The organism is Micromonospora sp. NPDC049004 (assembly GCF_040649315.1).
Taxonomy (GTDB): domain Bacteria; phylum Actinomycetota; class Actinomycetes; order Mycobacteriales; family Micromonosporaceae; genus Micromonospora.
In genome coordinates this window covers 111038-166897 of sequence record NZ_JBEZFG010000008.1, presented here as the reverse complement: position 1 = coordinate 166897, position 55860 = coordinate 111038, and the positions used below count along the sequence as shown (strand labels likewise).

The window sequence follows — 55860 nt, the reverse complement described above, 5'->3', positions numbered from 1 at the left end:
GTCGCTCGATGCCGTCGCTGGTCTCGATCCGGGCCAGCATGTCGTCGACCACCACCCGGTACAGGGCTGCCTGCTCGGCGGTGAGGTTGCAGAGCACCTCCATCTCCAGCTTCTCCGGCAGGTCCGAGATGATCGACGAGTCGGTCTTGAGCCGGCGCAGCACGAACGGGCCGGTGATCCGGCGCAGCCGCTCGGCGGCCTCGGCGTCGCCGTGCCGCTCGATCGGCTCGGCGAACCGCTTGCGGAACGTCGCGGCCGGGCCGAGCAGCCCCGGATTGGCGAACTGCATGATCGACCAGAGGTCGGCGAGCCGGTTCTCCACAGGCGTACCGGTCACCGCCACCCGCTGCCGGGCCGGCAGCGCGCGGACCGCCTCGGCCTGCCGGGTCGACGCGTTCTTGATCGCCTGCGCCTCGTCCACCACCACCCGGTGCCAGTCGATGCCGGCCAGGTCGACGGCGTCGCGCGCCGCCACCGAGTAGGTGGTGAGGACCAGGTCCGCGCCGTGCGCGGCAGTCGTGAACTCCGCCCCCCGCGCCCGCTCCGCCCCATGGTGTACGTGCACCCGCAGCCCGGGCGTGAACTTCGCGGCCTCCCGCTGCCAGTTGCCGACCAGCGACATCGGACAGACGAGCAGGGTCGGCCCGGCGTCCGGCGGGTCCCCGGCGAGCAGCGCCAGCAACTGCACGGTCTTGCCCAGCCCCATGTCGTCGGCGAGCACGCCGCCCAGGCCCAGCGACCGCAGGAACGCCAGCCAGGCCAGTCCACGCCGCTGGTACGGCCGCAGCGTCCCCGCAAAGCCCGGCGGCGGGTCGAGCGGGGTGAGCCGGCGTTCGACAGCACCGGCGAGCAGGTCGCCCAACGCCCCGTCGGCGGTCACCTCCAGCACCGGCAGCGCCTCGGTGTCGTCGCCGTCGGCGAGTCCGAGGCGCAACAGGTCGGCGACGGTCAGCTCGCCGGCCGAGCGCAGCAGACGCAGACCGGCCGCGAGCCGACCCGGGTCCAGCTCCACCCACCGGCCACGCAGCCGTACCAGCGGGGTCTTCAGCTCCGCCAGCGCGGCCAGCTCGTCGGCGGACAGCGGCTGATCGCCGAGCGCGACCTCCCAGCGGTAGTCGACGAGCGCGTCCAACCCGACTCCGGCCTCGGTGCTGGCCACCGTGCCGGGCGCGGTCCGGCTGCGGGCGCGCAGCCGAGCGCCGAGCCGCGCCGACGGACGCCGCCACCACGACGGCAGCAGCACCCCGAAACCGGCGGCGTGCAGCACCGGGGCGCCCTCGCTGAGGAACCGGTGCGCGCCCTCGACGTCCAACTCCATGGCCTCGGGTGCTGCGGTGCGCAGCGCGGCGTCCAGGTCGGGCCAGAGCCGGCTGGCCCGGCCCAGCTCCGCGAGCAGGGTCTCCTGCGGGCTGGCCGTACGGTCGGCGAGACCGTCGAGCGTGTGCGCCCGCCAGACCTCCCCGGCGTCGATGTGCAGCCCCGGCTCGTCGGCCGCCTGCAACCCGAACTCCAGCCGCCACCGTGCGCCGACGGCCGGCGCGTCCTCGCTGGCCTCCGCCGACCCGGCCGGGCCGCTGCCGACCGGCTCGCCAGGACGACGGCCGCCTTCGGTCGCAGCACCCGCGGCCAGCGCACCGCCGCCTTCCGTCGCGGCACCCTCGGGCAGCGCACCGCCGCCCGGCCGGCCCGGGGCAGGGGCGGACGGCACGGCGTCGGCGGTCCGGCTGGCGGCGAGCGGCGCATCTCCCGGCAGCTGGCGGGTGGCCAGGATCGGCTCGGTGACCTCGTCGGGCGCCGGCTCCACCAGCCGGAAGCTGGCCCGGACGGCACCGCCTGCCGCGTCGCGCTGCCAGTCGTCGAGTTCGGCGCGCAGCATGTCCAGTGCGGCCCGGTCGACGGTGAAGTCGCGGCGGGGACCGGCGAGCGCGGCCAACCAGGCCGGCGCGGGCCCACCGGGACGCACCCCTCGGGCCAGCGTCGTGGCCGCCAGGGCCGCCCGGGCGGCGGCGTCGGTGAGCGCGTCGAGAGCGTCCGCCACCAGCGCCGCACCCGTCACCTCGGTGGCACCGGACGTGGCCGCCGCGCGGGCGGCGGGCGGTAGGGCCAGCGCCAGCGACCGCGCCCAGGCCGCGTCGGTGCCGGTCAACAGCGGACGCCAGACGGCCCGCGCGACCACCTGGCCCGCCCGGTCCGCCGCCGACCCGGCCCCACCGGCAGCGGCCGAGCCGGCAACGGCCGGGACGGCAACGGCCGGGACGGCAACGGCCGGGACGGCAACGGCCGGGACGGCAACGACCACGTCGGCAGCGACCGAGCCGACAGCGGTCGGGCCGGCAGCGGCCACGTCGGCAGCGGTCGCGTCGACCGGCGCGTGGACGCCGGGCAGGACGCGGCCCCGGGCCACCAGGTCGGCGGCGAAGTCGGCCAGCTCGGCGAGGTGGCGCAGGGTCGCCCCGGGCACCACCGGGAGGTCGTCCAGGGCGCGCAGCAGTGCAAGGGCGTCGTCCGGGGCGTACAGCAGGGTGGGCACCTGCCACGCGGCGAGGGTGAGCCGGCCGCGGGCCGGGGGTGCGACGGCGGTCCGGATCAGCTCGGGTGAGTCGGTCGGCACGCCCGCCCGGGTGGGCAGGGTGAGCAGCGCGGTGGCCGGACGGGCCGGTTCGGCCGCGTCGGCGAGGGCCGCGACGAGGTCGGCGTGGCCGGCGGCGAAGGGATGCGGGCGCTCCCGGGGTGGTCGGCCGGGGCGCGGCGGAGCCGGCGGCGCGGCGCTGTCCTCGGCCCAGACGGCGAGGCCGGCGGTCGAGTCGTCGCCGGGCTTCCACAGCCCATGGATGACCAGCACCTACTCCCCCTTTGCCGCCCGCGCCCAGGATAGGCGGCCCGGTGCGACGCGCGTCAGCGCCCACCGCACGACACCCGCGGCCGCTGTGTTGATCAGGTGGGGTGTCCGCGCGTCGGCGACACGGCACCCGTCACCGGGCTGGGCTAGCGTCGGCACCATGGTCGATCTCCTGGTCGTCGGCGGGCTCGGGGTGGATGTGCGGGTTCGGGTGCCCGCGCTGCCGCTGCCGGCCGCCGACTCGCACACCGTCGAACCGATCGAGCTGCGCATCGGCAACACCGGCGCCGGGGTGGCGCTGGCCGGCCGGGCGCTCGGCCTGCGGGTCCGGGTGGTCGACACGCTCGGCGCGGACCCGGCCGGCGATCTGGTCCGGGCGGCGCTGACCCGGGCCGGGGTGCCTGCGGTGCTGGCGCAGGACAGCGGCGGCACCCGGCGGTCGGTGAACCTGGTGGACCCGGGCGGTCGGCGCACCTCGCTGTACGACCCACGCCCGTGGCAGGGCGAACCGCCGTTCTCGCCCGGTCAGATCGCCGAACTGGTCGCGGACGCCCGGCACGTACACCTGTCGATCATGGATTGGGTCGTGCCGTCGCTGGCCGCCGTGCGGGCCGCGCTCCCGGCGGGCGTGTCGCTCTCCACCGACCTGCACGACTGGGACGGCACGAACCCCTACCACCGGCCGTTCGCCGAGGCCGCCGATCTGGTCCTGGTCAGCGGGGTGCGGCTGGGCGAGCGGGCCGCCGCGCTCGCCGGCACGCTGGCGCCCCGGACCGTTGTGGTGACCCGCGGCGCGGACGGCGCCGAGCTGTACCCGGGCGACGGCACGCGGGTGGTGGTGCCGCCCGCCGCCGCGCCGGGACCGGTGGTGGACAGCAACGGGGCCGGCGACGCGTTCGCGGCCGGGCTGATCGCCGGCAGGCTGCGGGGCGAGCCCCTGACGGAGGCGGCCCGGTACGCGGCTCGGGTCGCCGCAGCGGCCTGCGCCCACGACGGCATGGAGTATCCGCCGGGCCTGTTACCCGCCGGATGACGACGGGGCGGCCGGCCTCAGAGCGCGCCGGTCGACCCGTCGGTCAGTTCGCGCAGGATGTCGGCGTGACCGGCGTGCCGGGCGGTCTCCTCGATCAGGTGGACCAGGATCCAGCGCACCGACACCTCACCGAGCTGCGGGTGCGGCACCACGTGGTCGAGGTCGAAACGCGCGGCGACCTCCCGGGACCGGGCGCAGGCCCGCTCGTACGCCTCGACGAGCCCGTCGAGCGTGTCGCGTTCGTCGAGGGTGAAGCTCGCGACCGCGTCCTCTTCCGAGTTCAGGTAGACGTCACCCGGCTCGGGCGCGAGCAGCACCGGAAACCAGTTCCGCTCGACAAGCGTCAGGTGCTTGACCAGCCCGGCGAGCGTGGTCGCGGAGGGCACCAGCCGGCGGGCCGCGTCGGCGTCGGACAGGCCACGCAGCTTGCGCAGCAGCACGCCACGGTGAAAGTCGAGGAACGAGGTCAGCACGGCGCGCTCGTCCCCGACGCGGGCGAGCACCGGGCCGAGCGTCGGATCGATGGTCTGCTCCGTCATTCGCCGACCGTAACCACGTCGGGGCCCCCGCGCTGCCCCGCATCCCGCTGCGAGGTGCCGTCGCGACGGGCAGGATGGGCGCATGGCTTCCTCCGTGCAGATCCTCCTCGTCGGCGGCGCGGCGGACGGGCAGACCGTGACCGTCGAGCTGGACACCAACGGCCGCCCGCCGCTCACCCACCACCACATCGGGTCCGGTGGGCTGGCGGGGGCGCAGATCTACGAGTTGGAGTCCGCCCGCGAGGAGAGCCGCGAGTGGCGCTACCGGTGGACCGGGCCGGCGGTGTGATCCCGGGTCAGACCCGGGTGAGGGACTGAGTGCGCAGCCTGTCCAGCACGCCACGGGTGACCTCCGAGGTGCCCCGCGCCTGCTCGCAGACCTCCGCGACCCGCCGGGCCGTGGCCTCGGCACGTTCCTCGCGTTCGTCCCAGAGCCGGTCGACCTCGGCCAGCAGCGGCCCCTCCACCTCCCGCTCCACGCCCCGCAGCGCCGGCACACCGAGCCGCTGGGCCAGGTCGAAGACCTTGCCGGCGTACGGCAACGGCAGGAACGGCGTGCCCACCATCGCCGCGAAGATCAGAAAGTGCAGGCGCATGCCGACGGCCAGGTCGAAGTGGCGCATCAGCCCGAGCACCTGCTCCGGTGAGTAGGTGCCGTGCAGGATCCGCCCCCGCTCGGCGGCGACCATGTGCGACAACACCCCGTGCGAGTGCCGGATGTCGTCGCGTTCCATGGGCACGAACAGCACGTACGCGTCGATGCGGTGCACCAGGAAGTCACCGATCTGGGCCAGCAGCCGGTGGTAACCGTCGACGTCGAGGCGTTCGGCGGCCCGTCCCGGCTCGCGCACGCTGATCCCGACCAGCCTCTTCCCGGCCGGCACCCCCTCCTCGCTGAGCAGGTGCGCCGGGAAGTCGGCCGGCTGCAGCAGGAACGCCGGGTCGGCGGTGACAGTGATCGGGTTGAGCAGTCCCGCCTCTTCCAGGACCATCCGGGACTCCTGGTCGCGGACCGTCACCTGGGTCGCGCCGGCGAGCGTCTCCCGGACCATCCCGGTGTCGACCGCGTCGCTGAGCGGCCCGACTCCCACCGCGTACGTGATGAGGGGCAGGCCCCGTTCCTGGGCGACCCGGACGACCCGCAGGTAGCGGCGGGCCTCCCGGTCGTAGAGGATCCCGCCGCCACCCAGGATGAGCAGGTCGAGCTGAGCGAGCACCAGCGCCGAGTCGGTACGGCTGACGCCCTCCCAGGGCACCGCCTCCACGTCGGGGTGGGCGGCCCGGGTGTGTTCCGGGTTGCGGGAGAAGACGATGATCCGGGCGTTCGGTTCCTGCGTGCGTAGATCGGTGAGCAGGCCGGTGAGGATCGCCTCGTCGCCGAGGTTCCGGCCGCCGTACGAGCCGAGCACACCGATGGTCAGTCCGGCGCCATGCGTCATCCGTCGCTCCTCCCCGGGTGCGGTCCGCAGCGGTTTCCCGCTGGTCGGGCGAACAGTCCTGCCCGAGGGACCGTCCCGGCTCAGCCCGTCGGGTCGATGCGCTTGGCCATCTGCTGCGCGGTCACCTCGAAGCCCAGACTCCGGTAGAGCCCCATCGCCACGGTGTTCGTACCGAAGACGTTCAACCCCAGCTCGGGCACCCCGAGTTCGGCCAGTTCGGCCTCGATGAGCTGGATCATCCGCCGCGCGTGGCCACGCCCCCGGTGCTCCGGATGCACCTCGATGTTCTGAATCCACGCCCGGGTCGGGCCGCCCGCGTTGCCTTCCCCGGGCAGGCTCACCCAGATCCACCCGACCTCGGTGTCGTCGACCCGCGCAATCCGCAGCAGAACCCCCTCGGTGGCCGCGCCCGCCGGCAGCCCTTCCCGCAGCTGCTGCGCCGACCGCTCCCGGGCCGCCTCCGGTGTCATGCCCCGGTGCGCGGCCAGATCCTCGGCGTAGCCCACCTCCAGCGGTTCCCACAGCCGGGCCAGTTCCTGCTCGGTCATCGGCGTCAATGTCAACTCCACCGGGGCCTCCCCTTCGACGTCTCACTCAGCGCGTAGTGCAGCAGAACCACGCGCGGCGCCGCCACCGTGATACCCGAGATGGGCCTCGACCCGGCCGATCGCCCCGGAGATGCCCGGAAAACGGGTTGTTCGTCGGCCGGGCCGGGCGCACCGTGGCGGGATGCAGGGGACAGTGACGCGGATCGGCTGGGGTGATCTGCCAGCGGCGGTCCGGTCCGCGGTGGAGGGCATCATCGGTGACCGGGTGATCGAGGCGGTGTCCCAGTCGGGAGGCTTCTCGCCGGGCACCGCCGACCGGGTCCGCACCGCGACCGGCCGGCGGGCCTTCGTGAAGGCGGTCAGCTCGGCCCTGAACCCGGACAGCCCGGTCCTGCACCGCGCCGAGGCCCGTACCGCCGGCGCGCTACCCGCGACAGCGCCGACGCCCCGCCTGCTGGGCTGCCACGACGACGGCGAGTGGGTGGCGCTGGTCTTCTCCGACGTGGACGGACGGCAACCGAGCACCCCGTGGCGGGCCGACGAGCTGACCCGCGTGCTGGGCGCCCTGGAGGCGCTGGCCGCCGCGCTCACCCCGAACCCCGTCGCGCACGTCCCGGCGGCCGCCGACCTGCTGGCCGGGGACTTCGCCGGCTGGCACCGGATCGCCGCCGACCCGCCGCCACGACTCGATCCGTGGGTTCGGGCGCACCTCGACGAGCTGCGGACGGCCGCCGACGAGGGCGTCGCCGCGTTGAGCGGGGACACGCTCTGCCATGTGGACGTACGGGCCGACAACCTGCTGATCGACGCGGCCCGCACGGTGACCGTCGTCGACTGGCCGTGGGCCTGCCGGGGGCCGGCCTGGCTGGACACCGCGTTGCTGCTGGTGAACGTGCGACTGCACGGCGGGCACGACACCGAGGCGATGCTGCGCCGGTTGCCGCTCACCGCGGATGTCGACCCGGCGGCGCTGACCGGGGTGTACGCCGGGCTGGCCGGCTTCTTCGCCGACAGCGCCCGCCGTCCGCCGCCGGCCGGCATCCCCACCGTACGGGCGTTCCAGCAGGCGCAGGCCGACGCCCTGCTCCCCTGGCTGGCCCAGCGGCTCGCCTGACGCGGCAGGTCGACGCCGTCGCGCTGCCGGTGCCGGTACCGCGGTGCTGCCGGTCAGCGTGCCGTGGGCGCCGACGCCAACCCGTACGCCAGCTGCGTCAGGTCGACCAGCCGCAGGTCGCCGTCGAGTCCCTTGAGCGCGGCGGTCATCGCGCCGGCCGCGCGCCCGGCCTGCAACCCGACCTCGGCGTCCTCGACGACCAGGCAGCGCGCGGGTGGCACGCCGAGCAGCGCGGCGGCGCGCAGGTAGCCCTCCGGGGCCGGCTTGCCCGCGCGCACGTCCTCGACGGTGACCAGCACGGGGGCGGTGATCCCGGCGGCACCGAGCCGGGCCTCGGCCAGCCGGAGGTCGGCGCTGGTCACCACGGCCCAGGGCATCCCCAACCGGGCCACCGTCGACAGCAGCTCGAGGGCGCCCGGGGTGGCTGTCACGTCGGACAGGTCGTCGTACTGCAACGCCAACTGCCGGGCCGCGGCCACGGCGACCGCCGCGTCGTCGAGCGACGGAAGGAGCCGGCGGATCGTCTGATCGGCGGGTCTGCCGTGCGCGATCGCGAGCGCCGCCGCCGGCTCGACGGCGTACTCGGACGCCCAGCGCTCCCAGGCACGCTCGACGGCGGCGTCGGAGTCGACAAGCGTGCCGTCCATGTCGAACAGCACGGCGTCGATGTCTGCCAGCTCCATGATCACGCTCCCCCGTACGCTCCGTTCCGAGGATAGGGCGTCCCTGACCGGCGGCGGAAAACGGACCCGGCGCTGGGAGCGAGCGGTCCGATGGCCGCCAGACGCGACGCCGAACCATCGACATGATCGTTTGCATGACGACGACACTTGACGGCAAGGCCGCCCTGGTGACCGGCGGCTCCCGTGGCATCGGGGCCGGTATCGCGCTGCGCCTCGCCCAGGACGGGGCCGACGTGGCGCTCACCTACCGGCAGGACGCCGGGCAGGCGGCGACAGTGGTGAAGCAGATCGAGACGCTGGGCCGGCGGGCCCTGATGATCCAGGCCGACTGTGCCGACCCGACGGCCGTCCGGGACGCCGTCGACCGGACGGCCGCCGAGCTGGGCCGGCTGGACATCCTGGTCAACAACGCGGCCGTGTTCCTGGTCGGCGCCATTGACGATCTCGGCACAGCGGAGCTGGAGCAGACGATCGCCGTGAACGTACGGGCGCCGTACCTCGCCGTGCGGGAGGCGCTGCGCCACCTGGGCGACGGTGGACGGATCATCAGCATCGGCAGCAACGTCGGGGAACGGGTGGTCTTCCCCGGGCTGGCCCTGTACTCGATGAGCAAGACCGCCCTCGTCGGGTTGACCCGGGGTCTGGCCCGCGAGCTGGGCCCTCGGGGCATCACCGTCAACCTGGTCAACCCCGGGCCGACGGACACCGACGCCAACCCGGCGGACGGGCCGAACGCGGCGACCATCGCCGGATTCACCGCCGTCGGTCGCTACGCACGCCCGGCCGAGATCGCGGCGACCGTCGCACATTTGGCCAGTCCCGAAGCGGGCTTCGTGACCGGGGCGGTGGTCAACGTCGACGGGGGCTTCACCAGCTGAGGTGGCCCACCCCGCCTGGCGAACGCCGAGGGCTCCCGCCGGCCCGCGTCACCCCTCCCGGCCCAACACCTGACGCACGACGTCGACGAACGCGACGCGGTGATTGGTCCGTGCCTCGACGGCCGCGAGCCAACGCTCCCGGTGCCGGTCGCGCAGCGGCGCCGTCTCGTCGCCCGGCTCGTCGGCGAGTCGGCGCTGCTCGGCGTACTCCGTCGTGAGGCTGGCCAGCACCGACCGGCCCGCCGACGCGACGTCCGCCGGCCCTTCCACCAACACCAGGTTGTACGCCTCGTCGACCGCGCGCATCGCCGCGTACGTCTCGTCGTAGCCGGGCCTGACCGCGTCCGGGCCCGGCTCGACCCACCGCCGGTCCAGCCGGCGGTACGCCGCGTCGCAGGCACCGAGGAACCCGATGTACGCGTCGCGGCGCAACTCGTCACGCCGGGTCGCCCACCGGTCGGCGCTCTCCTGCCGGGCGACGGTGAGCTGGTGGGCGAGTTGCCGGCGGGTGCTGAGCGCGCCGATCAGCCCGGTCAGGGCCGCGGCGCCCAACGTGGACAGTGAGGTGATCAGCGCGATGGCGACAGTGTCCTGCACGCGTCCATTCTGGCGGTGCCCCGGGCCGGGTCGCAGCGGGCCGCGTTCAGCGGGGCGGGTCCTCGCCGGTGAGCCCGTCCACCGACTCCCGGATCAGGTCCGCGTGCCCGACGTGCCGCGCGTACTCCTCGATGAGGTCGACCAGGACCCGGCGCAGGCTGGGTACCCGACCGTCGGGCCACTCGCCCCGGGCGAGCTGCTCCGGGCCGCCGTCGGCGAGCAGCTCGCCGACCGTGGCCCGGGACCGGGCCACGGCCTCCCGCCACAGCGTGTAGAGCTGCTCGGGGGTGTCCTCGGCGGCGGAGCGCCACTCCCAGCCGGGGTTCGCGTCCCAGTCGACGGTGTCCCACGGCGGCCCCGGTGAACGTCCGGCCAGCTTGAGCGAGAAGTAGAGGTCCTCGACCAGCGCCAGATGCTTGAGCAGCCCACCGAGGGTGATCGACGACGGGCCGAGCGTCGCCCGCAGGCCGGCGGCGTCGAGCCCGCCGGTCTTCCAGGCCAGTGTGGCGCGCTGGCGGTCCAGGGAGCCCAGGAGTGTGGCGGTCTCGTCGCCCGCGACGGGCGGCTCGGGATGACCGTGCTCGTCGACGTTCGTCATGGCCGTCGACGCTAACAGGCTGGCCGGGCTGCGCGTCGGGTCAGCGCCGGGTGCGGTTGCGGCGTACGGCCCAGACTCCACCGGCGATCGCCAGCGCCGCCGGCAGCAGACAACAGATGCTGAGGACCGCGAGGTGCCACGGTTTGATCGCGCCCATGACCGCGAAGGCTATCCGGCGCGGTCAAGTGATGATGGCGGCCCACCGACTCCGGCGGGCCGACCGGCTCCGCGGGGCGGTACCGTCGGCACGCAGAGCCGATGCCGGTGACACGGACAGGAGCGCGAGCGATGCCGAGGACGCCAGCCGCGAGCCGTACGGCGGTGCTCGTCTGCCAGGGCCGCGCGGCGGCGGACGGCCTGATCGCTGTCGGCCGGTTCGCGGACCCGACGGCCGCGCGCCTGCTCCGCGCCGACGAGCGCGAGGCCGTCCAGTGGGTACGCGATGCCGCTGTTCCCCAGCCGTGGCGGCAACGGGTCGACTACGAGACGGTCCGGGCCTGCGCCGAGATGATGGTGCCCCGCACTGTGGCGATCGACGACGCCGTACGGGACCACCGCAGCTCCCAGGTGGTGATCCTGGGGGCCGGGCTGGATGGTCGCGCCTGGCGGATGCCGGAACTCGCGGACAAGGCGGTCTTCGAGGTCGACCAGCCGAGCAGCCAACGCGACAAACGTGAACGCGCCGAGGGTCTGCCGGGCACCGCACCGACGTTCGTGGCGGTGGACTTCGGCCGTGACCGGCTCGCCGAGGCGCTGGCAACCGCCGGGCACCGCCCCGACGAGCCGACGACGTGGATCTGGGAAGGCGTCGTGCCGTATCTGACCAGGGCCGAAGTGTCCACGACGGTCGCCGCGATCGCCGCCTGCTCGGCACCGCACAGCCGTCTCGTCGTCAATTTCCAGTTGCCCGGGAAATCCCTGACGCTGGGCCGGCTCGTCGCACGGCTGCTGATGGTGTCCACCGGCCGGCGCAGCTTCTGGGCGACCGAGCCATGGCGCTCGACCTGGACGCCCGCCGCCATGACCGCCCTGCTGGCCCGACACGGCTTCACCGTCACCGGCGACCACGACCTGCTTGACACGGCGCGGGCGCTCGCCCTGCCGATCCGCCGTGCCACGTCACTCGCCCGCAGCCGGGTGATTGTCGCGGATCGCGCCTGACCCCGGTCGGACTCACCGGCTCTCCCAACGGCACCAGCCGGCGGATGAGGTCGTCGACGGCGATGATAGATGTAGATTGATGAATGGATCGACCAATGGTGCCGGAGTCCGCGGGTGCCGCCCCGATGCCGGCGGCGGTCGCCGCCCGCCCACGGAAGGACGAACGTCGTGAGACGCAACAGATGGCTGCCATCCCTGGTGGCAGCGCTCACCCTGGCCGGAACGGCGATCGTGGCGGTCACCACCCTGGCCGCCGCCCCGGCCCAGGCCGAGCCGGTCGCGATCCCCAACGGCACGCAGTTCACCGACACCGCCGGCAACCTGGTGCACGCGCACGGCGGTGGGGTGCTCAAGGTCGGCGACTACTACTACTGGTTCGGTGAGAACCGCAACGCCAACAACACGTTCCGGGCGGTCTCCGTCTACCGCTCCACCAACCTGCGCGACTGGGAGTTCCGCAACAACGTTCTGACCCAGTCGTCGGCGGCGGAACTGCAATCGGCAAACATCGAGCGGCCGAAGGTCATCTACAACGCCAGCACCAACCGGTACGTGATGTGGATGCACAAGGAGAACGGCTCCGACTACGGCGAGGCCAGGGCCGCCGTCGCCTCCTCGGCCACCGTGGACGGCGCCTACACCTACCACGGCAGCTTCCGGCCGCTGGGCAACATGTCGCGGGACATCACGCTCTACAACGACGGCGGTACGGCCTACATGATCTCCGCCGGCGACGAGAACCGCGACCTGCTCATCTACCGCCTCACCGCCGACTACCTCACCGTGGCCACGCTGGTCGGCAACTTCTGGAACGACGGCAACCGTGAGGCACCGGCCCTGTTCAAGCGCGGCAGCACCTACTTCCTGCTCACCTCGGGCCTGACCGGTTGGAGCCCGAACCAGGCCAGGTACGCCACAGCGTCCAGCATCTCCGGTCCGTGGACCGGCATGACCAACGTCGCCGACTCGACCACCTACCGCTCTCAGCCGGCCTTCGTGCTCCCCATCCAGGGCACGTCGACGACGAGCTACCTCTACCTCGGCGACCGCTGGGCCGGCGCCTGGGGCGGGCCGGTCAACGACTCCCAGTACGTGTGGTTGCCGATCGACTTCCCCTCCGCCACGACCATGAGCCTGACCTGGTATCCCACCATCACCATCGACGCCGTCACGGGCACCGTCACCGGGCAGGCGCCGTCCTACTACCGCATCACCAACCGCAACAGCGGCAAGGTGGTCGACGTGCTGGACAGGGCCGTCACCGACAACGCCGAAGTCAAGCAGTGGTCCTGGAACGGCGGCGCGAACCAGAAGTGGGAGTTCCGCGACGCCGGCAGCGGCTACTTCCGGATCGTCAACCAGAACAGCGGCAAATGCCTCGACGTCGCCGACGCGTCCACCGCCAACAACGCCAACGTCATCCAGTACACCTGCGGCGGGGGCACCAACCAGCAGTGGCAGTGGGTCGCCACCGGCACCTACTACCAGCTGCGCGCCCGACACAGCGGCAAGTGCCTGGACGTGGTGAGCAGCGGCACGGCGGACGGCACCGACATCACCCAGTACACCTGCGGAAGCGGCACCAACCAGCAGTGGACCCGCACCCAGTCCTGACATCGCCGCCGTCAGACGAGGCGCTGGATGCGAACCTTCGGGCGCTCGTTCCTGAGGTGGCCCCGCTTGTGTTGGCGGACCTGCTCATCCCAGACTTCCTGGTCGTAGTCCGGGTCCGGTGGGATCCACTTGTGGGAGCCGTCGCTGTAGTGGAACTTCTCGTCGCCAGGCCGCAGGATGCTCATCGGGTCCAGCCGAGGAAGCGGTAGTGCAGGTGGCTGGCGGGAACGTGGGCCAGGTCCTGGGCGGCGTCGACGAGGTGGTCGGCCAGGTAGAGAGCCAGCGACACCCGGGCTCGGTCGTACTCGGCTCGCAGCTCCCGGCACCGGGTCTGACACGGCCACTCCTCCGCACAGCCGCCGCACGTCCAGGCCGGCCTGACCGGGTGGTGAGTGGTCACGACGGGCCGTCCTGGCTGGGCCAGTGGCCGCGGTTGATCGGAATGCGGTGGCGGCTTCGACACGGCAGCTCGCCTCCGCAGCGGCAGATGCGCCGCCAATGCCGCCAGGACCAGACGGGCCGGTGACGGCGAGCCAAAGTCAGCGCCACCACCAAGACGTACTCGTCGTACGAGACTCGCTTCACCAGCTCGCCACTCCCGCTCGCGCCGTGGTCTGCCGTGCTGCCCAAGTCAAAGGACGCACTGCCGCCTCCTCGTGCCGCAGCAATCTGGAGGCGTGGATGCCCGAACGCGGGGACGCGCCGGACATCCACGCCGGCGAGGGCGGCCCACAGCGCCAACCGAGGAATCGACCTCCTCGGCAACCTCCCACAGGTACCGTTGGGTAGCCAAGGGCTGACGTAGGTGGTCTACTCGTGTTGCCAACCGAGGAGAACCAGGTGCCACCGCGTTACCGCTACGAACAGATCGCCGACGACCTCGCCGAACGCATCGCGTCCGGCGAGTTCCAGCCCGGCTCCAAGCTGCCCAGTCGGCGGGAGCTGATCGAGCACTACGAGGTCACCGAGCCGGTGATCGACCGTGCCATGCAGGTATTACGGATCAAGGGTATGACTGAGACCCTGCCCGGCGTGGGAGTCTTCGTCGCGGAATAGCCGGGCCGTGAACTGCCGAGTCCGGACCTACTCGCGCCAAGCTCATGCCATGCGGCAGGCGTTCGTCCGGGAAGCTCGACGGACGGCTGACCACCACTCCTGTCACCGCTCCGGAACTTATCTTCTCGGGGCGGCTTTTGCTGCTGGGGAAGGGGTGGTGGGCGCGGCAGGTTTCGAACCTGCGACCCCCCGCTTGTAAGGCGGGTGCTCTCCCACTGAGCTACGCGCCCGGATCGCCCGTGTGCGGCGGGCCGGTGGCTGGCAAGCCTACCTGCTCGCCGCCGGCCCGGCCGCACGGCGTACCACTATCCGGCGGTCGCGTCGGCGATGGCCTTGCGCCAGCCCTGCTGGTCGCGGGCCTCGCCGGGGCCGTTCATCTCGGCGAAGCGGACCACGCCGGCCTTGTCGATGACGAAGGTGCCCCGGTTGGCGAAGCCGGCCACGTCGTTGAAGACCCCGTACGCCTGGGCGACGGCGCCGTGCGGCCAGAAGTCGGCAAGCATCGGGAACTGGTAGCCCTCCCGGTCGGCCCAGATCTTGTGGCTGTAGGCCGAGTCGACGCTGACGGTCAGCACCTGGACGTCGTCGTTCACGTACTCGTCGAGGTTGTCCCGCACCTCGGCCAGCTCGCCCTGGCAGGTGCCGGTGAAGGCCAGCGGGTAGAAGACCAGCAGCACGGTGCGCCTGCCCCGAAAGTCCGACAGGCGGACCTCCTGGTTGTTCTGGTCCTTCAGCACGAAGTCGGGCGCCTCGGCGCCAACCTCGATCGGCATGCGGACTCCTCGGGGTCGAGTCGGGGGATGACGCCAGCCTGCCACACCCGGCGGTGCGGACCGCCGGGCGCGAGGAAGCGATGGCGGGCTACTTCTTGGCCTTGGCCCCTCGGCGCAGCACCAGGCGGGCGCCGCTCCAGTCCCGGCCGGCGTTGACGGTCGAGGTCTGCTGGAGGCCGGCGGTGGGCGCGGACTCCGCGACCTCACTCGGCTCAACGTGCCCCTCACGCCCCGCCTTCGGGGTGAGCAGCCACACGACCCCGTTGTCGGCCAGCGGGCCGAGGGCGTCGACGAGCAGCTCGAAGAGGTCACCGTCGCCGTCGCGGTACCACACCAGCACCGCGTCGACCACCTCGTCGGTGTCCTCGTCGACCAGATCTCCACAGCGGTCGGTCAGGGCGTCGCGGAGATCCTGGTCGACGTCGTCGTCGTACCCCATCTCCATGACGACCATCCCCGGTTCGATGCCGAACCGGTCCGCCAGGCTGCGTACCCCGTCGGCGGCCTGACCAGCGGTCGCGCTCACTGTCGCGTGCCTCCTCATTTCGTCAGTGCTCGCGGCGTCGGGCCGACGCCGTCAGGCAAAGTCCACACAGTTGCGCCTCTGCGCGCAAGTGGCGCACCGAGTGGAACGGAATTTACCGTGCCAGCAGCGTACGGGCACCGTCGGTAATGGCTTCCGGGGAGACCAGAACCTGACGCGCTGCCGGACCTAATGGTACAAAAGAGTCAACTCCGGCCACCCGCCGCGCGGCGCCCACATATCCGGCGTCGACAAGCGCGGCGATCACACCCTCGCCGACTCCGCCGGAACGGCGGGTCTCGTCCACCACCAGCACCCGGCCGGTCGCCGAGGACTCCCGGATGATGTCGGCCACCGGCAGGGGCGCCAGCCAGCGCAGATCCACCACGCGGGTGCCCACCCCCTCCTCGGCGAGGACGGCCGCGGCCCGCAGCGACATCCGCACCCCGTTACCGAAGGTGATGATGGTCAGGTCGTCGGACGAGCCGACCCGGTAGACCCGGGCCCGGCCGATCGGCACGTGACCGGCCACCCACGAGCCGGGCTCCGGATAGCCGGCCAGCCACTCCCCGTCACCCTCGGCATACAGGTCACGGGTGTGGTACAGCGCGATCGGCTCCAGGAACACGCAGACACTGCCGTCCACCGCCGCGCTCGCCAGGCAGGTCCGCAGCATGGGCGCGGCGTCGTCCGGCCGCGCCGGCACCGCGACCACCAGACCCGGCACATCCCGGAGTACGGCCACCGAGTTGTCGTTGTGGAAGTGCCCGCCGAACCCCTCCTGGTACGCCAGCCCGGCGACCCGCACGACCATCGGGTTGCGAAAGGCGCCCCGCGAGAAGAACTGCATGGTGGCGGCCTCGCCGCGCAGCTGGTCCTCGGCGTTGTGCAGGTACGCCAGGTACTGGATCTCCGGCACCGGCAGCATCCCGGCCAGCCCGGCGCCGAGGCCCAGCCCGAGCACCGACGTCTCGTCGAGCAGGGTGTCGAAGACCCGGGCCGCGCCGAACCGGTCCCGCAGGCCCTTCGTCACGCCGTACACGCCGCCCTTGGCGGCCACGTCCTCGCCGAAGACGGCCATCTGGGGGTGATCGAGCAGCCCGTCGGCGAGCGCCGCGTTGATGCTCTGCGCGAGGGTGAGCGGGCCGGCCAGCTCCGGCGGTTTGCCCCCGAACGCCTCCTCCCGCGCCGCCGAGCCCGGCCCGCTGGCCCGTGCCGCCGCGTCCGCCACCGCCCGCGCCACCCGCACCGGGCGGCGGGGCGCCAGCGTCGACACCACATCGGCGGCGGAGGTCAGCTTCGGCTCGCCCAGCACCTCCTCGGCCAGCCGGCGGACCTGCCAGCCGGTTTCGTCGTACCGGGCCAGCAGCTCCTCGGCCGTCGCCACACCGGCGTCGACGAGCTGCCGGGCGGTGGCGGCCACCGGATCCCGTGCAAGGTCCTCGGCCAGCTCGGCGGGGCTGCGGTACGCCGACTCCGCGTCCGCGCCGGCGTGGCCCATCAGCCGGACCGTGCGCAGGTGCAGCACGGCGGGCCGCCGGTGTCGGCGTACCCACGCCGCGGCCTCGCGCGCCACCTCGTACGCCCGCACCGGGTCGGCCCCGTCGGCGCTGAAGTAGTGGATGCCCGGTTTGGCGCGCAGCGTCGCCTCGACCCAGCCCTCCGGCGAGCGGACGCTGATGCCCAGCCCGTTGTCCTCGCAGACGAAGAGCACGGGGATGCGCAACCCGGCGTGGTCGTACCAGCCGGCGGTGTTGAAGGCGGCGGTGGCGCTGGCGTGGTTGACCGACGCGTCGCCGAACGAGCAGACCACGATGGCGTCCGGCGGCCAGGGAGCGTGCGCCGCCCCCGCTCCGCTGCCGACCCGCACCCCGGCCCCGGCACGCCGCCCGACGGTGTCCAGCCGGCGCAGCCGCTCCACGGCCAGCCCCATCCCGACCGCGCGGGGCAGGTGCGAGGCGATGGTGGAGGTGGTCGGCACGATCGCCAGGTCGGCGCGGCCGAACACCTTGTGCCGGCCACCGGCGATCGGCTCCTCGCTGGAGGCGACCATGCCGCGCAGCACGTCGCGGGCGGCCTCGGCGTACCGCACGAACGCGCCGGTGCTCGGCGCGGACCCGGCCGGCTCCGGCGCGGCGGCCGACTCCGGGTCGTCGGCAGGCTCGCGCACGGTGGCCGACTCCCGGTCGGCGGCCCGCTGCAGGTCGGCAGCGCGCTCCCGGTCGGTGGCCGGTTCGGCGTCGGCGGTGTCGGTCGGCGCCGTGGCGTCGGCGACCTGGGCCGCCCGCACGCAGTAGAACGCCCCGGAGCGGTAGTGCAGCAACGCCGGATCGGTGGGGCGCAGCGCGGCGGCGACCGCGGCGTTGCCCTCGTGCCCGGCCGAGCCGATGGTGTAGAAACCCTCCCCGAAACTGCGCAGCCAACGACCGGCGAGGTCGAGCTGGCGGCTGGTCACCTGCGCGTCGAACAGTTCCAGCAGGCGCGCGCCGGTCAGCGGGGCGTCGTCGGTGACCGGGTCGGCGGGGTCACGCCTCCGCTGCGTGGCAGGCAGCGCCGCCAGCGTCTCCCGGAACCGGTCGTCGAGATCTTGCGGGGTGGTCACGTCCGACAGCATTACCGACGCGGGCCATGCTCGCCCAGTGGGACACGGCCCGCGCGCGTCGACTCACGCCGGATCGCACGGCTCCGGGCAGCCGCCGTCGGACACCTTCCACACCAGGTCACGCAGGGTGGACAGCTCCTGGTCACTCAGCCCGGCCAGAAGTCGGGAGTCGGACATCACCTCGGCCACCCGGCCCCGCACACCCCGACCGTCACCGGTCACCACGAGCGTCTTCTGCCGGCGGTCGGTCGGGTCGGTACGACGCTCGACCAGGCCGGCCTGCTCCAGCCGGTCGACCAGCGCCGTCACGTTGGACCGGTCACAGCCCAGCCGGTCGGCGAGGTCCCGGGCGGGCAGAGGACGGTCCGGGTCCAGCTCGTGCAACGCTCGGGCCGTGGCCGGGGTGAGCCCCAACTCGGCGAACTCGGTGCCCTGCCGGTGCCGCAGCGAGGCGGTCAGGTGTGCCATCCGGCGCACCACGTCGGCCGCGAGGCCGGCCCGGTCCACCGGTCGACCCGCCGCGGAAACCACCTCCGGTGCCACCGCCACATCGTACGCACCACGACGAGGGCCCAGCTCAGCGACCAGATCCGCGCCCACCCGGAAGCGGCACACCATCAGTGAAAGTGCTGCCTCAGCACCCGCCGAGACAGCACTTTCCGGGTAGTTGCGCGGATCTTGAGGAGGCACAGCGGCGCGGCGCCCATGATCGCGCTGCAACAGGGTAGTAGTGGCCTCCCCCGCGGCACGACACCACTACAACAAGGATCGAGCACGATCTTGCCGGGGCGCGGCGGGGCGGGGCGCGAGGCGGGGCGGGGTCAGGCGGGGAGGAAGGAGAAGCGGACCTGGCGGGTGGGATTGTCGCCGTTGGTGTCGACCAGGCAGATGGACTGCCAGGTGCCCAGGGCGAGCCGTCCGGCGAGCACCGGCAGCGTCGCGTACGGCGGGACGAAGGCCGGCAGCACGTGGTCCCGGCCGTGGCCGGGCGAGCCGTGCCGGTGCCGCCAGCGGTTGTCGGTGGGCAGCAGGGCGTCCAGGGCGGTGAGCAGGTCGTCGTCGGAGCCCGATCCGGTCTCGATGATCGCCAGTCCGGCGGTGGCGTGCGGCACGAAGACGTGCAGCAGGCCGTCTCCCTCGCCGGAGACGAAGTTCTGGGCCTCGGCGGTGATGTCCCGGACGGCCGGCCGGGACCCGGTCTGGACGGTGATCACGTCACTGCGCATACGCCGGATTCTGCCGCAGCTCGGGCCGAACGTCGGCGTTGCCGCCAACAGGCGCGCGCCAAGAGGCACGCCAACCGGTACGGCGATCCGCGTCGGCCGTCGCGCTAAGTTACCGACGGGTACCTGTGTCGCTCATCGCGTCGGGGGGACCTAGACGTGACGACGGGTGCCACCAGGGGGCAGGATGGCGCTAGAGACCTATCCCACACACAACCGAGGGAACGCCTGTGGCTACGGAACGCAAGCGCCCGGTGATCAGCGACGGCCTACCGAGCCAGCTTCCGGACATCGACCCTGAAGAGACAAGCGAATGGGTCGAGTCGCTTGACGGTGTCATCGACGAGCGCGGCGCCAAACGCGCCCGCTACGTCATGCTGCGCCTGCTGGAGCGGGCCCGTGAGCGCCAGGTCGGGGTTCCGCCCCTGACCACCACCGACTACATCAACACGATCCCGCCGGAGCAGGAACCCTGGTTCCCGGGTGACGAGCACGTCGAGCGGCGCATCCGGGCGTACGTCCGGTGGAACGCCGCCATGCTGGTGCACCGGGCGCAGCGCCCGGAGATCGGCGTCGGCGGGCACATCTCCACCTTCGCCAGCTCGGCGTCTCTGTACGAGGTGGGCTTCAACCACTTCTTCCGGGGCAAGAACCACCCCGGCGGTGGCGACCAGATCTACTACCAGGGTCACGCCTCCCCCGGCATGTACGCGCGGGCGTTCCTGGAGGGGCGGCTCAGCGAGCACCAGCTCGACGGGTTCCGCCAGGAGCTGTCGCACCCAGGTGGTGGGCTGCCCTCGTACCCGCACCCGCGGCTGATGCCGGACTTCTGGGAGTTCCCCACCGTCTCGATGGGTCTCGGCGGCCTGAACGCGATCTACCAGGCCCGGTTCAACAGGTACCTGCAGCACCGCGGCATCAAGGACACCTCGCAGCAGCACGTGTGGGCGTTCCTCGGCGACGGCGAGATGGACGAGCCCGAGACGCTTGGCGCGATCGGTGTGGCCGCCCGCGAGGAGCTGGACAACCTCACCTTCGTGATCAACTGCAACCTCCAGCGGCTGGACGGCCCGGTCCGGGGCAACGGCAAGGTCATGCAGGAGCTGGAGGCGTTCTTCCGGGGCGCCGGCTGGAACGTCATCAAGGTGGTCTGGGGCCGTGAGTGGGACCCGCTGCTCGCGGCGGACACCGACGGCGCGCTGGTCAACCTCATGAACACCACGACCGACGGCGACTACCAGACCTACAAGGCCGAGTCCGGCGCGTACGTGCGCGAGCACTTCTTCGGCCGCGACGCCCGGACCCGCAAGATGGTCGAGCCGCTGAGCGACGACGAGATCTGGAACCTCAAGCGGGGTGGGCACGACTACCGCAAGCTCTACGCGGCCTACAAGGCGGCCACCGAGCACACCGGTCAGCCGACGGTCATCCTGGCGAAGACGATCAAGGGCTGGACGCTCGGCTCGCACTTCGAGGGCCGCAACGCGACCCACCAGATGAAGAAGCTGACGCTGGAGGACCTGAAGACCTTCCGCGACCGGCTCTACCTGGACATCCCGGACAAGGCGCTGGAGGACAACCCCTACCTGCCGCCGTACTACCAGCCGGGTGAGAAGTCCGAGGAGCTGGCCTACCTCAAGGAGCGCCGCGAGCAGCTCGGCGGCTACCTGCCGTCCCGGCGGACCAGCACCAAGCGGCTGACCATCCCCGGTCCGGAGCGGTTCGCCGACGTCAAGCGCGGCTCGGGCAAGCAGAAGGTGGCCACCACCATGGCCTTCGTCCGCCTGCTCAAGGACATCATGAAGGACAAGGAGTTCGGCAAGCGCTGGGTGCCGATCATCCCGGACGAGGCCCGCACCTTCGGCCTCGACTCGATCTTCCCAACCGCGAAGATCTACTCGCCGCACGGGCAGCGCTACACCTCTGTCGACCGGGAGCTGTTCCTGTCGTACAAGGAGTCGACGACCGGGCAGATCCTGCACGAGGGCATCAACGAGGCCGGTTCGGTCGCCTCGTTCACCGCCGCGGGCTCGGCGTACGCCACCCACGACGAGCCGATGATCCCGATGTACATCTTCTACTCGATGTTCGGGTTCCAGCGGACCGCCGACGGGCTGTGGGCGGCTGCCGACCAGATGGCGCGGGGCTTCCTGCTCGGCGCGACCGCCGGTCGGACGACGCTCAACGGTGAGGGCCTGCAGCACGAGGACGGCCACTCGCTGCTGATCGCCGCCACCAACCCGGCGGTGGTCGCGTACGATCCGGCGTTCTCCTTCGAGATCGCGCACATCATGGAAGCCGGCCTGCACCGGATGTACGGGGACGCGCAGGAGAACGTCTTCTACTACCTGACGGTCTACAACGAGCCGATCCTGCAGCCGGCCGAGCCGGCCGGGGTGGACGTGGAGGGCCTGCTCAAGGGCATCTACCGCTACTCCCCGGCACCGCAGGTCGACGGCCCGAAGGCCAACGTCCTCGCCTCCGGCACGGGCATGCAGTGGGCGCTCAAGGCCCAGCAGCTGCTCGCCCAGGACTGGGGCGTGGCCGCCGACGTCTGGTCGGTGACCTCCTGGACCGAGCTGCGTCGCGACGCGGTGGAGACCGAGGAGTACAACCTGCTCAACCCGGGCGCCGAGGCCAAGGTGCCGTACGTCGCGCAGAAGCTGGCCGACGCGGACGGCCCGAAGGTCGCGGTCAGCGACTGGATGCGTGCCGTACCGGACCTGATCGCCCGCTGGGTACCCGGCGACTACACGTCGCTGGGCACCGACGGCTTCGGGATGTCGGACACCCGGCACGCGCTGCGCCGGCACTTCCACGTCGACGCCGAGTCGATCGTGGTCGCCACGCTGCGGCAGCTCGCCCGCAGCGGCGCGGTGCCGGCCACCGTGCCGGCCGAGGCCGCCAAGAAGTACGCGATCGACGACGTCAACGCCGCTCCCGTCGGGGAGACCGGCGGCGACAGCTGATCCAGCACGACCAGAAGGGCCCGGCGCCAAAGCGCCGGGCCCTTCCGCGTCCCGCTCCCACCGTCCACCGCGTGGATCCCGACCCACCCTCCACCGCGTGGATCATGGAGTTGTGGTGGGGGACGAAGCGGTGAAGTCACCCCGTTCCGGGCACCACAACTCCATGATCGACGCGGTTCAGGGGCGGGGCAGGGGCGGGGCAGGGGTGGGTATGGGTTGGCGGTGGCCGACGTTCCTGGTGGGGACGCCGGGCCACCGCCGGGGCGGGTGACGCCAGGAGGATGGGCGCTCGTCAGCCGACGGCGGCCAGGTCGGTGAGCCGGGCCAGCGAGTCCTCCAGGTCGGCGCCGACCCGACGCAGTCCGAGACGCAACAGGGCCGCCTTGACGGGACCGGCCGGCCAGCGGACGACGATGAGTCGGACGATCGTCCCGCCCTCCTCCTCGTCCTCGGTCAGCTGGACGTAGATCTCGGTGCGCGCCTCCGCACGAGCACCGGCACCCTTGGCCCGTTCCCGCCAGCCGATCAGCGTCGGCTCCTGATAGGCGATCACCTCGGCCTCATGCGCCGAACCGCGCCCCGCCTGGACCAGTTGCCGCCGCCCGAAGCCCTCTCCGGAGAGCACTTCGGCCGCGCGGACCCCCGCCAGCCAGGCCGGTAACTGCTCAGCCCGCTGTACGACGTCCCAGACCACTTCCACCGGCGCCGCCACGTGCGCACTGCGTTCCACGAGGATCATTTCCGTCTTTCCTCCAGTGAGGACATCCCACGATATCGGCACTCTATGCGCTAAATCGGACTTACACGGACGGGTTAGGAAAAAGACACGCCGATCAACCATTGCGGATTGCGCCAACCCGGCCTATGGCGCATTCATCGACAGCGCCCTAGAGTCCCGAACACGTTTCACGTTGACCGGGAGGGCGCATGCCTACCGCACCGATTCCCGAGTTCCCCGCCGGCTTCCGCTGGGGCGTCTCCACGTCCGCCCACCAGATCGAGGGCGCCACCACGGCCGGCGGACGCGGACCGTCCATCTGGGACACCTTCGCGCGCTCCCCCGGCCGGATCAGCGACGGCAGCAGCGGAGAGATCGCCTGCGACCACTACCACCGGTACGCCGAGGACGTGGCGCTGCTGGCCGGTCTGGGCGTCTCCGCCTACCGGTTCTCGATCGCCTGGCCCCGGGTGCAGCCCAGCGGCAGCGGCCCGACCAACGCCGCCGGCCTGGACTTCTACGACCGCCTGGTCGACGAGCTGCTGGCCGTCGGCGTCGACCCGGTGGCCACCCTCTACCACTGGGACCTGCCCCAACCCCTGCAGGACGCCGGCGGCTGGCTCAACCGCGACACCGCCGCCCGCTTCGCCGACTACGCCGAGCGGACCGCCGCCCGCCTCGGCGACCGCGTCCGGCTCTGGATCACCCTGAACGAGCCGTTCATCCACATGAGCCTCGGCTACGGCATGGGCGTGCACGCCCCCGGCGAGATGCTGCTCTTCGACGCCTTCGCAGCCGCCCACCACCAACTGCTCGGGCACGGGCTCGCGGTCGCCGCGCTGCGCGCCAACACCACCAGCCCGGTGGCGATCGCCAACAACTACTCCCCCGTGCGGGTGCTCGGCGACAGCGACGCCGACCGGGCCGCCGGGGCCGCGTACGAGGCCCTGCACAACCGGCTTTTCACCGACCCGCTGCTCGGACGCGGCTACCCGGATCTGCCCGGGCTCGACCCGAGCGTCATTCACCCCGGCGACCTGGACACCATCGCGGCGCCCATCGACGCGCTGGGGGTCAACTACTACAACCCCACCGGCGTACGGGCCGCCGAGGAGGGCTCGCCGCTGCCGTTCGACCTGGTGCCGCTGGAGGGCTACCCGCGTACCGCCTTCGACTGGCCGGTCGCCCCCGACGGGCTGCGCGAACTGCTCGGCTGGCTGCGGGACACGTACGGCGACGCGCTGCCGCCCATCGAGATCACCGAGAGCGGCTGCGCGTACGACGACGTACCCGACGCCGACGGACAGGTCGCGGATCCGGAGCGCATCGCGTACCTCGACGGGCACCTGCGGGCGGTCCGGGCCGCCATCGACGACGGGGTGGACGTCCGCGGGTACTTCGTCTGGTCGCTGCTGGACAACTGGGAGTGGGCCGAGGGGTTCACCAAGCGCTTCGGGCTGGTGCACGTCGACTACGCCGACCAGAGGCGTACCCCGAAGTCGTCGTACACCTGGCTGCGGGACGTGATCGCGGCCGCGCGGGAGGGTTCGGCGCGGTGACCACCCTCGACCCCACACCGGCGTCGCTGCCGGCGGCGCTCGCCGAGCCGATCGTGCCGGTGCGACGCGGCTGGATCGGTCTGGTCTTCGCGGCCAACCTCGGCGTGTGGATGGCGTTCTTCACCCCGATCCAGGTGCTGCTGCCGCAGCAGATCGAGCGGATCGCGCCCGGCGACAAGGAGACCATGCTGGCGGTGGTCACCGGCCTGGGCGCGCTGGCGGCGGTGCTGGCCAACCCCCTGGCGGGCGCGCTGTCCGACCGGACCTGCCTGCGGATCTTCGGCCGGGAGTTCGGTCGTCGGCACGTCTGGACCGCCGGCGGCGCGGTGCTCGGGGCGGCGGCGCTGGTGCTGCTGGCCCAGCAGCGGACCATCCTCGGGGTCGCCGTCGGTTGGGTCGCCGCCCAGGTCTGCTTCAACGCGATGCTGGCCAGCCTCACGGCCGCCATCCCGGACCGGGTTCCGGTGGCGCAGCGCGGCGCGGTCTCCGGCTGGGTGGGCATGCCGCAGGCGCTCGGGCTGGTGCTCGGCGCGGTGCTGGTCACCGCAGTCGTCACCGGCAACGCCGCCGGCTACGTGGCCATCGCGGTGGCCATTCTGGTGCTGTCGCTGCCGTTCGCGCTGCTCACCCCCGACGACCGACTGCCCCGCGCGCACCGCCCGGCACTGCGGGCGCGGGCGCTGTTCGCCTCGATGTGGATCAGCCCGCGTCAACACCCGGACTTCGCCTGGGCGTGGATCACCCGGTTCCTGGTCCAGTTGGGCAACGCGCTGGGCACCCTCTACCTGCTGTACTTCCTCACCGACGGGGTGCACCACCCCGACCCCGAGGGCGGCCTGCTGGTGCTGATCCTGCTCTACACGCTCGGCATGATGCTGACCGCGGTGGTGGCCGGCCGGCTGTCGGACCGCTCCGGGCGGCGCAAGGTCTACGTGATCGTCTCCGGCCTGATCATGGCGGTCGCGGCGCTGCTGCTCGCCGTCGCGCCGGTCTGGCCGATGGCCATCGTCGCCGCCCTGCTGCTCGGCGCCGGCTACGGCGTCTACCTCTCGGTGGACGCCGCCCTGATCACCCAGGTGCTGCCCCGGGCCACCGACCGCGCCAAGGACCTCGGCGTGATCAACATTGCCAACTCCGCGCCGCAGGTGCTCGGCCCGGCTCTCTCCGCCCCGCTCGTCGTCCACCTGGGCGGCTATCCGACCCTCTACGCGGTCACGGCCGCGGTCACCCTGGTCGGCAGCGCCCTGGTCGTCAAGATCCGCTCGGTGCCCTGAGTCGGGGGGCCGTGGCCAAAAGCGGTCGCCGGCCGCCGTAGGCTGGGGGACGTGACGGTACGTGTGCGCTTCGCCCCCTCCCCGACCGGTATGTTCCACGTCGGCGGTGCCCGCTCGGCGCTGCAGAACTGGATCTACGCCAAGCAGCAGGGCGGGGTGTTCGTGCTGCGCATCGAGGACACCGACGCGGCCCGCAACAAGCCCGAGTGGACCGAGGGCATCCTCTCCGCGCTGGACTGGATCGGCATCTCCCGGGGCAGCTACGAGGGGCCCTACTTCCAGTCGGCGAACGCCGGCGAGCACCGGGCCGCCGCCACCCGGCTGTACGAGTCGGGCCGGGCCTACTACTGCGACTGCACCCGCGAGGACGTGCAGGCCCGTACCGGCTCGCAGTACCAGGGCTACGACGGCTACCACCGCGACCTCGGTCTCGGCCCGGGGCCGGGTCACGCGCTGCGCTTCCGTACGCCCGACGAGGGCACCACAGTGGTCGTCGACCTGATCCGTGGTGAGCCCACCTTCGAGAACAAGCTCATCGAGGACTTCGTCATCGCCCGCGGCGACGGCTCGCCGGTCTTCCTGCTCGCCAACGTCGTCGACGACATGACCATGGGGATCACCCACGTCATCCGGGCCGAGGAGCACCTGCCCAACACCCCCAAGCAGCAGCTGCTCTGGGACGCCCTCGGGGTCAAGCCGCCGGTCTGGGCGCACGTGCCAGTGGTGGTCAACGAGAAGCGGCAGAAGCTCTCCAAGCGCCGCGACAAGGTCGCCCTGGAGGCGTACCGCGACGAGGGCTACCTCGCCGGCGCGATGCGCAACTACCTGATGCTGCTCGGTTGGGCGCCCTCGGGCGACCGGGAGATCGTGCCCTGGTCGGTCATCGAGGACGAGTTCCGGCTGGAGGAGGTCAACCCCTCCCCCGCGTTCTTCGACGAGAAGAAGCTGCGCGCCTTCAACGGGGAGTACATTCGGGCGCTGCCGGTGCCCGAGTTCATCGACGCCTGCCAGCCGTGGCTGACCGGCACCGGGACCCTCGCGCCGCCGCCGTGGCAGCCGGAGGAGTTCGACGCCGACGCCTTCGCCGCCGTCGCGCCACTGGCACAGACCCGGATCGCCGTGCTCAGCGAGATCGTGCCGAACGTCGACTTCCTCTTCCTGGCGTCGCCGCTGATCGACGAGGCGGCCTGGACCAAGACCATGAAGGACGGCTCGGCCGACCTGCTGGACTCCGCCGTCGCGGCCTTCGAGGCGCTGGAGTCCTGGGACGCCGAGTCGCTGAAGTCGACGCTGGAGGCGGTCGGCGCCGAGCGCGGCCTCAAGCTCGGCAAGACGCAGGCACCCGTCCGGGTCGCGGTCACCGGCCGCACCGTCGGCCTGCCGCTGTTCGAGTCGCTGGAGGTGCTCGGCCGCGAGCGCACCCTGACCCGGATGCGCGCCGCCCGGCTCCGCCTGGTCTGACCGGTCGGGCGGCAGCGGGCCGGCGTCGTACCTGTGCGTCGCCGCCTTTGCTCTGCTTCAACCCACGCAACACCCGGTGTCCGAATATCGGACGCGACGTGTTGCCTCCGTTGAAGCAGAGCAAAGGGCACGCCGACACCCCGCCCACCCGGCCCGCGGCGTTCGAATGATCAGCGCGCCCGGTTCCTGCGGCGCAACACCAGGCCGGCGGCGAGGGCAGCGAGCAGCACCAGGCCGCCGAGCGCCCACAGCCACCAGCGGCCGCCGGAGTCGGACCGCTCCGAGGCCGCCGGCACAGCGGACGCGGTCGAGCTGCCCGTCGGGGCCGATGACGGCCCGGCTGAGGACGGGTCGACGGCCGAAGGCCCGGCCGAGGGCGAGCCGGACGCAGCGCCGCCGGCCGACGGCGAGGCGGACGGGTCGGCGGCGGTGCCGGTGGTGAGGGTGAACTGGACCTCGCCCTTGATCGGATGGCCGTCGCTGGACGCGAGCTGGTAACCGACGATGTAGAGCCCGGCCGCGCCCGGCTTGAACGGCACGCGTACGCGGCTGCCGTCGAAGGTCGGCTGCCCGCCGGCGACCACATTGTCCGGTCCGGTTATTGTGATCTTCGTCGTAGCGGGGGCCGGCTTGGCCAGAAACCGAAGCTCGACCCGGGCGGGCGCGGTGGCCACCCGGGCGCCGTCGCGCGGATCGCTGCCGGTCAGCGAGTTGTGCGCGGCGGCCGGTGTCACCGGGGCCAGCAACGACACACCGAACGCCACGCCGAGCACCACTGGCACGACCCGTGCCATTCGTGTAACCCTGCCCCCCATGAACCCCTCCGTAAGGGTACGATCCGCCCGCTGATCAAACAGCTCCTCATTAGTCGAGCAGAGATCGCAGATAGTTCCAAATACTGTTCCACACGCTGCATTTCATCGACGTTCTGCGGAGTCTGTAAGAGTGGGGCCGACCGCCCGGTCGGTGTCGTCACCGGCCGACCGACCCGGACGTCACAACGAAGCCATCCATCGAACGGGGCGAGGAGGCGGGATGGTCCGACAGATGAGGCGCTGGGTCGCCGTGCTGGCGGGCACGCTGGCGGCGGCACTGCTGGCGCTCGGCACCGCCGGCCCGGCCAGCGCGGCGCCCAAGCCGGCGCCCGCCGGTGTGGACATCACCGGTGAAGGGCTCACCGAGCCGCTGCGGCTGCGGCCGGACACCCAGCCCACGCACGTGGTGGCGGTCATCGACCAGGTCAACTTCTTCGCCCGTAACGGCATGCCGACCGGGCCGAAGGCAGCCGACCTCGGTCCGAAGTACACGGTAGTGGTGCTCGCTGGTGAGACGCCGAAGCAGACGTACGACCTGTACCCCAAGGCGGCCGGCGGCCCGCGCGTCTACCGTCCGGCGAAGCAGCCGGACGGTCGCAAGACCAGCGCCGGCTGGTTCCTCGGGCGGCTCAGCATGTCCGAGACGTTGCGCACCGCCGGGGTGCCGCTGGAGCGGCAGTTCGACACGGTCAGTGGCGGCGTGGGTGGCGGCGAGCGGGTGCTCCCGGAGGACACGATGGACCCGGCGCGGGACATCGACGAGGCGCTCGGCGAGTTGCAGCGACTGCTGCTGCTCAACGTCGCGGTGATGCTGACCATCACGGTCGGTCTCGCCGGGATCGCCCTGCTGATCCGCCGCCGGACCCGCTGACCCACCGGCGGCGGGTCAGACCCGCCGTCGCGCGGTCAGCACCAGCGGCGCGGCGGGCGCTCCCGTCGGGTGGCCCGCTGACGCGGCCGGACCGGGCCGTGTCGGTGCGCCCCCGCCCACCCGGGCAGTTCGCTGCGGCAGCCGGTGACGTCGTCCGGCTCGGGCGGCGCCGGCTCGGTGGCCCGTTGGCGTGGCACGGCCACGTCGTCGTCGGCCCGCTCGGCCGGGCGGCCGCCGGTCGACTCCGCCGGGTGCGCCGACGCCCCGCCGACCGGCCGGCGCGGCTTGCCCGCCGCCTGCGGGTCGTGGTGCCCCAGCCGGCAGGGCTCGCCCTGGGCGCAGCCGTGCTCGGCCTCCCCGTGCGCCATCCCCGGTCTCCTCACGCTCGCACTCACGCGCGGAGGCGCTCCCCCCGACGTGCCCTGCCACCGTACTGGCCGGGACCGACGGCCTGTGCACGGCGTACCCCGGGGTCAGCGCTTCGGGCGGCGAGGGAACAGCGTCTCCCAGACCGGGAAGGCGACCAGCCAGATGAGGATCACGACGGTGAGGCTGCGGATCCAGTTGCCCAGTTCACGGGTTCGTTCCGCGTCGTTCACCCAGATGATCGCCGCGCCGAGCAGGCCGCACGCGACAGCCCAGCCGAGGAGCGCCTTGGCCCACTCCCGCCACTCGTGGCGGGCGCGGGCCCAGCCGTACCGGGGAGGCCGCATCGGTGGCGGGCCACCGGCGAACCGGTGGGCGAAGCGCTGGTCCGCCCAGCGCACCATCGAGTGCCCGAAGGCCACCGAGAAGCCGAGATAGGCGGCGGCGAGACCGTGACTGACCCCTGCGGTAGCGCCGCGGCGCAGGTCGATCACCGACGCGGCGAGCAGGGCCAGGTCCACCAGCGGTACGCAGACCAGCAGCGCCGCGCCGAGGCGGGGCCGGCGCAGCGGATAGCGGGCCACCAGCCCGGCGCCCAGCAGCACCCAGAACGCGATCTCACAACCGATGATCACCGCGACCACCATGGCGACCTCCCCCCGTCGTCGCCACCCAGCGTCGCCGATCGACGGGGCTCGGGCCTCGACGCCGGAGACGAGATCGGGGTCCTCCCTTCGACGGACCAACCCCGCGGGCGCGCTCGACGTACCCCTTTCGGCGCATGTCGGAGCCGGCGGGCTCCTTCCCCGGTCGGAGTCGGAGGGTCGACGGCTGTGGTGGGATCGGGGCATGCGACCGCCACCCTGGCTCGGCTCCGGCACGGCCGGCCGGGACCTCACGCTGGCCGGCGCGTCGCTGGTCGGCGGCCTGGTGCTGTACGGCCTGGGCATGCAGCCGCAGATCGTTCCGCATCCGGACGTGCCACCCGCGCTGTTCCTGGCGCCGCTGCTGGCGGTGTGCGTGGCCGTCGGTCTGCGTCGGGTCGCGCCCCGCTCCAGCCTGGCGGTGGGGACCGGGGCGCTCGTGGTGGACACGGCGCTGGGCAACTCGCTGGGCACCGTCGTGATCTACACGCAGGTGCTCTACGACGCCTGCGTGTACGGCCCGCCCCGGCTGTGGCGGTGGCTGCTGGGGATCACCGCGACGCTGAGCGCGATCGGGACGGTGGCCGGCGTGCTCGGCTTCGGGCAGTGGCGCGGGGCGGCCGTCGGGGTGCCGGTGGTGCTCGCCGGGCTGCTGCCGGTGCTGACCGGGATCAGCGTGCGGCAGTACCGCGACCAGGCCGCCGCCGAGCGGGCACGGGCCGAGCAGACCGCCCGGCTGGTCGAGTTGGACCGCCGCCAGGCGGTCGGCGCCGAACGGGCGCGGATGGCCCGGGAACTGCACGACGTGGTCGCCAACCACCTGAGCGCCGTGGCCATCCACGCCACCGCCGTGCTGTCCGTACCAGGGCTGGAGCGTGGCCAGGTGGAGTCGGCGTTGCGGGTGATCCGGGAGAGCAGCGTGCAGGGCCTGGCCGAGATGCGGCAGATGATCGAGCTGTTGCGCGAGCCGGAGGCGGGTGAGCGGAGCACGGCGGGCGTGGTCGGCGCGGTGCCGGAGGCGGTCACGGCGCGGCTCGCCGAGGCGGACGGGTTGATCGAGCGGATCCGTGCGGCGGGCCTCGCGGTACGGGTGCACACCGACGGCACGCCGGGTCCGCTGCCGGTGGGGGTCGACCTCGCCGCGTACCGGATCGTGCAGGAGTCGCTGACCAATGCCCTCAAGCACGGCACGGGCGAGGCGGAGCTGACCATCGCGTACCGGCCGGCGGAGGTGGTGCTGACTGTGGAGAACCCGGTGCGCCCGGACGGGTCACCGCTGCCGGGCGCCGGGGCCGGGCTGATCGGGATGCGGGAGCGCGCCGCGCTGCTGGCCGGCCGGTTCACCGCCGGGCCGCACGACGGCCGCTGGCAGGTCCGGGCCGCGCTGCCCACCGGGGAGGGCGGGTGACCGCGCCGGCGCCGGGCTCGGGCGACGCCGCCCCGGTACGGGTGGTGCTCGCGGACGATCAGCCGGCGGTACGGGCGGGGCTGGCCCTGATCCTGGGCGGCTCGCCGGGCATCGAGGTGGTCGGCGAGGCGGCCGACGGCGACGAGGCGGTCCGGCTGTGCCGGGAGGTACGCCCCGACGTGGCGGTGCTGGACGTGCGGATGCCACGCCTCGACGGGATAGCCGCGACCAGGGCGATCGTCACCGACCAGCTCGCCGACGTGCTGGTGCTGACGACGTTCGACCTGGACGAGTACGTCTTCGGCGCGCTGCGCGCCGGGGCGTCCGGGTTCCTGCTCAAGGACACCGACGCGGCGGGGCTGGTGGCGGCGGTGCACACCGTGGCGCGCGGTGAGGGGTTCATCGCCCCCTCGGTGACCCGTCGTCTGATCGCCGCCTTCGCGGCCACCGCGCCCGGTGCCTCGGCGGCCACCCGGTCCGCGCTGGACACGCTGACCCCGCGCGAACGCGATGTGCTGGCCTGCCTCGGCCTGGGCCTGTCCAACCAGCAGATCGCCGACCGGCTGGCGCTGGCGGAGAGCACCACCAAGACCCACGTGAGCCGGATCCTGGCGAAGCTGGACCTGCGCAGCCGGGTGCAGGCGGCGATCCTGGCCCAGGAGCTGGGCCTGCCCGCGCCACCGTGACCCCTGCGCCGGGACCGGCCGTCCCGGGAGCACCGACCGATGCCGGCGTGGATGGCCTGCTCACGACGTGTCAGGCTAGGGCGGTGAGTACGCCCGAGGGTGGGGAGCTGGCGGCCACGCTGCGCCGGATCGAGCGTTCGGCGGGAGCGCTGGCCACCGCCAGCGTGGCCCGGATGGACGAGACGCTGCCGTGGTTCCGCGCCCTGCCCGCCGACCAGCGCTCCTGGGTGATGCTGGTGGCCCAGGCGGGCGCCCGGTCGCTGGTGCAGTGGCTGCGCGACGGCGGCGGCACGGCGGACAGCACCCAGGAGGTCTCCGACGAGGTGTTCGCCGCGGCGCCGCAGGCGCTGGCCCGGTCGATCACGCTCCAGCAGACCGTGGCACTGATCAAGGTGACCATCGACGTCGTCGAGGAGCAGGTGTCGCAGCTGGCCGCCGAGGGCGAGGAGCAGTTGCTGCGCGAGGCGGTGCTGCGCTTCTCCCGGGAGATCGCGTTCGCCGCCGCCCGGGTGTACGCGCGGGCCGCCGAGTCGCGCGGCGCGTGGGACGCCCGGTTGCAGGCGTTGCTGGTCGACGCGCTGCTGCGCGGTGACTCGCCGGACGTCCTGGCGAGCCGGGCCGCCGCGCTGGGCTGGGCGGACGCGCCGCCGGTCGCGGTGGCGGTCGGCCGGTCCCCCGGCGGTGAGGTCTCCGCCGTGCTGCACGTGGTGTACCGGCAGGCACGGCGGATCGGCGTCGAGGTGATCGGCGGGGTGCACGGCGACCGGTTGGTGATCGTGCTGGGCGGCGCGGCGGATCCGCTGAGCGCCACCGGCAAGCTGCTGGACGCGTTCGGTGACGGCCCGGTGGTGGTCGGCCCGGCCGTACCCAGTCTGGATGAGGCGACGGAGTCGGCGCGGGCCGCGCTGTCCGGTTTCCGGGCGGCGCCGGCGTGGCCGACCGCCCCCCGGCCGGTGCCGGCCGCGGACCTGTTGCCGGAGCGGGCCCTCGCCGGCGACGCGGAGGCGCGTCGCCGGTTGCGCCACGACGTGTACGCGACGCTGGTGCGTGCCGGTGGCGAGTTGCTGGAGACGCTGGACGCCTTCCTGGCCGCCGGTGGCACACTGGAGAGCGCGGCGCGGGCGTTGTTCGTGCACCCGAACACGGTGCGGTACCGGTTGCGTCGCATCGCCGAGGTGACCGGCTTCTCGCCGCTGTCGCCGCGGGACGCGTTCGCCCTCCAGGTGGCGTTGACTGTCGGTCGGCTGGATCCGGTGGTCCCGGTGGTCACGGCGGTCCCGACCCAGACATTGACCCCGGCCGCCCGGAAATCCACCCAAAGCAGTGATGATCCCCGCCGATCTTTGTGAGAAACCTCCAAAGGTTCTAGTGCGGTTTGGTGGGCCTCGGCACAGCGCTACCCACGCGTATCCGGGAGAGTCATAGGCGTGCTCGCCGTACTTAGTCCCGGCCAGGGTTCCCAGAAACCCGGCTTCCTGACCCCCTGGCTCGACCTGACCGGCACCGAGGCGCGACTGCGCTGGTTCTCGGCGCTGGCCGGGGTGGACCTGGTGCATCTCGGCACCGCCGCCGACGCCGAGGAAATCAAGGACACCGCCCGCACCCAGCCGCTGCTCGTCGCGGCGGCGCTGCTCGCCGCCGAGCACCTGCCGCTGGACGCCGTGACGCTCACCGCCGGCCACAGCGTCGGTGAGCTGGGCGCCGCGGCGGTGGCCGGGGTGCTCTCGGCCGAAGCCGCGGTCACCCTCGCCGGCATCCGGGGCCGGGAGATGGCCGCCGCGTGCGCGCTGGAGCCGACCGGGATGGCGGCCGTGCTCGGCGGCGACCCGGACGAGGTGCTCGCCGCGATCGACGCGCACGGGCTACACCCGGCCAACCGCAACGGCGCCGGCCAGATCGTCGCCGCCGGCGCGCTGGACGGGCTGGACAAGTTCGCCGCCGACCCGCCGGCGAAGACCCGCGTCATCCGACTCCAGGTCGCCGGCGCGTTTCACACGCCGTACATGGCCCCGGCCGAGACCGCGCTGGCCACGGTCGCCGCCGGGATCGCCCCCGCCGATCCGGCCCGTCTCCTGTTGTCGAACCTCGACGGCACCGCCGTCACCGACGGGCAGGAGCTGGTGCGCCGGCTGGTCCGCCAGGTCACCGCCCCGGTGCGCTGGGACCTGTGCATGCGCACGCTGGCCGAGCGCGGCGTGACCGGCGTGATCGAGCTGCCCCCGGCCGGCACCCTCGCCGGTCTGGTCAAGCGGGAGCTCAAGGGCGAGGGCGCCCCGGAGATCGTCACCCTGAACACCCCGGACGACCTGCCGGCCGCCCGGGACCTGATCGCCCGCCACGGCACGCCGGGCCAACCGCTCGCCCCCATCGGAGGACACTCATGACCGGCAGTCGCATCGTCTCGATGGGGCACTACCAGCCATCCCGGGTGGTGACCAACGACGACATCGCCCAGCTCGTGGACACCAACGACGAGTGGATCCGCGACCGGGTCGGCATCGTCACCCGGCGGATCGCCGACAGCGAGACGGTGGCCGACATGGCCGCCGCGGCCGCCGGCAAGGCGCTGGCCAACTCGGGGCTCACCGCCGCCGACATCGACCTGGTCGTGGTCGCCACCTGCTCCTCGATCGACCGCAGCCCCAACGTGGCCTGCCGGGTCGCCGCGAAGCTGGGCATCGCCGCGCCGGGCGCGTTCGACGTCAACACCGCCTGCTCGGGCTTCGCGTACGCCCTCGGCACCGTGGACCACGCCATCCGGGCCGGGGCGTCGCGCAACGCGCTCGTGATCGGCGCCGAGAAGCTGTCCGACTTCACCGACTGGACCGACCGCTCCACCTGCATCATCTTCGGTGACGGCGCGGGCGCCGCGGTGGTCACCGCCACGGCCGACGACGAGCCGGCCGGCATCGGCCCGGTCGTCTGGGGCTCCGCGCCGGAGAAGAGCGAGGCGGTACGCATCGAGGGCTGGCGCCCGTACATCCAGCAGGAGGGCCAGTCGGTGTTCCGCTGGGCCACCACGGCGATCGCGCCGCTGGCTCTGCAGGCGTGCGAACGGGCCGGGGTCGACCCGTCGGAGCTGGCCGCCTTCGTGCCGCACCAGGCCAACGCGCGGATCATCGACGGCATCGCCAAGCGGCTCAACATCCCCGACGCGATCATCGCGAAGGACATCGTCGAGTCCGGCAACACCTCGGCGGCGAGCGTGCCGCTGGCCCTGTCGAAGCTGGTCGAGCGTCGGGAGGTGCCTTCGGGCGCCCCGGTGCTGCTGTTCGGCTTCGGCGGTGGCCTGACCTACGCCGGTCAGGTCGTCCGCTGCCCCTGAAACCCCCTCGGACGCGTACGCGTCGAGGAGCGGCGGTCGGCGACGCCGGCCGCCGGAGAACCCCCTATGAGAGGAACCAACCGCAATGACCCGTGACGAGATCACCACCGGCCTCGCCGAGATCCTCGAAGAGGTTGCCGGGGTGAACCCGGACGACGTGGCCGAGGGGAAGTCCTTCACCGACGACCTCGATGTCGACTCGCTCTCCATGGTGGAGGTCGTCGTGGCCGCCGAGGAGAAGTTCGGCGTCAAGATCCCGGACAACGAGGTGCAGAACCTCAAGACCGTCGGGGACGCCGTCAGCTTCATCGAGGCGCAGTCCTGATCATGAGTCGTCCTGACGTCGTCGTCACCGGGCTCGGCGCGACGACCCCGCTTGGCGGGGACGTCGCGTCGACCTGGGACGCCATGCTCGCCGGCCGCTCCGGGGTGAGTGCCCTCACCCAGGAGTGGGCCGCGCAACTGCCGGTCCGGATCGCCGCCCAGCTGGCCGTGGAGCCGTCCGAGGTGCTGGACCGGGTCCGACTGCGCCGGCTCGACCGCTCCGAGGCGATCGCGATCATCGCGGCGCAGCAGGCCTGGGCGGACGCCGGCCTCGCCGACTCCGGCCTGGACGGGGAGCGGCTGGCCGTCAGCGTCGGCTCCGGCATCGGCGGTGCCACCACCCTGCTCGCCCAGGACGACATCCTGGAGGCGTCCGGGCCGCGGCGGGTCTCCCCGCACACGATCCCGATGCTGATGCCGAACGGTCCGGCCGCCTGGGTCGGGTTGGAGCTGGGCGCCAAGGCCGGCGTGCACACGGTGGCCAGCGCCTGCGCCACCGGCGCCGAGGCGATCGCGCTCGGTCTGGACATCATTCGCGCCGGCCGGGCCGACGTGGTGGTGGCCGGCGGCACCGAGGCGGTCATCCACCCGCTGCCGATCGCCGGTTTCAGCTCGATGCGGGCCATGTCGACCCGCAACGACGACCCGGAGCGCGCCTCCCGCCCGTGGGACCGGGGCCGCGACGGCTTCGTCCTCGGTGAGGGCGCGGGCATCGTGGTGCTGGAGCGTGCCGACCACGCCGCAGCCCGCGGCGCCCGGGTGTACGCGCGCCTCGCCGGCGCCGGCATCACCTCCGACGCGTACGACATCGTGCAGCCGCACGCCGAGGGTGAGGGCGCCATCCGGGCCATCGCCCGGGCGATCGCGGACGCGGACATCGCCAAGCAGGACATCGTGCACGTCAACGCGCACGCCACGTCGACCCCGGTCGGCGACATGCTGGAGATCGGCGCGCTGCACAAGGCGCTCGGCGACCACCCGGTGCTCGCCGCGACGAAGTCGATGACCGGTCACCTGCTCGGTGCGGCCGGCGCGCTGGAGTCGATCGCCACGATCCTGGCCATCCGCGACGGCGTCGTCCCTCCGACGATCAACCTCGACGACCCGGAGCCGGGCCTCAGCCTGGAGGTCGCCGCGCACAAGGCACGCCACATGGAGATCCCCGCCGCGCTGAACAACGCGTTCGGCTTCGGCGGCCACAACGTGGCGCTCGTCTTCGCACGGCCGTAAGACAGCGGCCGTGACACAGCGGCCGAGCTGCGGTTTCACCGAAGGGCCCCCTCGCGAGGGGGCCCTTCGGCACGTTCAGCTCCGGTTGCGGGGATGCTGCCTGGCGGTGCGTTCGTTGCCGTGGCGGTAGTTGCCGGTCCAGCGGGCCATCACCAGCTGCGGGTCGTCGTCGACCTCGGCGAGGAACTCCGCCGCCCGGGTGCCGCGCAGTTTGCCCGCCACCCGGCCGTGATGCGTGATCACCACCGTGCCGTCAGCACGCCTGTCGTACCGGAAGCCCTGTGGAGTTGCCATGCGACGAGGCTGCCAGGTCGACGCCCTCTCCGGCGACGCGATTTCCGGCCCGCGGGCCCGGGGGAATCACGCGCCGCAGGTGGTGGCAGGCAGGCCGGGCACCGCCACCGGGGACCGACCACCCGGGCGGGCCTTACCGGCCAGCACGGCGGCCAGGGCGGTCATCGACGCCCGGCTGGAGGAGTACGTCGCCAGCAGCGTCGGCGAGGTGGCCTTGGCCAGCACGTACGGGGTGTCCATGGCGACGGTGACCGCCGCGTCGGCGCGCAGGTCACTGTCGCCGTCGCCGTAGCCGACGAGATGCACCACGGTCCCGCCGCTCGGCTTCACGGTCACACCGACCTTGGTCAACGCGGTGGTGAGCGCCGCCCGGGTGCCGTCGCGGCCATTGGAGGAGGTGACGGTCACGGGCCCGTGCACCGCTTTGCCGCAGGCGCCCCGCAGCACGGTGACCGCACCGGCGGCCAGCGCGTCCGCAGCCGCCCGGTGCGCCGGGGTGTTCAGCGTGGACATCGGCTCGGTGGGGGCCGTCGCCAGCCGGAACTTCATGGTCAGCACCCGGGTGACCGCGTCGACCAGCCGGGCGCGGGGCAGCGAGCCTCCGCGCAGGGCGGCGAGCAGCCCGTCGTACGCCTGACCGACGTTCGGGGTCATGAGGATCAGGTCGTTGCCGGCGTTCAGCGCCCGGACGGCGGCCTCGCCGGGCGCCCAACGCTTCGCCGGCGGCATGTTCATCCCGTCGGTGATCACCACGCCCTGGAAGCCGAGCTGGCCTCGCAGCACATCGGTGAGCAGCTTGTGGGAGAAGGTCGCCGGGGTGCCCGGGTCGATGGCCTGCGCGTCCAGGTGGCCGGACATCACGGCCATCGCGCCGGCCTCGAACCCGGCGGTGAACGGTGGCCACGCGCCGCTCTGCAACGCCGCCGCGGACTGGGTGAGCACCGGCAGGTCCTTGTGCGAGTCGTCAGCGCTGTGGCCGTGCCCCGGGAAGTGCTTCAGGGTGGCCGCGACGCCGCTGGCCTGCAGGCCCCGGACCGCGCCGCCGACCTGGGCGGCGGCCTGCTTGGGGTCGGCCCCGTACGACCGCGAGCCGATCACCGTGCTGCGGGTGGCCAGCACGTCGGCCACCGGGGCGAAGTCGATGTTGATGCCCAGCGCGGCGAGTTCGGCGCCGGCGGCCCGCCAGGCGGCCTCGGTCAGCTTCGGGTCGCCGGCCGCACCGGCGGCGAGCGCGCTGGGCAGGATGGTGACCCCGTCGGTGACCCGGGTGACGACGCCGTACTCCTGGTCGGTGCCGATCAGGAAGGGCGCCGGGCCGGCGGCCAGCCGTCCGGCGGCGCCCCGCAGCCCGGTGGTCAGCTCGTGGACCTGCTTGGGGTTGTCGACGTTGGTGGTCTCCTGGTTGCCCTTGGTCGGGTCGTCGGCGCTGAAGCCGACCAGGATCAGCCCACCGAGCCGGTACTTGGCGATCATGTCGGCGGGGGTGTCGACACCGGCGAGGGCCTGGTTACCGGCGGCGGAGCCGGTCGAGACCTTCGTGGCCGAGTCGCCGTACGCGTACGGCATCAGCACCTGCCCGACCAGGTCCTCGTCGGAGAGCGTCGCGACGAGGGCGGCGGCCCGCGCGGCCGGGTCGTCGGACGGGGTCGCGGCGGGAGCGCTCGGGGCCGCCGAGGCGCCGGTCGGACCGGGCGTCGGATCGGGCCGGTCCGGGGCGCCGGAGCAGCCGGAGACGAGCAGGGCGGTCAGGGCGGCGACGGCGACACCGGCGTGTCGCGGGCGAATCGGCACCCGCCCATCCCACCAGCTTCCCCCTTATCGGGGCAACTTGACCTTACCGGTCGCAGCGCCAGGGAGCGGCTGGCCAGCGGACGGTGCCGGCGGTCAGCCCACCCGGGTGAGCAACGTCACCGGCGCCCCGTCCCCGGCGTACCGGTAGGGCTCCAGGTCAGCGTCCCAGGCGGTGCCGAGCGCCTTGTCGAGGGCGTGCGACAGCGCCTCCGGGGCCCGCGCGGAGGCCATCAGCGCCCGCAGCCGGTCCTCGCCGAGTTGGATGTCGCCGGCCGCCCCGACAGTGGCCCGGAAGAGGCCACGGGCGGGCACGTACATGAAGCGCTCACCGTCGGCGCCGGGACTCGGCTCCTCGGTGACCTCGAAACGGATCATGGGCCACTGCCGGAGGGCAGCAGCCAGCTCGGCGCCCGTCCCCGGACGGCCGGTCCACCCGCACTCGGCCCGGCGTGCGCCGGGGTCGACGGGCTGAGCCGTCCACTGCAGGTTGACCGGCGCGGCTAGGACGCGCGCGATCGCCCACTCGACGTGCGAGCACACGGCGAGCGGGGTCGAGTGGACGTATACGACGCCACGCGTTGGCACGGTGACCTCCCGGAGAGCGAGGTGCGTCTTCCCCTACGACCTCGTCCACCAGAGTGGCTCGTGCAACACATGATTACCCGTGTGACGGATGGTGCGCCAGAGAATCGGAAAATTCGCCGGCCGGAATAGCCGGACGGGTGGTCTCCGTTGCCTCTCAGGACACCGCGACGACCAGCCTGATGTCGTGGTCCTGTACAGTTCCATCGGCGGCTTGTGCCGCGCACAACTTCGTGGGTCGACCCCGGTGGTGGCCCGCACACAGCCCCCGGACGTTCCAGTCCTCCCGTACGTCTTGCAAGGAGTACCTCCGTGGCGAGCAACACCTCTAAGACCGCGCGCGCGTCCGTCCGGGCCGGCCAGGCTGGCCAGGGTGGCGCCCTCAGCGTGCTGGGCGAGTTCAAGTACCTCATCCCGCTCAACGGCGGCAAGCACGCCTACGTGCGCAACCTGACCAACGGCAAGACCGCGCACCTGCGCACCGACTCCGACGCCTTCGTCGAGGAGATCCGGGTGCTGGCCGCCGCCGGCCACGCCGCCAAGATCCGGGCGGAGATCAACAACCTGGCTGCCGTTCACCCGAACGACGGCTGGGAGGCCACCGAGAAGCGCCTGGTCGCGGCCGGCGTCTTCGAGGGCTGAGCCCTCCCCCACCACAGCACCAGCAAACCGCCCGCCGGGAGTTCCCGGCGGGCGGTTTCGCGTTCGGCACTCAGGTGGGGTCGAGCAGGGCGACCTCGCCGGTGCGCAGGTCGTAGAGGCCACCCACCACCGCCACGCGACCGGCCGCGACCGGGCCGACCAGCAGGTCGTCCGCGCGCAACGCGTGGACCGTACGCCGCACGTGCCGGCGGATCGCCAGGGGATGCACCGCCGGATCATCGAGCCCGACCTCGGTGACCGCCGGAGCGATCTCGTCGACCAGGTGGGCGAGCGAACCGCCGGGCCGCTCCCCCGAGCGCAGCGCGTCCACCGTCGCTCCCACCGCCCCGCACCGCTCGTGCCCGAGCACCAGCACCAACGGCACGCCGAGCTGACCCACCACGTACTCGATGGAGCCGCGCACCGCACGGTCGAGCACGTGCCCACCGGTACGGATCACGCAGATCGCGCCGAAGGTCTGGTCGAAGATCGCCTCCAGCGGCACCCGCGAGTCGATGCAGCCGAGCACCACCGCGTACGGCTGCTGGTCCCCGGAGGCGGCCGCCGCGGCGGTGACGTCGTGGCCGTGCACGGGTTGGCCGCTGATGAACCGCCGGTTGCCGGCGAGCAGCTCGGCCAGCGCGGCGCGGGGCGTACCGCCGGCCTGCCGCCCCTGTCCCGCCACCTCCATGCCGTTCAGCTTGGCCCGCGGGCCGCGGCCACGGGCGGGGTCGGGAATGTTCGCCGGGCGCGATTGGCGGGGTGTTCCGGCGGGTAGCCGGTGTTACCGCCGGGTAATCCGGTGCTGGTGATGCCGGGGCGGCCCGGGGAGGTGGCGATGCCGGAGCGGTTCGAGGTCGGTATGCCCGACGGCGTACGGCTGCACGTGGAGGTCACGGGGCCCGCGGACGCCCCGGTCACTGCCGTCCTGCTGCACGGCTGGACGCTGGACGGGCGCAGCTGGCACCGGCAGGTGGACGCGCTCACCACCTCGTCCGGCGACGCGGTGCGGGTGGTCGCCTACGACGCGCGCGGCCACGGCCGGTCCAGCTGCATGGCGCTGCCCACCGCCACCCTGGCCCAGCTCGGCGACGATCTGGCGGCCGTTCTCGACGCGGTCGCGCCCAGCGGTCAGGTGATCCTGGTCGGGCACTCGATGGGCGGAATGACGATCATGGAGTACGCGCACCGCCACCCCGACCATTTCGCCGCCCGTACGGCCGGCCTGGTCTTCGTCTCCACCACCGCCGAGGGGCACACGCACACCGTCTACGGGCTCTCGCCGCGCATCGCCCGGCTGATCCGGCTCGCCGAGACGACGGGCGCCGGTGTCCTGGCCCGGTGCGGCTCGTGGCGCGCGCCCCGGGCGCTGCTGAACGCGCTGCAACCGAGCATCCGGTGGATGCTCTTCGGCGACCGCTGCGATCCCTCCGACATCCGGCTGGTGACCTCAGCGGTGGCCCGCGCCTCGCTGCGCTCGATCGGCGGCTTCCGCGCCTCGATCGGCGCCCAGCACCGGCTGGACACCCTCACCGCGCTGGCCCACCTGCCGGCCGCCGCCCTGGTCGGCGACCGGGACCGGCTGACCCCACCGCCGTGCGCCGAGTCGATCGCCGCCGCACTGCCGGCCACCGAGCTGACCGTCTGTCCGGGCGCCGGACACATGCTGATGATGGAACGCCCGGACGAGGTGAACGCCGCGCTGACCGGCGTACTGCATCGGGTGCTCGCCGCACCGGCGCGCGACGGGCTCGACGCGAGCGCGACCGGGACGCGTCGCTGAGCACGTTCGCGCACCTCGGGCGCGAAGCGCCGGGCCCGGGGCCGTACCCTTCTGCGGTTGGCCCGCGCGGTTCGCGCCGCTTGCCGGCGACATCGAAGGAGCGTGCGTTGACCGACCAGACCGCCCTGGAGCAGGAGATCGCCGTCGAGCAACGGCATCTCGACCGGGTGTACGCCCGACTGGCCGAGCTGCGCCAGTCCGCGGTTCGGGCCGAACGCGACGGCTACCGGATGGCGCGGGTCGGCACGTTCGGCGCGCTCGTCGAGCGCGACGCGATGGTCTTTCACGCCGCGCAGCGGCGGCACACTCTCGACGCCGAGCACGAGGGGCTGGTCTTCGGCCGCCTGGACCTGCGCGAGGGGCAGGTGCTGCACGTCGGGCGGCTCGGCATCCGCGACGAGGACGCCACGACGCTTGTCGTCGACTGGCGCGCGCCGGCCGCCTCCGCGTTCTACCAGGCCACCCCCGCGCAGCCGCTGGGCGTGGTGCGTCGCCGCACGATCGGGTCCCGCGCCGAGCGGGTGACCCGGATCGAGGACGACCTGCTGGACCCCACCGCCGCGCCGGAGGGGATGACAGTGGTCGGCGACGGCGCGTTGCTGGCCACCCTGTCCCGGGCCACCGGTCGGGGCATGCGCGACATCGTGGCGACTATCCAGCGGGAGCAGGACGAGGCGATCCGGTCGCCCGGCTCCGGGGTGACGATCGTCGCGGGCGGCCCGGGCACCGGCAAGACGGCTGTCGCCCTGCACCGGGCGGCCTTCCTGCTCTACTCCGACCGCAGCCGGTACGCCGGCGGGGGAATCCTGGTGGTCGGGCCGTCCACAGTCTTCGTCGAGTACATCGCCTCGGTGCTGCCCTCGCTCGGCGAGGACACGGCCACCCTGCACTCGCTGGGCACCCTCTTTCCCGGGATGACCGCCACCCGCACCGACCCGCCCGAGGTGGCGGCGGTGAAGGGCTCACTGCGGATGCGCCGGGTGCTGGAGCGCGCCGCCCGCGACGCGGTGCCGGGCGGCCCGGGTGAGCTGCGGCTGCTCTACCGGGGCACGCTGCTGCGGCTGGACCGGGCCGAGCTGGACCGGATCCGGGACCGCGCGCTGCACCGTGGCGCCCGGCGCAACGAGGCACGCCGGGCCGGCTTCGACGGTGTGTTCGCCGCGCTCTGGGCGCAGGCCCGCGCGGTGGGCATCACCCGGCTGCCGGAGCAGCGGGCCTTCGAGGGCGAGATCGCCGAGCGGCCGGAGTTCCGGGAGTTCCTCAAGGCGTGGTGGCCGCGCCTGCACCCCCGGCACGTGCTCGGCTGGCTGGCTCGCCCGGACCGGCTGCGTCGGTACGCCGGCGGGATCCTCTCCGGCGCGGAGATCAGGCTGCTCACCACCGCGTACCAGAGCCTGGAGACCGCGGGTCTGACCATCGCGGACGTGGCGCTGCTGGACGAGTTGGACGCGCTGCTCGGCAAGCCCATGCAGCCGGCGCGAGCCCGGCGCGATCCGTTCCAGCTCGCTGGGGGCGTACGCGAGCTGAGCACCGCCAGCGACCGGCAGCGGGCCGCCCGCGCGGCGGCCCGGGAGCGTCCCGAGGACTACCGGGAGTACGCGCACGTGGTGGTGGACGAGGCGCAGGACGTCTCGCCGATGCAGTGGCGGATGGTCGGGCGGCGGGGCCGTCTGGCCTCCTGGACCGTCGTGGGCGACCCGGCGCAGACCGCGTGGACGGGTGATCCCGAGGAGCTGACCCGCGCCCGGGACCAGGCGCTGGGCCGGCGCAAGCGGCACGATTTCACGCTCACCACCAACTACCGCAACTCGGCGGAGATCTTCGCGGTGGCGGCGGCGGAGATCCGCCGGCTCTACCCGGACCTGTCGCTGCCGACCGCCGTCCGCTCCACCGGGGTCGACCCGGTCGAGCTGGTGGTGCCGCCGGCCGGCTTGGAGACCGCGGTCGTGGAGGCGGCCTCCGGCCTGCTGGCCGAGGTGGACGGCACGGTCGGGGTGATCACGCCGGTCACCCGTCGCGACGAGGTCGCCGGTTGGCTCGGCTCACTCGGCGCGGCGCGGCTGCAGGTGGTGACCAGCCTGGAGGCGAAGGGCATGGAGTACGACGCTGTGGTGCTGGTCGCCCCGAGCGAGATCCGGGCCGATCCGGGCTCCGGCGTACGCACGCTCTACGTGGCGCTCTCGCGGGCCACTCAGCGGCTCACCACCATCGACCCGACCGGCTGACCTGCGGGTTGCGGGGTCGGCGGGTGGACCCTCCCCGTACAGTTGCATACATAGCGATGTGAGCATACATTTGACCGGGTCCCGGGTGGCGAAGGAGGGTGGATCTCGTGGGAGCAGGTCATGACCACCACCACGGGTCGGTCGCCAACGCCGCCCACCAGCACCGGGGCCGACTCTGGGCCGCGTTCGGGCTGCTCGCCACCCTGATGGTGGTCGAGGGCGTGACCGCCTTCCACACCGGCTCGCTCGCCCTGCTCTCCGACGCCGGGCACATGTTCACCGACGTGCTGGGCATCGGGATGGCGCTCGCCGCGATCACCGCCACCCGGCGGGCCACCGGCGACCCGCAGCGCACCTTCGGGCTCTACCGCCTCGAGGTGCTCGCCGCCCTGGCCAACGCCGTCCTGCTCTCCGGCGTGGCGGTCTACGTGCTGATCGAGGCGATCGGGCGGTTCGGCGACCCCCACGAGGTGCTGACCGGCCCGATGCTCGCGGTGGCCGTCCTCGGCCTGCTCGCCAACGTGGTCGCGTTCGCGCTGCTGCGCGCCGGCGCCCGGGAGAGCATCAACCTCCAGGGCGCCTACCTGGAGGTGCTCGGCGATCTGCTCGGCTCGCTCGGCGTGATCGGCGCGGCGCTGCTCATCGCGGTCACCGAGTGGTGGTGGGCCGACCCGTTGGTAGCGGTCGCCATCGGCGTGTTCATCCTGCCGCGCACCTGGCGGCTGGGCCGCGCCGCCGTCCGCATCCTGGTGCAGGCCGCCCCGGAACACCTCCAGGTCACCGCAGTGCACGACCGACTGGCCGCGGTGCCCGGCGTCGTCGAGGTGCACGACCTGCACGTCTGGACGCTCACCTCGGGCATGGAGGTGGCCTCCGCACACCTGATCATGGCGCCCGGCGGGGAGGTCGGCGCGGTGCTCACCGCGGCGCGCAGCGCCCTGCGGGAGGACTTCCGCATCGAGCACGCCACGCTCCAGATCGAGCCCGGCGCCGCCCCGGACGCCTGCGGTTCGATCGAGTGGTGATCCCTTACCTGACGAAATGACCGTTCAGCAGTCATTTTGGGTGGTGGCGCGGACACCTTCCGTCACATCGACTGCACACGCCCCACCTGCACCGGTAGGCTCGTCCCCGGCCACCACCCGGCGGCGCCCTCCCGGCGCCGGTGGCGGCCGCCGCCTAATCACCCGAGAGGGTGAACCGGGGAACCATGTTCCTGGGGTGCATCCGCGTCAGCGGTAGGGATCTTCCGTCCCGAACCCGTCAGCTAACCCGGTCGGCGGCTGACGGAAGGACATGCGTAGTGGCACCAGCACGACCACCCGCCGCCCGACTCGCGGCACTGATCGTCATGATGGTCACCCTCGGCGTCGCCCTCCCGGTGGGCGCCGCCACCGCCGCTCCCCCCGGCGGCCTGCGGGCCGCCGCGGCACCCGACGGCGACGAGGAGGGCGGCACCCCCGCGCTGCGGGCCCAACTGGAGGCCGCCAGCAAGGGCTACCTGGACGCGAAGCGCGCCCTGGACACCTCCGTCCAGCGACAGCAGCAACTCGCGGCAAAGCTGAAGACCACCGAGGCCGAGATGACCGTGCGCAACGGCAAGGTCGGCGAGATCGCCGGCGTGGCCTACCGCACCGGCCGGCTCAGCACCGTCTCGGCGCTGCTCAACACCAACACCCCCGAGGGCTTCATGGACCGGGCGGCCGCGCTGGACGTGGTGGCCGCCAACGAGGACCGGGTGCTGCGCGACCTGCACGCCACCCGGGACGAGGCCAACCGCACCCGCACCGCCCTGGACGGCGAGATCCGCGAGCAGCGCAAGCAGGTCGAGGTGATGGCCAAGCGCAAGGAGCAGGCCGAACGGGCCCTGACGGTGGCCACCAGCAAGCCGCGCACCACCGCCGCCGACACCAGCTCCAACCGGGGCACCTCCACCGCCAACGCCCAGCCCGCGCCGCGCAACTCCGACGGCTCCTGGCCGTCCGAGTCGTGCAGCATCAACGACCCCACCCCGGCCAGCGGCTGCATCACCCCCCGCACCCTGCACGCCCTCAACCAGGCGAAGGCCGCCGGCTTCACCCGGTACGTCTCCTGTCACCGCTCGGGCGGCTCGGGCGAACACCCGAAGGGTCGGGCCTGTGACTTCGCCGCGCAGAAGGGCGGCTTCGGCGGGGACGCCACCGGCGGCGACAAGACGTACGGCAGCAACCTGGCCGCCTACTTCATCCGCAACTCCGACCGGCTCGCCGTGCTCTACGTGATCTGGTACAGGCAGATCTGGCTGCCCAGCAGCGGGTGGAAGTCGTACAGCGGGGGGAACGGCGACCCCTCCAGCGACCACACCAACCACGTACACCTGTCGGTGTACTGACCCTGTCGGTGGCCGGCGCACCGTCGAGCGGGTGCGCCGGCCCCGGGTACGTCAGCGGACGTACCCCGGACGTCGCCGGCGGTCGGACGACCCGGCCGGGCCGGGCCGGCAGCATTCGGGTATGCCGCGAATACCGCCCGCCACCCGCAAGGCGCTGCTCACCCTGCACCTCATCACCTCGCTCGGTTGGCTCGGAGCCGACCTGGTGCTGCTCACCCTCGGCATCGCGGCACAGCGCGGCGCCGACCCGGCAGTGGTCTACCCGGTCGCCGGGCTCGTCGGCACGGTGCTGTTCGCGCCGCTGAGCGTGCTCGTCTGGCTCGTCGGCGTCGCCAGCGCGCTGCTCACCCCGTGGGGCCTGGTGCGCTACCGGTGGGTGCTGGTCAAGCTGGTGATCACCACGGTGATGGTCGGGCTGGTGCTGTTCCTGCTCACCCCGAACCTGCGGCACGCGAGCGCGCTGGGCGCCGCCCTGCCCGCCCGGGACCGCGCCGACCTGGTGATCGCGCCCGCGGTGTCGACCAGCCTCATGATCATCGCGACAGTGCTCTCCACGTACAAGCCCTGGGGACGCCGACCCGCGCGACCTCGCCGCCCCGGGACCGCACGAGCCGCGACGCAGGCTCCTCGCGCCGCCAGCACCGGGCATGATCGCGCGATGACGGGGTGACCAACGCCGTCACCATCGCGATGACGCCGGGGACGGGCGAGGTACGAGCCTGATCACGACGGCCGCGCGCCGGGTGCCAAGGGGGTGCGCACGTCCTTTGCTCTGCTTCAGCGGAGGCAACACGGATGGCCCTCGCCTGTCGACTCCGCTGAAGCAGAGCAAAGGACCACGCTCACGCATCCGGTCGCCGGGTCGGGCCAGGCCGGGTCGAGCCGGGTTGCGCCAGGCCAGGCCGCGTTGCGCCAGTCCGGGCCGCGTCATGCCAGGCCAGGCCGGGCCACGTCACGCCAGGCCACGTCACGCCAGGCCGGGCCACGTCACGCCAGGCCGGGCCACATCACGCCAGGCCGGGCCGGGCCGCGCCAGGCCGGGCCGGGCCGCGCCAGGCCGGGCCGCCTTGCGTTGCGCCGAACCGGACGGTCCCGGCTGCGCTGGCGTCGCGGCTATCAGGCGGCCTCGACGGGTCGCGGGCTCAGGGCGCGGGGCGGTCGAGGGCCGCGCCGAGGCGGGTGGCCAGGGCGAGGTGGGCGGCGCGGGCCTGGCCGAAGGCGTACCGGAACAGGGGTGTCGGCGCGCGCAGGGTGATGTCGACGTCGATCCGGACCAGCCCGTCCGGCTCGGCGCGCAGCCGCGTGTGGTTGCGGACGGTGGTGGCCGGCCACTGGCGGGCCACCGTGACGATCTCGTCCGGCTCGCAGATCAGCACATCCGCCTGGTAGGTGGTGCGAAAGCGCAACGGCCCCACCGCCAGCCTGTCGTTGATCGTGTAGCTGGCCTGCGCGCCCGGACGGGGCCGCACCCGGCGGACCCGGACGATCAGGGGGTGCAGGTCGCCCTGGCGGGTCAGGTCGCTCAACAACGCCGCAGCCTCGGCGAGTGAGCAGCGGGCCTGGACGGTGTAGCTGAAGCTGTCGCTGCTGAGCACACCGTCTCCCGACGTCGCTGGTCGCACGATCGTCCCGTACCCGGCGCACGCTGGCAACGCCCGGACGGACACCGTGCGTTGTCCCGGTATTCGCGCAGCGTTCCGATTACGGTCGGCTGATAGGAAATCACCGGTTGCGACGAAGGGTGGACGCATGTTCGGTGACGACCGGTGAGCGGGCACGTGATGGTCTTCGCGCCCACCCCACAGCTGACGGTGACCGTGGACCAGCCGAACGACCAGCCCGAACTGCACCTGCACCCCGGCGGCCAGGGCGTCTGGCAGGCCCGCATGGTGCTGTCGCTCGGGGTCCACGTGGTGCTCTGCGCCGCGCTCGGTGGCGAGATCGGTCAGGTGCTGGAGCCGCTGCTGGTCAGCGAGGGGGTGGACCTGAAGGTGGTGGTGCGCGACTCCGGCAGCGGCGGGTACGTGCACGACCGGCGGGGCGGATCCCGACAGGAGGTCGTGGACGTCCCCGGGGACCGACTGAGCCGCCACGAGCTGGACGAGTTGTACAACCTGGCACTCGGCGAGGGACTGCGCGCCGACGTGAGCGTCCTCAGTGGTCCGAACGCGCCGTGGCTCGTCCCGGCCGACCTGTACCGCCGCTTCGCCGCCGACCTCGGCGCCAACGGCAGCCGCGTGGTGGTCGACCTGTCGGGCGATCACCTGGGCGCCGTACTGGACAGCGGCGTGTTCTTTCTCAAGGTGAGTCACGAGGAGCTGATCCGGGACGGTCGCGCCCGCAGTGCAGATGGCCCCGAGCTGACCCGAGCGATGTACGACCTGCACGCCGCCGGCGCCGAGACGGTGGTGGTGAGCCGAGCCGACCAGCCGGCGCTGGCGCTCATCGACGGGGAACTCTTCGAGGTGCGGATGCCCCGGCTGGAGGCCGCCGATCCGCGTGGTGCGGGCGACTCGATGACCGCCGGGGTGGCGGCCGTGATCGCCAGTGGTGGCGACATCCGGACCGCCATCCGCACCGGCGCCGCGGCCGGAGCGCTGAACGTGACCCGGCACGGGCTGGGCACCGGACGGCTGGACTCGATCACCGGACTGGTGGAGCGGGTCCAACTGGTCCCGGCGGACAGCCGACAGCAGGAGCGGACCACCCCCGACGAACTGGCCGACCGGGTGGTCGAGCGATGACGCTGCGGGTGCTCGTCACCAACGACGACGGGATCGCCGCGCCGGGCATCCGGGCGTTGGCGCTGGCCGCCGCCCAGCGGGGCCTGGACGTGGTGGTCGCGGCGCCGCGGGAGGAAGCCAGTGGCGCCAGCGCCGCGATGAGCGCTGTGGAACGGGACGGACGCGTGGTGGTGCACGACCATCCGCTGCCCGACCTGGCGGGTGTGCCGGCGTACGGGGTCGCCGGCTCGCCCGGCTTCATCACGCTGATCGCGCTGCACGGCGCGTTCGGCCCGCCGCCGACGGTCGTGCTGTCGGGCATCAACCGGGGCGCCAACGCCGGCCGCGCCGTGCTGCACTCCGGCACGGTGGGCGCCGCCTTCACCGCCGCCTCGAACGGGTGCCGGGCGATGGCCGTCTCACTGGACGTGCTCTCCGCGGGCGAGGCGACGGCCGGCAGCGGCGGGGCCGCGGTGGACGCCGCAGCCCGGGTACGCGACGCCGAACGGCACTGGGACACCGCCGCGCGGGTCGCCCTGGACCTGCTCCCCCGGTTGACCGCCGCGCCGCCGGAGAGCGTGCTCAACGTCAACGCACCCGACCTGCCGCACGGACAGTTGCGCGGGGTACGTCGCGGCTCCCTGGCCAGCTTCGGTCAGGTGCAGATGACGGTGGCCGAGTCGGGGCACGGCTTCGTGCGTACCGCGCTGGAGGAGCCCGGCCAGGCCGCGCAGCCCGGGACGGACCTGGCGTTGCTGGCCGCCGGGTACGCGTCGGTGACGGCCATCCGGGCGGTCACCGAGGTGACCGACGTGGACCTGACCGGTCTGGACGAGCAACCCTGACGGCGGGACGGCCGGCGCTCAGGCGCCCGGAAGCACCTCGGGGGTGGCGGCCCCGGCGAAGTAGGGCTCCGGTGCGCCGAAGAGACCGAGCAGACCGGTCACCCAGAGTTGACGGTGCACGAACCGGCTGGGCTCGGTGACCACCAGCTTGACGCCGCTGACCTCGGCGGTCTGGAAGCCGGCGACCATGGCGCTGATGCCGACCGAGTCGATGAAGGTGACCAGCCTCATGTTCAGCTCGATGCGGAGCGGGCGGCTCTTGGCCAGCACCTCCGCAATCGCTTCACGCACCTCGTACGCTGTGTCGACGTCGATCTCGCCCCGGGGGGCGATCTCCACGACACCACCGGACAGGACCGACTTCACGATCGACAGGCTCACGCGAGCACCTCCACCCGCCCGTCCCCCGGGCGTCTCATCAGTACGCGGGCCGCGACCGAGAGTATTCCTCCGACGGCCTCGGTCGCCACCCCTCGGGATGAGCAATTCACGGATCCGGGCGCACAAAGTCGCCCATATCCCCACTTTTCGGTATCTGATCAACCAATACTTTTCGTTATCTGACCACTCCACGATCGGTCGGAACCGACGCGTCGCCGGACCAGGGTAGCGGGCGCGACCCGACACGCCCGACAACCGACCCACCCCGTACGCCGGCACCGACTGGGACCGGCGTGTCGGGTCCGGGTCCCGCGAACGCGTCAGGTCCGATCCCGTCGGGCGGTTGCCGACGCCACCTAGCATCAGCCCCGGGACACCCACCGTGACGGAGAGGACCTTCGATGATCAAGCGACTGGCCGGGCTGGCCGGAGTCGGCGTGCTGCTCGCCCTCGTGCTGGCCTGCGGTTTCGGCGGCGGGGACGACGATGACGACGACGATGACGACTTCGCCCGCGGCGCGGCCGTGGTGGCGGTGCGCTGACGATCCGGTGAGCCGCGGCCGACCGGGTTTGCGCCCGACCGGCCCGGGGCACTGCGACATCAGCGAAACCTGCCGCGCTGGACAGACGCCGAGGTCCGAAGTGGCCGGCGGCTTCGGCACCCGAGGAGGTAACCACGATGTTCGGAACCAACCTGCTGGACCGGCGCAGCAAGCCGGAGCGGATCGCGGACCAGGCGTGGGAGCACCTGCTCTCCGCCGTCAGCTCCGCAGGCGACAGTGTCCGGGACACCGCCCGTTCGGCCCGTCGCAGCAGCGGCGATCTCGCCGACGGGGCGGGTGACCTGGTCGGCTCCGCGGCCGAGGAGGCCCGGCGTCGGGCCTCGCGTGCCTTTGACGCGCTCGCCGGGCGTCAGCCGGCGCTGCCGTGGACGCTCCTGATCGGTGCGGCGCTTGTCGGCGCGGCGGTCGGCTGGGCCGTCGGCTCCGCTGCCCGTGCCGCCGGCAGCCGGGACGACCGCGCGGTGGACGACGTCGAGTTCGTCGACGTCGACCGCCCCAACTCCCCCGTCGGCCTGGACGACTAGCTCCCGACAACCCGAACGGGCCCCGCCGACCTTCTGGTCGACGGGGCCCGTTCGCATTGCCCGCTCGGTGGCTCGACGATCGGGATCGGGCCGGTCCGCCGGGGTGCCGGACCCCTCAGGCAGCCCCGGCGGACCGGTGTTCTCGGGTGGCCCGGACGACGCCGGGCCACCGGGTCAGCGACTCGTGCAGCTCACGGTGGCCGGTGGCGCGTTGCTGCCGGTCCAGGAAGCGAGGAAGCCGATCGTGGTGCTGGCGCCGGCGCCGAGCGCGCCGTTCCAGCCGCTGTCCACGACCGAGACGACCGCCCCGGTCTGGGTGTGGGTGCCGCCCCAGAGCTGACTGATCTGCTGGCCGTTGGGGAAGGTCCAGCCCAGCGTCCAGCCGGCGATGGGCCGGGTGCCCGGGTTGCTGACCACCACTTCCGCCTGGAATCCACCCGACCAGGAGCCGGTCACCCGGTAGGCCGCCGCACATCCCCCAGCCGGGGGCGGCGTGGTGGGAGGCGGCGTGGTCGGAGGCGGCGTCGTCGGGGGCGGCGTCGTCGGAGGCGGCGTGGTCGGAGGCGGCGTGGTCGGAGGCGGCGTGGTCGGAGGCGGCGTCGTCGGAGGCGGCGTGGTCGGGGGCGGGGTCGTCGGGGGCGGCGTCGTCGGGGGCGGGGTCGTCGGCGTGCCGCCGGTGCGGTCGGCGACCAGGATGCCGCGACCGTTGGTGCCGAGGTAGACGCGGCCGTAGACGCGGGGGTCGCCGGTCAGCGCCTCGGTCGGGTTGCCGTACTGGTGGCGGTCGTCGTTGATGCGGACCCAGGTCGTTCCGCCGTCGTCGGAGCGGTGCACGCCGGCCTGACCGTCCACGGTGCCGTAGAGGAAGACGGCGGGGTTGGTCCGGCCGGGGGCCGCCTTGCCGAAGCCGACGTTGCCGGAGGCGCTGACACCGCCCAGCTTGGTGAAGCTGGCACCGGAGTCGGTGGAGCGCCACAGCCCACCCGGCCCGGCCAGCCACAGCTCACCCGTCCGACCGGGCAGCGCCTTGAACCGTACGTCGGTGGTGGGCAACCCGGTCGCCGCCGTGGCGGTGAAGGTCGCGCCGCCGTTGGTGCTCAGGTAGACCCGCCCGCCGCTGAAGCCGTAGAACCGGTTGCTGTCGACCCGGTCGGACTCAATGATCGCGTTGGCGGGGATGCCGGTGGACGGCGACCACGAGTTGCCGAAGCCGACGGAGTAGACGACGCGCTGGCCGGCGTCGCCGGGCGACCAGACGAACCGGCTGCCGTCGGCCGCCGCCGCGACCGTGCCGCCGGTGTTGACGCCGGACGGCTCGGTGCCCTGGAACCAGGTCGCGCCGCCGTCGGTGGAGAAGGCGACGTGGCTGTCGTTGGGACGGTCCGCGTCGGTGAAGTTGCCGGCACGGACCAGCACGGCCGGCTTGCTCTCGGCGTAGTCCAGGCTGGTGGTGCTCGTGAAGACCGGCTGGGTGAAGAGCATTGACGGGATGGTGTCGAGGTCGGTGTGTCGGAACCCGCCGACGTCGCCGAGCGCGCTGATCAGTGGCGCCCCGCTGGGCGGGCTGATCAGGTCGAGGACTGCGGTCTCCTCCAGGCCCCGGACCATCGGCCGGAGGGTGAGCTGACCGCCGGTGTCCCACTTGGTGAGGTCCGTGGTGCCGTAGATGGTGGCGCCGGTGCCGTACATCATCCGGTTGGAGTCGTGCGGGTCGATCTCGACCGACTCGTTCATCCAGCCGAGCTTGGGCGTCTCCTCCGGAGGCGCCGGGTTGGTGCCGAAGGTCAGCCAGGGCACCGAGCTGATGTCCATGGTGTAGCGCTTGGACCGCTGCGGGTAGCTGGTGAAGTCCCAGATCCGGGTCCAGCTCGCCCCGCCGTCGGTGCTGCGGAAGAAGATCGCGTCCGGCCACCAGGAGACCTGGGTGGCCACCATCAGCGTGTTCGGGTGCTGCCGGTCGATGGTCAGACCGCTGTAGCCGAAGTAGTCGTCGCCGCTGGTGGAGGGAATCGGGCTGATCCGCGTCCAGACACCGGTCGAGCGGGTGAACTTCCAGACGTCGCCCTTGCCGCCGTCGTACGGGCCGCCGGTGTCGCTGGTGGCGATGTAGAGGTGACCGCCGACCGGGTCGACGACACCCTTGTGCGCCAGGTAGCCGGTGGGTTGCCCGGGGATACGCGTCCAGGTCACACCGCCGTCGGTGCTGCGGTAGACGGGATTCTCCTTGTCCGCCACGCCCACGTAGATCGTCTGGGTGGTGGACCCGGCGGTGCCTGTGCTCTTGTCGAAGCTGACCCAGGTGAGGCCCTGGTTCTGCCCGTTGTAGCCGTTCGGGTCACTGGGGTCGGCCCGGTAGTTGCCGGCGTTCGGGAAGGCGGTGACCCGGGCCCACGTGGCCCCGTAGTCGGTGCTGCGCCACAGCCCGTTGCCGCCCTCGGCGCCGTAGTAGACGATGTTGTTCCGGTTGGGGTCGACGGCCAGCCGCTCCCCCATGCCCCGGCCCGGCATGTTGCCACCGTTCTTGAACGGCAACTCGGTGATCTGCCAGGTGGCGCCCTTGTCGGACGAGCGCAGGATCGCGCCGTTGTTCGGGTCCCAGCCGTTGGTGTACATGCCGACGGCCGCGTACACCCGGTTGGTCTGCACCGGGTCGGTGGCGATGCTGACGACGCCGTTGTAGCCCCAGCGGTCCGCGCCGACCCAGTCGAGCAGCGGCGTCCACGACTGGCTGGACTGCTCCCAGCGGTAGGCCCCGCCGATGTCCGTCCGCGCGTAGATCAGGTTCTTCTCGGTGGGGTTGAAGACGATGCCGGGCACGAAGCCGCCGCCGCCGACCGGGACGTTGCGCCAGGTGTACGCCTCGGCGGCGGCCGGGGCCGCGGCAGAGCCCGCGGCGGTGATGGGGACCGCCACGACGGCCGTGGCGACCGCCAACGCCGACACGAGAGCGCCGGCCAGTGATCTGGGCATCTGTGGTTCCTCTCCGGGGGTGGAGACCCGGGAGACGGGATCGACCAGTGTGACGTCGCGGCTCGGGGGACGGGCGACGACGCGGGGAAGGATCGACCGGAGGTGGTGCGCCGTGGCCCGGGGGACGGACGACGACGCGGGGGGACGGATCGGAGCTTGCCCTGGCTCCAACCACCCGACGCGAGGCTCCCGCGATCGAGGAACGCACTCACCCTAACCGATTCGACGCCGCTATGGAAGCGCTCCCATCATCGACGGCGGTGCCCGGTCGACGCGCGGCACGGGCAGGTCCGGCCGGTCCGTCGTCCGGATCGGGTGAGGTCCGCTCACCCCGGTGGCCGGCACGATCGGACCCCGGCGGGCCTGCCGGCCACGGCCGTCACCCGGTCCGCCAGCCAGCGCACGCAGCGGAGGGAGGGCCCGATGGCCGTCGCGACGATCACGCGGACCGACCAGGACATCCAGTCCGCCGTACTCGACGAGTTGACCTGGGAACCCCGGGTGCAGCCGCACGAGATCGGCGTCACCGTCGCCGAGGGCGTCGTCACGTTGACCGGGCGGGTGGACAGCTACGCGAAGAAGTGGGCCGGGGAACGGGCCGCGCACCGGGTCGTCGGAGTACGGGCGGTCGCGAACGATCTGACCGTGCAGCTGCCCGGCGGCGACGAGCGTGCCGACCCGGACCTGGCCGCCGCGGCGGGCCACGCCTTGGAGTGGGACGCGTTCGTGCCCATCGAGAAGCTCCAGGTCACCGTCTCGGCCGGCTGGGTGACGCTGCACGGCGAGGTCGAGTGGGAGTACCAGCGCCGGGCCGCCGAACGGGCGGTCTGCCGGCTCACCGGCGTACGGGGGGTCAGCAACGGCGTCACCGTCCGGCCGAACGCGCCGCCGGACGGCGTGAACGTTGCCGATCAGATCGTGGACGCGCTGGCCCGGGCCGGCGCCACCGAGGCCGAGCGGATCACCGTCCGGGTGCACGGCGACACGGCGGTGCTCGCCGGACTGGTGCATTCCATGCCCGAACGCGCCGAGGTGGAGCAGGTGGCCTGGTCCGCACCGGGCATCCGGGAGGTTCAGAACCACATCGCTGTCGCACCGGTCCTGCGCTGAGCGCGCAACCACCCGGGGCGGGTGAGCCGGCCTCACCCGCCCCGCCGGCAGGCTGGGTGCATGAGTGATCCGAACGGGCTGATCCAACCCGGGCGCCCCGCGCCCGGCTTCACCCTGGCGAGCACTCCGGACGGGCGCCAGACCGGCCCCGAGCAGTTCCGGGGTCGCCCGGTCGTGCTCGTCTTC

55 protein-coding genes, 1 tRNA gene and 1 riboswitch (2 of these 57 only partly in view) are annotated in these 55860 nt (G+C 72.9%); of the genes, 31 read left to right on the top strand and 25 right to left on the bottom strand.

Annotated elements, in window-relative coordinates:
* Positions 1 to 2842, bottom strand: partial view of a DEAD/DEAH box helicase gene (locus tag AB0B97_RS23885; RefSeq protein ID WP_357496538.1) — the 5' portion only. Its footprint begins 632 nt before the window's first position; 2842 of the gene's 3474 nt are visible here — the first part of the coding sequence; its start codon is at positions 2840 to 2842; its stop codon lies off the left edge, out of view.
* 157 nt (positions 2843 to 2999) lie between these two features.
* Here AB0B97_RS23885 and AB0B97_RS23880 point away from each other — a divergent pair, with 157 nt between their 5' ends.
* A complete protein-coding gene (locus AB0B97_RS23880; RefSeq protein ID WP_357496536.1) occupies positions 3000 to 3872 on the top strand; it encodes a PfkB family carbohydrate kinase in 873 nt (290 codons plus the stop codon).
* Positions 3873 to 3889: 17 nt separating this feature from the next.
* Here AB0B97_RS23880 and AB0B97_RS23875 read toward each other — a convergent pair whose 3' ends face one another.
* Positions 3890 to 4411, bottom strand: coding sequence for a DinB family protein (locus AB0B97_RS23875; RefSeq protein WP_234589233.1), 522 nt, complete (start codon positions 4409 to 4411; stop codon positions 3890 to 3892).
* Positions 4412 to 4493: 82 nt separating this feature from the next.
* Here AB0B97_RS23875 and AB0B97_RS23870 point away from each other — a divergent pair, with 82 nt between their 5' ends.
* Complete coding sequence (locus AB0B97_RS23870) at positions 4494 to 4700, top strand: hypothetical protein (RefSeq protein ID WP_357496534.1); 207 nt, start codon at positions 4494 to 4496, stop codon at positions 4698 to 4700.
* A gap of 7 nt (positions 4701 to 4707) precedes the next feature.
* Here the strand turns inward: AB0B97_RS23870 and AB0B97_RS23865 are convergent, their stop codons facing one another.
* A complete protein-coding gene (locus AB0B97_RS23865) occupies positions 4708 to 5850 on the bottom strand; it encodes a polysaccharide pyruvyl transferase family protein (protein ID WP_357496532.1) in 1143 nt (380 codons plus the stop codon).
* Between the two features lie 80 nt (positions 5851 to 5930).
* The gene (locus AB0B97_RS23860) at positions 5931 to 6419 is read right to left on the bottom strand and encodes an N-acetyltransferase (RefSeq protein WP_357496530.1); all 489 of its coding nucleotides are present in this window, start codon (positions 6417 to 6419) and stop codon (positions 5931 to 5933) included.
* A 160-nt stretch (positions 6420 to 6579) separates the two neighbouring features.
* Here AB0B97_RS23860 and AB0B97_RS23855 point away from each other — a divergent pair, with 160 nt between their 5' ends.
* The gene (locus AB0B97_RS23855; protein ID WP_357496528.1) at positions 6580 to 7512 is read left to right on the top strand and encodes a phosphotransferase; all 933 of its coding nucleotides are present in this window, start codon (positions 6580 to 6582) and stop codon (positions 7510 to 7512) included.
* Positions 7513 to 7565: 53 nt separating this feature from the next.
* Here the strand turns inward: AB0B97_RS23855 and AB0B97_RS23850 are convergent, their stop codons facing one another.
* Positions 7566 to 8195, bottom strand: a complete 630-nt coding sequence (locus tag AB0B97_RS23850; RefSeq protein WP_357496526.1) for an HAD-IA family hydrolase — start codon at positions 8193 to 8195, stop codon at positions 7566 to 7568.
* A gap of 134 nt (positions 8196 to 8329) precedes the next feature.
* Between AB0B97_RS23850 and AB0B97_RS23845 the strand changes: the two genes are divergently transcribed.
* Positions 8330 to 9073, top strand: a complete 744-nt coding sequence (locus tag AB0B97_RS23845) for an SDR family oxidoreductase (protein ID WP_357496524.1) — start codon at positions 8330 to 8332, stop codon at positions 9071 to 9073.
* Between the two features lie 48 nt (positions 9074 to 9121).
* Here the strand turns inward: AB0B97_RS23845 and AB0B97_RS23840 are convergent, their stop codons facing one another.
* Together AB0B97_RS23840 and AB0B97_RS23835 are read right to left on the bottom strand one after the other, a co-directional pair.
* Positions 9122 to 9670 carry a hypothetical protein gene (locus AB0B97_RS23840; protein ID WP_357496522.1) on the bottom strand — a complete coding sequence of 183 codons (549 nt, stop codon included), beginning with the start codon at positions 9668 to 9670 and terminating at the stop codon, positions 9122 to 9124.
* A gap of 46 nt (positions 9671 to 9716) precedes the next feature.
* Positions 9717 to 10268, bottom strand: coding sequence for a DinB family protein (locus AB0B97_RS23835; protein WP_357496520.1), 552 nt, complete (start codon positions 10266 to 10268; stop codon positions 9717 to 9719).
* A 288-nt stretch (positions 10269 to 10556) separates the two neighbouring features.
* Here AB0B97_RS23835 and AB0B97_RS23830 point away from each other — a divergent pair, with 288 nt between their 5' ends.
* Positions 10557 to 11429, top strand: coding sequence for a class I SAM-dependent methyltransferase (locus AB0B97_RS23830; protein ID WP_357496518.1), 873 nt, complete (start codon positions 10557 to 10559; stop codon positions 11427 to 11429).
* A 168-nt stretch (positions 11430 to 11597) separates the two neighbouring features.
* Positions 11598 to 13043 carry an RICIN domain-containing protein gene (locus AB0B97_RS23825; RefSeq protein ID WP_357496516.1) on the top strand — a complete coding sequence of 482 codons (1446 nt, stop codon included), beginning with the start codon at positions 11598 to 11600 and terminating at the stop codon, positions 13041 to 13043.
* An 11-nt stretch (positions 13044 to 13054) separates the two neighbouring features.
* Here AB0B97_RS23825 and AB0B97_RS23820 read toward each other — a convergent pair whose 3' ends face one another.
* Positions 13055 to 13228 (bottom strand): hypothetical protein, encoded by a 174-nt coding sequence (locus AB0B97_RS23820; RefSeq protein WP_357496514.1) that lies wholly within the window; start codon positions 13226 to 13228, stop codon positions 13055 to 13057.
* Positions 13229 to 13859: 631 nt separating this feature from the next.
* Between AB0B97_RS23820 and AB0B97_RS23815 the strand changes: the two genes are divergently transcribed.
* Positions 13860 to 14099 carry a winged helix-turn-helix domain-containing protein gene (locus tag AB0B97_RS23815; RefSeq protein ID WP_357496512.1) on the top strand — a complete coding sequence of 80 codons (240 nt, stop codon included), beginning with the start codon at positions 13860 to 13862 and terminating at the stop codon, positions 14097 to 14099.
* A gap of 155 nt (positions 14100 to 14254) precedes the next feature.
* Here AB0B97_RS23815 and AB0B97_RS23810 read toward each other — a convergent pair.
* From AB0B97_RS23810 to AB0B97_RS23785, 6 genes are all read right to left on the bottom strand, one after another.
* Positions 14255 to 14329 (bottom strand) — tRNA-Val (locus tag AB0B97_RS23810).
* Between the two features lie 75 nt (positions 14330 to 14404).
* Complete coding sequence (locus AB0B97_RS23805; RefSeq protein WP_357496510.1) at positions 14405 to 14872, bottom strand: peroxiredoxin; 468 nt, start codon at positions 14870 to 14872, stop codon at positions 14405 to 14407.
* A gap of 88 nt (positions 14873 to 14960) precedes the next feature.
* Positions 14961 to 15398 carry a DUF3052 domain-containing protein gene (locus AB0B97_RS23800; protein ID WP_030330240.1) on the bottom strand — a complete coding sequence of 146 codons (438 nt, stop codon included), beginning with the start codon at positions 15396 to 15398 and terminating at the stop codon, positions 14961 to 14963.
* A 112-nt stretch (positions 15399 to 15510) separates the two neighbouring features.
* A complete protein-coding gene (locus tag AB0B97_RS23795; RefSeq protein WP_357496508.1) occupies positions 15511 to 18009 on the bottom strand; it encodes a thiamine pyrophosphate-dependent enzyme in 2499 nt (832 codons plus the stop codon).
* Positions 18010 to 18060: 51 nt separating this feature from the next.
* The gene (locus tag AB0B97_RS23790; RefSeq protein ID WP_357496801.1) at positions 18061 to 18465 is read right to left on the bottom strand and encodes a MarR family transcriptional regulator; all 405 of its coding nucleotides are present in this window, start codon (positions 18463 to 18465) and stop codon (positions 18061 to 18063) included.
* Positions 18466 to 18818: 353 nt separating this feature from the next.
* Positions 18819 to 19223, bottom strand: a complete 405-nt coding sequence (locus AB0B97_RS23785) for a YjbQ family protein (protein ID WP_357496506.1) — start codon at positions 19221 to 19223, stop codon at positions 18819 to 18821.
* Between the two features lie 227 nt (positions 19224 to 19450).
* Between AB0B97_RS23785 and aceE the strand changes: the two genes are divergently transcribed.
* On the top strand, positions 19451 to 22189 hold the full coding sequence (aceE, locus tag AB0B97_RS23780; protein ID WP_357496504.1) for a pyruvate dehydrogenase (acetyl-transferring), homodimeric type: 2739 nt from the start codon (positions 19451 to 19453) through the stop codon (positions 22187 to 22189).
* A gap of 292 nt (positions 22190 to 22481) precedes the next feature.
* Here the strand turns inward: aceE and AB0B97_RS23775 are convergent, their stop codons facing one another.
* Positions 22482 to 22928 (bottom strand): SRPBCC domain-containing protein, encoded by a 447-nt coding sequence (locus tag AB0B97_RS23775; protein WP_234589259.1) that lies wholly within the window; start codon positions 22926 to 22928, stop codon positions 22482 to 22484.
* 188 nt (positions 22929 to 23116) lie between these two features.
* Here AB0B97_RS23775 and AB0B97_RS23770 point away from each other — a divergent pair, with 188 nt between their 5' ends.
* Genes AB0B97_RS23770 through gltX form a run of 3 tightly spaced genes read left to right on the top strand, consistent with a single transcriptional unit; the run spans position 23117 to position 27201 of the window.
* Positions 23117 to 24466, top strand: a complete 1350-nt coding sequence (locus AB0B97_RS23770) for a GH1 family beta-glucosidase (RefSeq protein ID WP_357496502.1) — start codon at positions 23117 to 23119, stop codon at positions 24464 to 24466.
* Positions 24463 to 25740: an MFS transporter gene (locus tag AB0B97_RS23765; protein ID WP_234589266.1), complete on the top strand. Its 1278-nt coding sequence runs from the start codon at positions 24463 to 24465 to the stop codon at positions 25738 to 25740. Before AB0B97_RS23770 ends, AB0B97_RS23765 begins: the two co-directional genes overlap by 4 nt.
* 51 nt (positions 25741 to 25791) lie before the next feature.
* On the top strand, positions 25792 to 27201 hold the full coding sequence (gene gltX, locus AB0B97_RS23760) for a glutamate--tRNA ligase (RefSeq protein WP_357496500.1): 1410 nt from the start codon (positions 25792 to 25794) through the stop codon (positions 27199 to 27201).
* 170 nt (positions 27202 to 27371) lie between these two features.
* On the opposite strand, the gene AB0B97_RS23755 is transcribed toward gltX, so the two are convergent.
* Entirely contained in the window at positions 27372 to 27995 is a 624-nt protein-coding gene (locus AB0B97_RS23755) for a copper resistance protein CopC (protein ID WP_357496498.1), read from the bottom strand.
* 241 nt (positions 27996 to 28236) lie between these two features.
* On the opposite strand from AB0B97_RS23755, the gene AB0B97_RS23750 reads away from it, so the two are divergent.
* Positions 28237 to 28887 carry a hypothetical protein gene (locus AB0B97_RS23750; protein ID WP_357496496.1) on the top strand — a complete coding sequence of 217 codons (651 nt, stop codon included), beginning with the start codon at positions 28237 to 28239 and terminating at the stop codon, positions 28885 to 28887.
* A gap of 35 nt (positions 28888 to 28922) precedes the next feature.
* On the opposite strand, the gene AB0B97_RS23745 is transcribed toward AB0B97_RS23750, so the two are convergent.
* Positions 28923 to 29255, bottom strand: a complete 333-nt coding sequence (locus AB0B97_RS23745; protein WP_357496494.1) for a hypothetical protein — start codon at positions 29253 to 29255, stop codon at positions 28923 to 28925.
* Positions 29256 to 29360: 105 nt separating this feature from the next.
* Positions 29361 to 29900: a hypothetical protein gene (locus AB0B97_RS23740; RefSeq protein WP_357496492.1), complete on the bottom strand. Its 540-nt coding sequence runs from the start codon at positions 29898 to 29900 to the stop codon at positions 29361 to 29363.
* A 202-nt stretch (positions 29901 to 30102) separates the two neighbouring features.
* Between AB0B97_RS23740 and AB0B97_RS23735 the strand changes: the two genes are divergently transcribed.
* The 7 genes from AB0B97_RS23735 (at position 30103) to fabF (ending at position 36870) form a co-directional block, all read left to right on the top strand.
* Entirely contained in the window at positions 30103 to 31305 is a 1203-nt protein-coding gene (locus AB0B97_RS23735) for a histidine kinase (RefSeq protein ID WP_357496490.1), read from the top strand.
* On the top strand, positions 31302 to 31991 hold the full coding sequence (locus AB0B97_RS23730) for a response regulator transcription factor (RefSeq protein WP_357496488.1): 690 nt from the start codon (positions 31302 to 31304) through the stop codon (positions 31989 to 31991). The genes AB0B97_RS23735 and AB0B97_RS23730 overlap by 4 nt, the downstream gene beginning before the upstream one ends.
* A 47-nt stretch (positions 31992 to 32038) precedes the next feature.
* On the top strand, positions 32039 to 33340 hold the full coding sequence (locus tag AB0B97_RS23725; protein WP_357496486.1) for a helix-turn-helix domain-containing protein: 1302 nt from the start codon (positions 32039 to 32041) through the stop codon (positions 33338 to 33340).
* 78 nt (positions 33341 to 33418) lie between these two features.
* Positions 33419 to 34375, top strand: coding sequence for an ACP S-malonyltransferase (locus AB0B97_RS23720; RefSeq protein WP_357496484.1), 957 nt, complete (start codon positions 33419 to 33421; stop codon positions 34373 to 34375).
* Positions 34372 to 35316, top strand: coding sequence for a beta-ketoacyl-ACP synthase III (locus AB0B97_RS23715; RefSeq protein WP_234589205.1), 945 nt, complete (start codon positions 34372 to 34374; stop codon positions 35314 to 35316). Before AB0B97_RS23720 ends, AB0B97_RS23715 begins: the two co-directional genes overlap by 4 nt.
* An 85-nt stretch (positions 35317 to 35401) precedes the next feature.
* Positions 35402 to 35641: an acyl carrier protein gene (locus AB0B97_RS23710; RefSeq protein WP_007463517.1), complete on the top strand. Its 240-nt coding sequence runs from the start codon at positions 35402 to 35404 to the stop codon at positions 35639 to 35641.
* Between the two features lie 2 nt (positions 35642 to 35643).
* Complete coding sequence (gene fabF, locus AB0B97_RS23705; RefSeq protein WP_234589208.1) at positions 35644 to 36870, top strand: beta-ketoacyl-ACP synthase II; 1227 nt, start codon at positions 35644 to 35646, stop codon at positions 36868 to 36870.
* A 75-nt stretch (positions 36871 to 36945) separates the two neighbouring features.
* Here fabF and AB0B97_RS23700 read toward each other — a convergent pair whose 3' ends face one another.
* The 3 genes from AB0B97_RS23700 to AB0B97_RS23690 form a co-directional block, all read right to left on the bottom strand.
* Positions 36946 to 37164 (bottom strand): hypothetical protein, encoded by a 219-nt coding sequence (locus tag AB0B97_RS23700; protein WP_357496481.1) that lies wholly within the window; start codon positions 37162 to 37164, stop codon positions 36946 to 36948.
* A 66-nt stretch (positions 37165 to 37230) separates the two neighbouring features.
* Positions 37231 to 38955, bottom strand: a complete 1725-nt coding sequence (locus tag AB0B97_RS23695; RefSeq protein ID WP_357496479.1) for a glycoside hydrolase family 3 N-terminal domain-containing protein — start codon at positions 38953 to 38955, stop codon at positions 37231 to 37233.
* A 93-nt stretch (positions 38956 to 39048) separates the two neighbouring features.
* Entirely contained in the window at positions 39049 to 39540 is a 492-nt protein-coding gene (locus tag AB0B97_RS23690; protein ID WP_007463525.1) for a DUF3145 domain-containing protein, read from the bottom strand.
* Positions 39541 to 39849: 309 nt separating this feature from the next.
* Here AB0B97_RS23690 and AB0B97_RS23685 point away from each other — a divergent pair, with 309 nt between their 5' ends.
* Positions 39850 to 40179: a hypothetical protein gene (locus AB0B97_RS23685; protein ID WP_007463527.1), complete on the top strand. Its 330-nt coding sequence runs from the start codon at positions 39850 to 39852 to the stop codon at positions 40177 to 40179.
* A gap of 70 nt (positions 40180 to 40249) precedes the next feature.
* Here AB0B97_RS23685 and AB0B97_RS23680 read toward each other — a convergent pair whose 3' ends face one another.
* Positions 40250 to 40870, bottom strand: coding sequence for a carbonic anhydrase (locus AB0B97_RS23680; protein WP_357496477.1), 621 nt, complete (start codon positions 40868 to 40870; stop codon positions 40250 to 40252).
* A gap of 147 nt (positions 40871 to 41017) precedes the next feature.
* Between AB0B97_RS23680 and AB0B97_RS23675 the strand changes: the two genes are divergently transcribed.
* The 5 genes from AB0B97_RS23675 to AB0B97_RS23655 all read left to right on the top strand — a co-directional run bounded on the left by AB0B97_RS23675 (position 41018) and on the right by AB0B97_RS23655 (position 47228).
* Entirely contained in the window at positions 41018 to 41962 is a 945-nt protein-coding gene (locus tag AB0B97_RS23675; RefSeq protein ID WP_357496474.1) for an alpha/beta hydrolase, read from the top strand.
* 107 nt (positions 41963 to 42069) lie between these two features.
* Positions 42070 to 44187: an AAA family ATPase gene (locus tag AB0B97_RS23670; protein ID WP_357496472.1), complete on the top strand. Its 2118-nt coding sequence runs from the start codon at positions 42070 to 42072 to the stop codon at positions 44185 to 44187.
* 107 nt (positions 44188 to 44294) lie between these two features.
* On the top strand, positions 44295 to 45212 hold the full coding sequence (locus tag AB0B97_RS23665; protein ID WP_234589214.1) for a cation diffusion facilitator family transporter: 918 nt from the start codon (positions 44295 to 44297) through the stop codon (positions 45210 to 45212).
* Positions 45213 to 45353: 141 nt separating this feature from the next.
* Positions 45354 to 45485: riboswitch (cyclic di-AMP (ydaO/yuaA leader) on the top strand.
* A 53-nt stretch (positions 45486 to 45538) separates the two neighbouring features.
* Complete coding sequence (locus AB0B97_RS23660) at positions 45539 to 46558, top strand: hypothetical protein (RefSeq protein WP_357496799.1); 1020 nt, start codon at positions 45539 to 45541, stop codon at positions 46556 to 46558.
* 121 nt (positions 46559 to 46679) lie between these two features.
* Positions 46680 to 47228: a hypothetical protein gene (locus AB0B97_RS23655; RefSeq protein ID WP_357496470.1), complete on the top strand. Its 549-nt coding sequence runs from the start codon at positions 46680 to 46682 to the stop codon at positions 47226 to 47228.
* Positions 47229 to 47700: 472 nt separating this feature from the next.
* On the opposite strand, the gene AB0B97_RS23650 is transcribed toward AB0B97_RS23655, so the two are convergent.
* Complete coding sequence (locus tag AB0B97_RS23650; protein WP_234589216.1) at positions 47701 to 48153, bottom strand: SRPBCC family protein; 453 nt, start codon at positions 48151 to 48153, stop codon at positions 47701 to 47703.
* A 171-nt stretch (positions 48154 to 48324) separates the two neighbouring features.
* Between AB0B97_RS23650 and AB0B97_RS23645 the strand changes: the two genes are divergently transcribed.
* Both AB0B97_RS23645 and AB0B97_RS23640 read left to right on the top strand, forming a co-directional pair.
* Entirely contained in the window at positions 48325 to 49302 is a 978-nt protein-coding gene (locus AB0B97_RS23645; RefSeq protein ID WP_357496467.1) for a PfkB family carbohydrate kinase, read from the top strand.
* Positions 49299 to 50126 carry a 5'/3'-nucleotidase SurE gene (locus AB0B97_RS23640; protein ID WP_357496465.1) on the top strand — a complete coding sequence of 276 codons (828 nt, stop codon included), beginning with the start codon at positions 49299 to 49301 and terminating at the stop codon, positions 50124 to 50126. The genes AB0B97_RS23645 and AB0B97_RS23640 overlap by 4 nt, the downstream gene beginning before the upstream one ends.
* 18 nt (positions 50127 to 50144) lie before the next feature.
* On the opposite strand, the gene AB0B97_RS23635 is transcribed toward AB0B97_RS23640, so the two are convergent.
* Entirely contained in the window at positions 50145 to 50507 is a 363-nt protein-coding gene (locus AB0B97_RS23635) for an STAS domain-containing protein (RefSeq protein WP_007463546.1), read from the bottom strand.
* Between the two features lie 401 nt (positions 50508 to 50908).
* Between AB0B97_RS23635 and AB0B97_RS23630 the strand changes: the two genes are divergently transcribed.
* Together AB0B97_RS23630 and AB0B97_RS23625 are read left to right on the top strand one after the other, a co-directional pair.
* Positions 50909 to 51049 (top strand): hypothetical protein, encoded by a 141-nt coding sequence (locus AB0B97_RS23630; RefSeq protein WP_234589220.1) that lies wholly within the window; start codon positions 50909 to 50911, stop codon positions 51047 to 51049.
* Positions 51050 to 51186: 137 nt separating this feature from the next.
* Positions 51187 to 51594 carry a hypothetical protein gene (locus AB0B97_RS23625; protein WP_234589221.1) on the top strand — a complete coding sequence of 136 codons (408 nt, stop codon included), beginning with the start codon at positions 51187 to 51189 and terminating at the stop codon, positions 51592 to 51594.
* Positions 51595 to 51768: 174 nt separating this feature from the next.
* Here AB0B97_RS23625 and AB0B97_RS23620 read toward each other — a convergent pair whose 3' ends face one another.
* Positions 51769 to 54564 carry a cellulose binding domain-containing protein gene (locus AB0B97_RS23620; RefSeq protein ID WP_357496462.1) on the bottom strand — a complete coding sequence of 932 codons (2796 nt, stop codon included), beginning with the start codon at positions 54562 to 54564 and terminating at the stop codon, positions 51769 to 51771.
* A 423-nt stretch (positions 54565 to 54987) separates the two neighbouring features.
* On the opposite strand from AB0B97_RS23620, the gene AB0B97_RS23615 reads away from it, so the two are divergent.
* Together AB0B97_RS23615 and AB0B97_RS23610 are read left to right on the top strand one after the other, a co-directional pair.
* Complete coding sequence (locus tag AB0B97_RS23615; protein ID WP_357496460.1) at positions 54988 to 55674, top strand: BON domain-containing protein; 687 nt, start codon at positions 54988 to 54990, stop codon at positions 55672 to 55674.
* Positions 55675 to 55734: 60 nt separating this feature from the next.
* Positions 55735 to 55860: the 5' portion of a redoxin domain-containing protein gene (locus AB0B97_RS23610; RefSeq protein WP_357496458.1), read on the top strand. It continues 372 nt past the right edge of the window; only the first 126 of its 498 coding nucleotides appear in the window; its start codon is at positions 55735 to 55737; its stop codon lies off the right edge, out of view.

Excerpts from the sequence above, each read along its gene's own strand:
- AB0B97_RS23740 (WP_357496492.1), bottom strand. The coding sequence starts at position 29,900 with ATGGTGGTCGCGGTGATCATCGGTTGTGAGATCGCGTTCTGGGTGCTG.
- AB0B97_RS23835 (WP_357496520.1), bottom strand. The coding sequence starts at position 10,268 with ATGACGAACGTCGACGAGCACGGTCATCCCGAGCCGCCCGTCGCGGGC.
- AB0B97_RS23775 (WP_234589259.1), bottom strand. The coding sequence starts at position 22,928 with ATGATCCTCGTGGAACGCAGTGCGCACGTGGCGGCGCCGGTGGAAGTG.
- AB0B97_RS23850 (WP_357496526.1), bottom strand. The coding sequence starts at position 8,195 with ATGGAGCTGGCAGACATCGACGCCGTGCTGTTCGACATGGACGGCACG.
- AB0B97_RS23735 (WP_357496490.1), top strand. The coding sequence starts at position 30,103 with ATGCGACCGCCACCCTGGCTCGGCTCCGGCACGGCCGGCCGGGACCTC.
- AB0B97_RS23785 (WP_357496506.1), bottom strand. The coding sequence starts at position 19,223 with ATGCGCAGTGACGTGATCACCGTCCAGACCGGGTCCCGGCCGGCCGTC.
- AB0B97_RS23675 (WP_357496474.1), top strand. The coding sequence starts at position 41,018 with ATGCCGGAGCGGTTCGAGGTCGGTATGCCCGACGGCGTACGGCTGCAC.
- AB0B97_RS23745 (WP_357496494.1), bottom strand. The coding sequence starts at position 29,255 with ATGGCGCACGGGGAGGCCGAGCACGGCTGCGCCCAGGGCGAGCCCTGC.
- AB0B97_RS23855 (WP_357496528.1), top strand. The coding sequence starts at position 6,580 with ATGCAGGGGACAGTGACGCGGATCGGCTGGGGTGATCTGCCAGCGGCG.
- AB0B97_RS23790 (WP_357496801.1), bottom strand. The coding sequence starts at position 18,465 with ATGGCACACCTGACCGCCTCGCTGCGGCACCGGCAGGGCACCGAGTTC.
- AB0B97_RS23870 (WP_357496534.1), top strand. The coding sequence starts at position 4,494 with ATGGCTTCCTCCGTGCAGATCCTCCTCGTCGGCGGCGCGGCGGACGGG.
- AB0B97_RS23845 (WP_357496524.1), top strand. The coding sequence starts at position 8,330 with ATGACGACGACACTTGACGGCAAGGCCGCCCTGGTGACCGGCGGCTCC.
- AB0B97_RS23805 (WP_357496510.1), bottom strand. The coding sequence starts at position 14,872 with ATGCCGATCGAGGTTGGCGCCGAGGCGCCCGACTTCGTGCTGAAGGAC.
- AB0B97_RS23625 (WP_234589221.1), top strand. The coding sequence starts at position 51,187 with ATGTTCGGAACCAACCTGCTGGACCGGCGCAGCAAGCCGGAGCGGATC.
- AB0B97_RS23700 (WP_357496481.1), bottom strand. The coding sequence starts at position 37,164 with ATGGCAACTCCACAGGGCTTCCGGTACGACAGGCGTGCTGACGGCACG.
- AB0B97_RS23620 (WP_357496462.1), bottom strand. The coding sequence starts at position 54,564 with ATGCCCAGATCACTGGCCGGCGCTCTCGTGTCGGCGTTGGCGGTCGCC.
- AB0B97_RS23660 (WP_357496799.1), top strand. The coding sequence starts at position 45,539 with ATGATGGTCACCCTCGGCGTCGCCCTCCCGGTGGGCGCCGCCACCGCC.
- AB0B97_RS23820 (WP_357496514.1), bottom strand. The coding sequence starts at position 13,228 with ATGAGCATCCTGCGGCCTGGCGACGAGAAGTTCCACTACAGCGACGGC.
- AB0B97_RS23875 (WP_234589233.1), bottom strand. The coding sequence starts at position 4,411 with ATGACGGAGCAGACCATCGATCCGACGCTCGGCCCGGTGCTCGCCCGC.
- fabF (WP_234589208.1), top strand. The coding sequence starts at position 35,644 with ATGAGTCGTCCTGACGTCGTCGTCACCGGGCTCGGCGCGACGACCCCG.
- AB0B97_RS23715 (WP_234589205.1), top strand. The coding sequence starts at position 34,372 with ATGACCGGCAGTCGCATCGTCTCGATGGGGCACTACCAGCCATCCCGG.
- AB0B97_RS23630 (WP_234589220.1), top strand. The coding sequence starts at position 50,909 with ATGATCAAGCGACTGGCCGGGCTGGCCGGAGTCGGCGTGCTGCTCGCC.
- AB0B97_RS23750 (WP_357496496.1), top strand. The coding sequence starts at position 28,237 with ATGGTCCGACAGATGAGGCGCTGGGTCGCCGTGCTGGCGGGCACGCTG.
- AB0B97_RS23755 (WP_357496498.1), bottom strand. The coding sequence starts at position 27,995 with ATGGCACGGGTCGTGCCAGTGGTGCTCGGCGTGGCGTTCGGTGTGTCG.
- AB0B97_RS23770 (WP_357496502.1), top strand. The coding sequence starts at position 23,117 with ATGCCTACCGCACCGATTCCCGAGTTCCCCGCCGGCTTCCGCTGGGGC.
- AB0B97_RS23880 (WP_357496536.1), top strand. The coding sequence starts at position 3,000 with ATGGTCGATCTCCTGGTCGTCGGCGGGCTCGGGGTGGATGTGCGGGTT.
- AB0B97_RS23710 (WP_007463517.1), top strand. The coding sequence starts at position 35,402 with ATGACCCGTGACGAGATCACCACCGGCCTCGCCGAGATCCTCGAAGAG.
- AB0B97_RS23865 (WP_357496532.1), bottom strand. The coding sequence starts at position 5,850 with ATGACGCATGGCGCCGGACTGACCATCGGTGTGCTCGGCTCGTACGGC.
- AB0B97_RS23795 (WP_357496508.1), bottom strand. The coding sequence starts at position 18,009 with ATGCTGTCGGACGTGACCACCCCGCAAGATCTCGACGACCGGTTCCGG.
- AB0B97_RS23640 (WP_357496465.1), top strand. The coding sequence starts at position 49,299 with ATGACGCTGCGGGTGCTCGTCACCAACGACGACGGGATCGCCGCGCCG.
- AB0B97_RS23655 (WP_357496470.1), top strand. The coding sequence starts at position 46,680 with ATGCCGCGAATACCGCCCGCCACCCGCAAGGCGCTGCTCACCCTGCAC.
- AB0B97_RS23830 (WP_357496518.1), top strand. The coding sequence starts at position 10,557 with ATGCCGAGGACGCCAGCCGCGAGCCGTACGGCGGTGCTCGTCTGCCAG.
- AB0B97_RS23680 (WP_357496477.1), bottom strand. The coding sequence starts at position 40,870 with ATGGAGGTGGCGGGACAGGGGCGGCAGGCCGGCGGTACGCCCCGCGCC.
- AB0B97_RS23615 (WP_357496460.1), top strand. The coding sequence starts at position 54,988 with ATGGCCGTCGCGACGATCACGCGGACCGACCAGGACATCCAGTCCGCC.